Below are 57,671 nucleotides of genomic sequence, written 5' to 3'. Positions count from 1 at the left end.
TGCTACTTCAATGCGACGAAGGTCCGAAATATGGCCGAAGCAGCCAAGATCGCGGCCCATATCGCGCGCAAGCGAGCGAACATAGGTGCCCTTGGAGCATTCGACTTCAAATTCGGTGCGATCTGCATCAGGAAATTCAACGATTTCCAAACGGTCGATTTCGACTTCGCGCGCTGGAATGACGACTGTTTCGCCTTCGCGTGCCAGATCATAGGCGCGTTCGCCGCCAATCTTGATGGCGGAAAACTGCGGCGGAATCTGAGAGATAACGCCTGTGTAGTTTGGCAACAGAGCTTCAACATCCGCGCGCGATGGGCGGTTGTCGGAGTTCTTTGTGGCAACGCCTTCCAGATCGTCCGTCGAGCGTTCTTCACCCCAGGTCACTGTGAAGCGGTAAACCTTGGTGCCATCCATAACATAAGGCACGGTTTTGGTGGCTTCACCAAGTGCAATTGGCAACATGCCGGATGCAAGCGGATCGAGTGTACCGGCGTGTCCGGCTTTTTCTGCATTGAACAGCCACTTGATTTTTGAAACGGCTTCCGTTGAACCCATGCCTTTTGGCTTGTCGAAAATAACCCAGCCAGAAACCGGACGGCCTTTTTTCTTGCCCCGTCTTGCCATGCTTTATGCGTCTCCATTGCGGGAAGCGTCGTCACTTTCACCGTCTTCATCATTTTCATTACGTCCAAGATCGCGCGCTACTTCTGGCGAACGCAGAAGCGCATCTATCTTGGAAAAATTGTCGAAGCTTGTGTCAGGCCGGAAGCGGAATTCCGGCATGTATTTCATTTGGCTCAGGCTTGGCGCAATGCGACCGCGAATAAACTTCGCATTTGAAGCCAATGCCTTAATGACCGCCTGCACATCTGTGCTGCCGAGCGGCGTGATGAAACAGGTCGCGATTTTCAGATCCGGCGACATGCGCACTTCTGAAACAGAAATAACCGTACGCTCAAGCAGATCATCGCGGATTTCACCGCGCTGAAGAACCTGTGCCAAAGCGTGACGTACCTGCTCGCCCACGCGAAGCTGGCGCTGAGAAAGACCACCTGAGCCTTTCGGATCGGGAGAACGTGCCATTATTTATCCTCGATAAACAACCATGAACGCGCAAGCCGACGGGCCTGCCGATAAATGGCTACAAATTGATAAGTTCAATCTACCACAATTGCGATGGGAGTCAGACCCTCGGAACCGGGCAATGAAAAGCCGGACCATCCAATCGAGGACGGTCCGGCATTAAGATATTAGAGCGTACGCGTAATATGTTCGACGCGGAACGCTTCGATTGTATCGCCTGCGCGCATATCGTCGTAGTTTTCGAACGCCATACCGCATTCCTGACCCATCGGCACTTCCGACACTTCGTCCTTGAAGCGCTTGAGTGTCTTGAGCTTGCCTTCGTGGATAACCACGTTGTCACGGATGAGGCGGACGCCTGCACCACGTTCGACCTTACCGTCGATGACGCGGCAACCAGCAACCTTGCCAACCTTGGTGATGTTGAAGACTTCGAGAATCTCAGCATTACCAATGAAGGTTTCACGACGTTCTGGCGACAGAAGACCCGACATCGCAGCTTTCACATCTTCGATCAGATCGTAGATGATGTTGTAGTAGCGAATTTCGGTGCCCTGCTGATCAGCCAAGCTGCGTGCCTGCTTATTGGCACGAACGTTAAAGCCGATGATTGCAGCATTCGAGGCTTCGGCCAGCGACACGTCGCTTTCCGTGATACCGCCTGCACCCGAATGAACGATACGTGCACGAACTTCGTCAGTACCAAGCTTTTCGAGAGCAGAGATAATCGCTTCGACCGAACCCTGCACGTCACCCTTGATGACAAGCGGGAATTCCTTGGTGCCATTAACCTGCAACTGGCTCATCATCTGTTCAAGCGAACCGCGCTGACCAGTCTGACGTGCAACAGCCTTATCGCGAGCAAGACGCTGGCGATAATCAGCAATTTCACGAGCCTTGGCTTCGTTGGCAACAACCGCGAAACGGTCACCAGCCTGTGGCGTACCCTGAAGTCCGAGAACTTCAACAGGCATTGCAGGGCCAGCTTCCTTAACGTGTTCGCCATGGTCGTTGACCAGAGCACGCACGCGGCCCCACTCATTACCAGCAGCGATAATATCGCCCGGGCGCAGCGTACCCTTCTGAACCAGAACGGTCGCAACCGAACCACGACCGCGGTCGAGCTGAGCTTCGATAACGACGCCTTCTGCAGTACGGGCCGCATCAGCCTTGAGATCAAGGATTTCAGCCTGCAACAGAACTGCTTCAAGCAGCTTATCGAGGTTGAGTTTCTTCTTAGCCGAAACTTCTACGTCGAGAATTTCACCGCCGAGCGATTCAACGAACACATCGTGCTGAAGCAGCTGTGTACGAACCTTCTGCGCATCAGCTTCCGGCTTATCGATCTTGTTGATTGCAACAATGATCGGCACGCCAGCGGCCTTAGCATGGCTGATCGATTCAATCGTCTGCGGCATCACGCTGTCGTCAGCCGCAACCACCAGAATGGCGATGTCAGTTGCCTGTGCACCACGAGCACGCATTGCGGTAAACGCAGCGTGGCCCGGCGTATCGATAAAGGTGATCTTATGGCCGTTCTGTTCGACCTGATAAGCACCGATATGCTGTGTGATACCACCAGCTTCGCCAGAAACCACATTGGCCTGACGAATAGCATCGAGCAGCGATGTCTTACCGTGATCGACGTGACCCATGATGGTGACAACCGGAGGACGCGAAACCTGAGCAGCCGCGTCATCAGCCACGTCGAAGATACCTTCTTCAACGTCCGATTCAGCAACACGCTTAACGGTATGGCCGAACTCTTCAGCGATCAGCTGCGCCATATCCGCATCGATCACATCGCCTGGCTTCATCATCTGGCCCTGTTTCATCAGGTACTTGATGATATCAACTGAACGTTCGGTCATGCGCTGTGCAAGTTCCTGAAGCGTAATGGTTTCAGGCACGATAACTTCACGAGAAATCTTCTCGCGGGTTTCCTGCATCTGCGAACGCTTGAACTTTTCCTGACGACGACGCATCGCTGAAAGCGAACGCGAACGGCCTTCATCTTCCAGATTGCTGGAAATTGTCAGCTTGCCACGACGACGATCATCATCGGTCTTGGTGACCTTTGGTGTACGCACTTCAGGCTTCGCAGGTGTGCCGCGACGCGCGGTCGATGGACCACGACGATCATCATCGTCCTGACCTGCACCTGGCTTACGCTGCTGGCTCTGTGGCAATGGCTTGTTGGCCGTTGGAATAACGTCTGCGATCGCTGGCGACGCTGGACGTGCGCCCTGCTGTGGACGACCACCCTGTGGCGGACGTGCACCCTGTGGAGGGCGGGAATCGCCGCGCTGTTCCGGACGACCAGCTGCCTGTGGAGCGCGCTTTGCAGCTTCTGCTGCGGCACGAGCCTTGGCTTCTGCTTCGCTCTTCAGGCGTGCTTCTTCCTCTGCCTGACGGCGAGCTGATTCTTCACGTTCCTTAGCACGACGCGCATCTTCTTCTGCACGACGCTTGGCTTCTTCAGCTGCGCGAACGCGATCTTCGGCATCACGAACCAAAGCACCTTCAAGCGCGCGGCGGCGTGCATCCATTTCAGAGCTCGACAGCGTGTTCAGCACCATACCCGAGCGATCGGACTGGCGTGGACGCTGTGACTGCTGGCCGGGGCGCTGCTGACCTGGACGCTGCTGCTGACCCGGGCGGGACTGCTGCTGGCCGGGACGCTGCTGCTGCGTGCCCTGCGGACGCTGTGCGGAAGCCGGTGCCGCTGGTGCAGGTTTTGGCTGCTGTGGTGCAGGAGCGACAGGTGCGGCTGCAACTGGAGCTGCCGCCACTGGTGCAGCAGGCGCAGGCGTTGGAGTCGGAGCTGGCGTCGATGCCACAGCTGGAGCTGCCTGAGCTGTTTGTGCAGCAGGTGCTGGAGTTGGAGCTGGTGCAGACACTGGAGCCGCAGCGACAGGTGCTGGTGTTGGCTCAACAGGCGCGCTCGCAACTGGAGCAGGAGCGGCAGGCTTTGGTGCCGCTGCTACTTCCGCTTCAGGCTTCTCATCAGGCCGTGAGAATTTGCGCTTCTTCGTTTCAACGACGACAGCCTTTGTGCGACCGTGGCTGAAATTCTGGCGCACGGTGCTCTGCTCAACCCCTGGCCGCTTGATGGTCAGCGTCTTCTTGGAATTGACGCTCAGCGTCTTATCGTCGTTTGTTTTATCGCTCATTACGTTTCCGTTTCCTTCGCGGCTTCAACCGCTTTACCCGAGCATCATCCAACACAATCAAATCATTTTGGATAATGCTCCGGTCATCCACTTTAGTGCATAATCCGGTTGAGCCAAACAGCCCAATCATCCGGTTTATGCTCCAGAGCGGACCCCGTATCGTCGGGATTTAAGAGAACCGCTCTACTAATTTACCACACACAGCAGTGTCGGACTGCTGCTCGAATTCGCCGTTTCAACTCACCGTCTCAATTGGTGGGCTTTCGCCACGATAGCTATGCAATAAAAGCAGCCTTTGCACGACGCCGGCTGCTGCCCTTCCGCCGAGCACGGCTGCATGTATCACATTTCCGCCCCCAAATGCCAAATCCATTTCTTCGACTCCGAAAAGAGTGAAGGCCGGGATTTGAGGGCCATCCATATGCACAACAACGCGCCTTGCCTGATCCAATTTACGAACCCCATCAGAGGCCGCTTCTTTCGCATGCAATACCAAAACCGCTTGTCCGGAGCGAATTGCCTGATCGACCTTGGTCGAACCAGATGCCACAGCACCGGATTTGCGTGCTAGTGCCAAACTTCCTAGGGCAGATTTCGTCAGCAGCTGGTCAACCAGCGCGCCAAGATCCGCCTGCGGCGTAACACCTTCTTTCAACGCCCGCGCAAACAGCTTGCGCTTGACGGCTTCGTCCACCAGACGCCGCTCTGCCTTAACCCAACAGCCCCTGCCCGGCAGGTTTCGCTTAAGATCAGGCACAACCGAACCATCAGGCCCAGCCACAAAGCGGATCAGCTCATCCGCAGAACCACTTTCACGTGTGACGATACAGGTTCTGTCGTTCATATCCTGCTCCGCACGCAATGATGGCTTTGCCATAGACCGCCTTTTATTCAATTCCAAAACTGGCAGCGACCTAGCAGAGGTAACGCCACATCACAATAACTAACTCTTAGAAGAACGCTCTAACTCTAAACAAGAACGCGGTGCCGCATCATTTACGTCCGATTTGCATCGCAACGATAACGATGCGGCTCCATTTCTTTACGAAGCGGTTTCTTCTTCGCCTGCTTCGACTTCTTCCTCAACCTCGGTTGAGACCAGTTCGTCTTCTGTGATCCAGCCAGCCTTCAAACGTGCTGTCAGGATCATCTGTTCCGCATCAACGCGGGAAAGATCAAACGAAGACAGGATACCGCTGTGATTAACGGTTTCGCCGTCCTTGCGTTCACGCCAGCCAACGAGATCGTCAACGGCATAACCAGCAAAGTCTTCGATGTTCTTCACGCCGTCTTCGCCAACAGCAACAAGCATTGCGGTCGTCAGGCCCGGAAGGTCGCGAAGCTCATCTTCTACGCCCAGTTCCTTACGACGATCATCCTGTTCGTTTTCGATACGCTCCAGGAATTCACGCGCACGTTCCTGAATTTCACCAGCGGTATCATCATCGAAACCTTCGATAGAAGCGATTTCAGCCGGTTCGACGTAAGCAATTTCCTCAACCGAGGCAAAGCCTTCCGAAGCCAGAACCTGACCGACCATTTCATCAACGTTAAGGGCATCCATGAAGAGGTTCGAACGCTCAGCAAATTCTTTCTGGCGACGATCCGACTCTTCGTCTTCGGTCAGGATGTCGATGTCCCAGCCAGTCAGCTGTGACGCAAGGCGCACGTTCTGACCGCGACGACCAATTGCCAGTGATAATTGGTCATTCGGAACGACAACTTCAATACGTTCTGCATCTTCATCGAGAACAACCTTAGCAACTTCAGCTGGCTGAAGCGCGTTGACGATGAAAGAAGCCGCATCTGGCGACCATGGAATGATATCGATCTTTTCGCCCTGAAGTTCAGCCACAACAGCCTGAACACGCGAGCCACGCATACCAACGCAGGCACCAACCGGATCAATCGATGCATCACGCGATACAACGGCGATCTTGGCGCGCGAACCCGGATCACGGGCGACCGACTTGATTTCGATAATACCGTCGTAAATTTCCGGCACTTCCATGTTGAAAAGCTTCGCCATGAAAGATGGGTGGGTACGCGACAGGAAAACCTGTGGACCGCGCTGTTCGCGACGAACGTCGTAAACATAGGCGCGGATGCGGTCGCCATAGCGGAATGCTTCGCGTGGGATCAGTTCATCACGACGTACTATTGCTTCGCCACGACCAAGATCAACGATCACATTGCCATATTCAACGCGCTTAACGGTACCGTTAGCGATTTCGCCGACACGGTCCTTGAATTCGTCATACTGACGGTCACGCTCGGCTTCGCGCACTTTCTGCACGATAACCTGCTTGGCCGACTGGGCAGCAATACGGCCGAAATCCATTGGTGGCAGCTGATCAGCGATGAAATCACCAATCTGCGCATCAGGGTTACGGTCGCGTGCAGTGAACAGCGAAATCTGCGTGGAGTAGTCCTCAACGGTCTCAACAACTTCTAGCAAACGCTGAAGCTTGATCTCGCCGGACTTCGCGTTGATGTCGGCGCGGATATTGCTTTCCTGACCGTAACGCGAACGTGCGGCCTTCTGGATAGCATCGGCCATGGCCGAGAGAACAATCTCGCGGTCAATCGACTTCTCGCGTGCGACCGCGTCGGCGATCTGCAGAAGTTCCAGCCTGTTTGCACTGACTGCCATAGGTCTCTCCTTGGTGACGCATCCGTTCTTCTTTGAGAGCCGGACGCCTGAAACTCACTTTGAAACTTATTACTTTTCAGTTTCGGATTCAGCCGATCCGGCTTCTTCCGTATTTTCATTGGCGCCTTCGCTCAGATCGCCATCCAGAATATCTCCGGGAATGCGGCCTTCGCGTGCAGCCTTGTCCTTGCGCAACGCATCGCGGATCAGATCATCGGTCAGAACCAAACGCGCATCAGAAATCAGATCGAACGGGATGCGAACAACTGGTTCGTTTCCGTAAGAAATCTGATCGCTTTCAATCACAACCGAATCGTCCGGCGCGGCTTCATCAATCACAATGCGACCACGAAACTTCTTGCGTCCTTCGTGAACAATCGATGTTTCAAGCTTGGCAACATGACCGGCCCAATTGGTAAAATCGGACTTGCGAACCATCGGGCGATCAATACCCGGCGACGAAATTTCAAGATGATACTTGCCGCTGAGTGGATCTTCCACATCGAGAACTGGAGCCACAGTGCGGCTCAACAATTCACAATCTTCAACGGTCATCGTGCCATCAGGACGCTCTGCCATGATCTGCAAAGTCTGCCCATTGAGGCCAGAAAGGCGCACACGCACGAGGCGGAAACCCAGCGTATTGATCACTGGTTCCACAATGGATGCCACTTTTGCATCAAGACCCGTTTCGCGAATGATGCGCTCGTCTGCAATTACGGCATCTGCGGTTACGGTTTCAATTGCCTGTTCGTGTTCGCTCACTCGATAAACCTTCTTCACTGGGTCGCAGGTAACAAAAAAGAGCGGGTCCGGGAGGGCCCACTCTTGTTCAAACGACCAAGAATTTGAAACTTATATACCAGCCATCGCGGATTTTTTCAAGAGCCGCATCCGAGATAGATTATTGGCGAATGAAAGTAAGATACGCAGCAACGCGTCCTTCACGGAAAGCCTTGGCTTCATAACGCGTGCCCGGCCAGCCATCATAGGCTTTGTTCCAATCATCCGGGCCCTCTGCCTGCCACTCGAAAGCCGGATGTCTGCGGCAGTGTTGCAGCGTCCAGTTGACGTAATGCTCAATGTCGGAAGCAAAGCGGAACTTTGCACCCGGTTTCAACAACCGTGCGAAACGGTCGAGATTGGCATCGCTGACAAAACGGCGCTTCCAGTGGCGGCGCTTGTGCCACGGATCGGGATAGAAAAGATCGATCCCGTCAAGCGATGCATCCGGCAACCAATCAAGCACATCGGTCGCATCTTCATCATAGAGACGGAGATTCGTTCGCGGCGCTTCATGAAGGGCAGCCAACATCTTGGCCATGCCGTTGACGAAAGGCTCGACGCCAATGAAGCCAGACTTCGGATAGCGTCCGCTCTCGTGATGGAGATGTTCCCCGCCACCAAAGCCAATTTCCATGCGCACATTTTCAACTGGCGCATCGAACAAGGTTCGCAAATCCAGTGGTGCACGCGTATCGAGATCAAGTTTAAGGCGCGGCAGCAAATCCTCAAACAGATTGTTCTGATGTGGACGCAGTGGCTTGCCGTGACGGCGACCGAAGAAGTTTCCGGCCGCGCGTACTGGATGAGATTCATCGGTCATTTATCGCGGTTCCAGTTAAAGCGGTATCGTTGGAACCGCTCTAACTCTTTTTTACGCATTGTCCTATGCAAAACCGCTGCGCAGTATTGCTGGAAATGTAAACAATCAGGCTGAAAGTGCTGCCTTCAACGCCTTGCTGAGATCGGTCTTTTCCCAAGAGAAAGAACCGTCTCGACCCGCCTTGCGACCAAAATGGCCATAAGATGAGGTCTTGGCATAGATAGGCTTATTGAGATCAAGGTGCTTACGGATGCCGGTTGGCGACAGGTCCATAACCTTACGTAATGCTACCTCGACGGCTGCTTCGTCCACTTTGCCCGTGCCGTGCAGATCGACGTAGACCGAAAGCGGCTGTGCAACGCCGATAGCATAAGAAAGCTGGATCGTGCAGCGATCTGCAAGATTGGCAGCAACCACATTCTTGGCAAGATAACGCGCTGCATAAGCTGCCGAGCGATCCACCTTGGTTGTGTCCTTACCGGAGAATGCACCACCACCATGCGGAGCCGCACCGCCGTAAGTATCAACAATAATCTTGCGACCCGTAAGGCCCGCATCACCATCTGGCCCGCCAATAACGAACTTGCCGGTCGGGTTGATGTACCAGTTGCAGTTTGCTGCAATTGGAAGATCGCCCAGCGCTTCGCGAATGTAAGGCTCAACAACCGAGCGAACTTTCTTTGAATCCCAGCTTGCATCGAGATGCTGCGTGGAAAGCACGATCTGAGTTACTTCAGCAGCTTTGCCGTTTTCGTAACGCACAGTGACCTGGCTCTTGGCATCAGGGCCGAGTTTGCCCGGATCGCCTTCACCTTTGTGACGCGCTTCAGCGAGCTTTTCGAGAATCTTATGCGAATAATAGATCGGCGCTGGCATCAGATCAGGCGTTTCGCGGCAAGCATAGCCGAACATAATGCCCTGATCACCTGCACCCTCTTCGCCCTGACGGTCGGCAGCATTATCCACGCCCTGCGCAATATCGGCAGATTGTGGATGCAGCAACACGTCGATTTTCACAGTGCGCCAATTAAAGCCATCCTGCTCGTAGCCGATTTCGCGGATAGCTTTACGCGCAGCGGAACGGAAGCGTGATGGATTAATCAGTGGATGGCCCGCCGCGTCATGAGCGATTGTGCCGTCCTTATTCTTCTTCAGGAAAGTTTCAGGCACGCGGACTTCGCCAGCAATAACCACACGATTGGTGGTAGCAAGCGTTTCACATGCAACGCGGACAGACCAAGGATCAACGCCGGTACGGCGCGCTTCCTTATAGATCATGTCTACGATTTCATCGGAAATACGATCGCAAACCTTGTCTGGATGACCTTCAGACACCGATTCGCTGGTGAAGAGATAAGAACTGCGCGACACGGGTAACCCCTCTTGAAAATCCAACGGATGAAATATCCGCCATGGAAACACAGTAGCGCCCGGAACCGTTTCATATGGTCCGGGCACAGCATTGTGTTAGCGAAGTTAGGATTAAACCGTCAATGCATATTCTTGTTGCGACACCTCGATGCCAGAAAAAATCCTTCCGGCATGCGGTTTTGCGGACAAAATTATGCGTTATTCGCCTTCTGCGGCAAGAGACTTCACAAGATCGATAATCTTGCGGCGCACTTTCGGGTCGGAAATTTTGGTAAACGCACGGGTCAGTTGGACGCCCTCATTCGAGTTAAGGAAATCGACAACATAAGTCGCTTCATTGTCCTCAGCAAAACCTGCCTGAGTAGGCGAAGAACCCGGCGCATCTTCAAAAAAGAAGGAAACTGGCACCGTCAGAATAGATGAGATCGCCTGAAGACGGCTGGCGCCAACGCGGTTGGTGCCTTTTTCATATTTTTGAATCTGCTGGAAAGTAATGCCTAAGCTTTCGCCTAATTTTTCCTGACTGAGGCCCAACATATTGCGGCGAAGACGAATGCGGCTGCCCACATGGATATCAATGGGGTTGGGCTTCTTCTTATTCTCAATCATACAGTTTCACTCCTCGCGACCGCGAGCTTTCATTCATGGTCTGTTCAAAAGAACAGAGATAAAAATCATTGTGGGAGGTAGTCAGACTGGTTTTCCAATGAAACCGTCACCGCCCGAGTATAACATCGTAACAAAATTGCCATGTCAATGAAAACGCTTGCGGAAAGACAACCTCAACCACACGCATACGGTGAATAACACAAACAGAATTGCAAGAGCCTGTTTGCCGGAGGGCGCACTGCCCCAAAATGGGACACGCTCTTCAGGCAAATAAGCATCAATTACCCCTACCGCGTCAAGAGGTAGCTCCTGAATGATTCGTCCATAAGCATCTACGACAGCAGATATACCATTGTTGGCAGCACGAACGAGGGGGAGGCCTTGCTCCACAGAGCGCACCTGTGCTTGTCGGAAATGCTGGTAAGGTCCCGGTGTGTCCCCATACCATGCATCATTGGTGACATTCACAATCGCCGTCACCTTTCGTCCAGTATAGGAGAGTTCATCAGGGAAGATTGCTTCATAGCAAATCAACGGCAGGAAGGTTTGGCCTTCCATGACATTGATCGCGTGACGCGCTTTGGCAGCTGTGAAGCCACCGGGCATTTCGACCACTTCCTGCAATCCCCAGCTGCGCAGATACCGCTCGAAAGGCAGATATTCACCAAACGGCACCAAGTGGACCTTATCGGTATAATCGACAATTTTACCGTCGCCATTAATCGTCAGGATAGAATTATAATAACGCGGATCGCGGCGCGGTACGATTTCTTCACGCACCGCACCCGTCAACAGCACCTGATCGTCGCCAACCACATCGGCAATGCGCTTCAGGGCATCCGGTGTTGATGAAAGAATATAAGGAACTGCCGTTTCAGGCCAAATCACCACATCGGGCCTCGGCGCACCATCTGCCGGTGCCTGCTCAGTCATGGCGATAAATTTATCGAAGATCGCACGCCGCTCGTTGTTGTCCCATTTCAGGCTCTGCGCAATAGAAGGCTGTACGATGCGGATTGAAAGCGTTGTCCGATCAGTATCGACCGCTGGCGCATTCGACAGCACCCATGCACCAAAGCCGATATGCGCGGCGACAAGAACAGCGGCAAGCCCAAGGCCAGCCTTTGCAAAACGACCGCCACTGAGCAACGCAGGTGCCGAAAACACGAGCGCTGCAAATGCACTCATACCAACGAGACCCACAATCTCGACGGATTGCATCATCATCGGCGTGGGCATGGCGGCATAGCCAACTGCGTTCCACGGAAAGCCGGTGAAAACAAATGTCCGCAGCCATTCAGTCAGACCAAAGCCGAGCGCCATCGCAAAGATGCGCCCAATGCCCTGCGACCAGAAAAGCCGCGCAACCATCGCGGCCAATCCATAGAAAATCGCCAGAAACGCGGGAAGGCCTAGAACTGCAAACGGTATAGCCCAAGCAAATTGCTCAGCATCGACCAGAAGAGCCGTACCGATCCACCAAAGACCAGATACGAAATAGCCAAAACCAAACCACCAGCCGATCAGAGCGGCCGGGAAAAAGCGCCGGATAGGGCCTTTTTCCTTATCAGGCACTGCACCGTCAATCAGCCAGACCAGCAGTGGGAATGTAAGGAAACCGACGATAAAAATATCGAAAGGCGGTTGGGTGAGCGTCGCGACTGCACCAGTGAGAAAAGCGACCAGCGCCCGGCGCCAGCCGCTCAAAGAAGAGATCTTCCCCGCAAATCTCTCTATCATCAGGCCTCTTTGGACGTGTCCGTGGTGTTTTCGGATGCATCATCATCCGTGCTGACAACTGGACGTGGCCGATGACTTTCTGATTCCGAAAGTGGCACAATGCGAACCCGCTTCACGCGGCGTGGATCAACTTCCAGCACATGAAATTCATATCCCGGTATAGCCTGCACGACTTCACCGCGTACAGGGATGCGTCCAAGAACCGAGAATATCAGGCCACCGACAGTGTCGACATCCTCACCATGTTCGCCCACTTCGAACGAAGGGCCGATCTTCTCAGCCAGTTCTTCAAGATCAGCGCGGGCATCGACAACGAAAACGCCGTTGGCTTCCTCAGAGATCATGATGTCTTCGTCATCATGCTCATCTTCAATATCGCCGACAACCATTTCGACAATGTCTTCGAGCGAGGCCAGACCATCGGTGCCGCCATATTCATCAATGACCAGTGCCATCTGGATATGGGCCGCCTGCATGCGTGCCATCAGTCCGCTCGCCAGCATCGATGGCGGCACGAACAACACCTTGCGAATAAGATTAAGTTCGCCAATGGTCTTCGTGAGGTCGATACGCCCCATGTCAAACTTGGCAGCACTCGTCGCGTCGGTCTTCTGACGCGATTGCTGTGTAATGTAATTCAGCACATCGCGGATATGGATCATGCCGCGCGGATCATCCAGCGTTTCAGCATAGACCGGCATGCGTGAATGGCCTGAGCTTTCAAACAGCTCTAGCGCTTCCCAAAGCGGTGTAGAAATTTCAATCGCTACTACATCCGCGCGTGGGATCATCACATCTTCGACGCGGATTTCGCGCAGACGCAGGATGTTGTTGAGCATCGCCTTTTCTTCAGGCGAGAAAGCCGAATCCTGTTCGCTTTCAGTGCTTGAAAGCGCATCAGCTAAATCTTCGCGCAAAGACGATGATTGGCGCGAACGCATAAACGGAAAAATATTTGCCAGAAGGGAACGCTTTTCGCTCGATTGCGAGCGCTGCGTACTTTGCCCTTCGGCGTCTTGTGTGTCGCTTCGGCTATCGCCAGCGGTAGAGGAATTGTTTTGGTCAGCCATGATCAATCTGTTTCAACGTTTAAATCGGATACAGCATAAGGGTCGGGGATGGCAAGAGCATGAAGGATTTCGCGTTCGCGACGTTCCATCTCTTCGGCCTCCTCCTCAGTCTCGTGATCGTAACCCAAAAGATGCAAAAAGCCATGCACTACGAGATGCGTGAGATGGTTATCGAACGGCTTGCCCTCTTCGAGAGCCTCACGCTCGACCGTTTCGCGCGCAATAATGATATCACCCAGCATCGGGCCCGGCTGCTCGCCAGCCTTTACAGGATAGGCCGGAAAAGACAAAACATTGGTCGCCTTGTCTTTGTTTCGCCACTCGGCATTGATCTTGCGGATAGAAGCATCGTCGGTAAAAACCAGACTCAATTCGCTCTCAGCGGGCTTAAGCTGGAGATTATTCCAAGCTGCCTCTACGGAGCGCTGCACAAGTCCTTCAAGGACTGTTTCTTCCGGCCAGTTGCCGGCTTCGATCATAATATCGATTTGGATCGCGTTATCTGACACTTCTCTCGCGGCTTGCGATGAAACAGCCGCTCTATCCTTCCAGTTGTTAAAAGAAGCGTCCGCCTTTCGGCGGACGTAATATTTATAAATCGTCATTATTCTACGCGAATACAAGAATAATTTTGAATTATTCTGAGCGAGCGTTCTTTTTCGCGTCACTGTCATAAGCGGTGACGATGGCTGCGACCAGCGGATGACGCACCACGTCTTTCTCAGTAAAGCGCACTTTGACAACCGATTCGACGTTTTCAAGAACGCGAAGCGCTTCAACGAGACCCGATTTCTGGCCGGGTGGAAGATCAATCTGGCTCGGATCACCATTGACCATCATCCGCGAGCCTTCACCAAGACGCGTCAGGAACATTTTCATCTGCATCGATGTTGTATTCTGCGCTTCGTCAAGAATGACCGCAGAATGCGCGAGCGTTCGTCCGCGCATGAACGCAAGCGGTGCGATTTCGATCACACCCGCCGTAATCGCACGTTCGACCTTTTCCGCAGGCATCATGTCGTAAAGCGCGTCATAAAGCGGACGAAGATAAGGATCGACCTTTTCCTTCATGTCACCCGGCAAAAAGCCAAGACGCTCACCGGCTTCAACAGCCGGGCGCGACAGAATGATACGCTCGACCAGACCGCGTTCCAAAAGCATCGCAGCATGGGCGACGGCAAGATAAGTCTTACCTGTACCAGCTGGCCCGACACCCATAACAAGTTCCGAACGATCAAGGGCGCGCATATAGGCGTCCTGCGTCGGTGTGCGGGCAAAAATTGTCTTCTTGCGCGTCGATATTTGCGCAGCCGACATTTTCCCCTTGGTTTCAAGCGTTGGCAAGATCAGCTGATCGTCCGCAGCAACGGCAATGCGAATCGCGCCATCGACATCCGAAGCGGTCAGTTCATTGCCTTTTTGCAAATATTCATAAAGCTGATCCAGCGTGCGGCGGGCCTGTTCGGTGGCCGTTGGCTCTCCACGGATGGATAGCTCATTGCCCCGTGATCGCACATCGACGCCGAGCTTCTGCTCAATACGCGCCAGATTCTCATCGAACTGGCCGTAAAGCGCACTGGCAAGGCGATTATTGTCGAAGGTGAGGACGATATGGGCCATATCGGAGGCTCCGGATGGCGCAGTAATAGCAGAACTCGCAGCCGGGCTTGAAATTGTGTTTGTTTGCGTATGGATGGTTGGCTTGGCAGGCTTTAGTTTTTCCGTAGCGCTCAAACGCATCTCCCAAAGGTTCACGCATTGCAATCGCAGTACCGGCAGGACGTTCGGTCAAAGACTACTCACCGCGACTACTGCCTGAATGCTATAATGCTCTCACACAAGCTTTTGCGCAATAAGACTATTGGTGCCAGTCCCCGTAATTTTTACACGGATGATCTCACCGACCTGATCGTCATTATCATCAATGATGGCTGGCAAGAGCCATGGCGAACGACCAACCATCTGGCGCTCGAAACGGCCCTTCTTTTCCAGAAGCACATCCATTTCACGACCGACCAGCGAATTCAGAAATGCTGTTTGCTGTTCGGCCAAAAGCGCTTGCAAGCGTTGCAACCGCTCATCCTTGACCGCTTCTTCCACATGATCAGGAAGATCAGAACCCGGCGTTCCTGGACGCGGCGAATATTTGAACGAATAGGCCTGCGCATAATTTACATCGCGCACCAGCTGCATTGTATCTTCAAAGTCCTGATCGGTTTCACCGGGAAAACCGACAATGAAGTCACCCGACAGCGCCATATCAGGGCGCACTTCACGAATACGCTCGACAAGACGGACATATTCGTCAGCCTTATGACGGCGGTTCATCGCTTTGAGTATGCGGTCCGAACCCGACTGAACCGGCAGATGCAGATAAGGCATCAACTGGCGCAGATCGCGATGCGCTGCAATCAGCGTATCGTCCATATCGCGCGGATGGCTGGTCGTGTAACGTAAATGCGCTACACCGGGAATGCGTGCAAGGCGGAACAGAAGTTCGCCAAGGCCCCATTCGCGACCATCATCGCCCGCGCCATGCCATGCATTAACGTTTTGACCCAAAAGCGTGAGTTCACGCACGCCGCTCTCGGCAAGGCGTTCGGCTTCGGCAACAATCTGTGCAACGCTGCGCGAGACTTCCGAGCCGCGTGTGTAAGGGACTACGCAGAAGGTGCAGAACTTGTCGCAACCTTCCTGAACCGTGAGAAACGCCGAAACGCCGCGCTTACGGGTTTCTTCGCGCTTTGGCGCAGGCAGATGAGCAAATTTATCTTCGATAGCATATTCGGTTTCGACAACCTTTTCGCCACCACGGACACGCGCCAGCGCGTTGGGCAGACGATGATAGGTCTGTGGCCCGATCACCAGATCGACGTTGGGCGCACGGCGCAGAATTTCCTGACCTTCGGCCTGTGCAACGCAACCGGCAACGCCAATGGTCAGTTCTTTGCCATTCGGTCCGCGCTTATCCGTCATTTTTCGCAGACGACCCAGCGCTGAATAAAGCTTCTCGGATGCTTTTTCACGAATATGGCAGGTGTTGAGCAAAACCAGATCAGCATCGTCCGGCGTGTCCGTCGTGACATAACCTTCTTGCGCAAGGCTATCGGCCATGCGCTGGCTGTCATAGACATTCATCTGGCACCCATAAGTCTTCACGAAGACCTTACGCGTGTTGCTGCCATCTGATGTTTTTTGAATATCGGTCATGTTTTCGCTCATGGCCGCTATCTAGCGTTTTTATCACCGCTTTAAAAGGCGACAAACTTACGCTCTTATGCCAAGGCGCTAAGATGCTTACGCATCACGCCTTGAAGAAGTTCAATCGCCACTCGGGCTTAACCCAATTCCATTCAGTTTCACTCGATGGAATTGGGTATCAATCCTCAGCAATTTCGCGACCATGCAATGATGACTGCAAAAGCGCCCTCACCCGGCTTTCCATGCTGCGCGCCAAAGCCTTACGGTCCGTCTCGGCAGTCACAACAATCGGCTCGCCAAAGCGTATTTCAACGTCGATAGCGCCTTCTTTCAAGATACCCTTGAGATGGGGCATCAGCTGAACATCACCGGGCCATGATGCAATCGGGCGGTGATAACGACCCATCGCCATTCCATGCATGCCAGTATAGGCAATAGCCACCGGCTGAACGATCACTTCCGGAATGCCTGCTTCGCGGATTGCAGCATGTGCCGCCCCAAAAAGTGCGGTCTTAAACGGCAAAACACGATTACCGTCCGAAGTCGTCCCCTCTGGAAACAGAACCATCGCGTCACCATCAGCCAGACGTCTTGCAATGTCAGAGGTTTGTTCGCCCGTTTTGCCGCGCCGTTCGCGTTCAACAAAGACCGTGCGCTGCAACACAGCAAAAAAGCCAAAGACCGGCCAGCTTTTTACTTCCGATTTTGCAATGAACGAAACCTGCCCCGCCGCCGACAAAACGACAATATCGCTCCATGACGTGTGATTGGCGACCAGCAAAAGCGGCCTACCTTCCGGGATCTCACCAACAATCGTAATGCGGAAACCGAACAGGCGGGCGATGATACGATGAAAGAAATTCGGCAGGCGGCGCTTCCAAGTGTTTTTGAGTTTCAAAAACACATATTGAAACGGAATCAGCGACAGGCTGAGAGCCACCATCGCCGCAACGACCAAAATGATGCGGATGGCACCGATCATTGTGGCCTCACCAAATCGCGCCTTAGGATGAACGCTGATGAGCGCCCATTTTCTGTTTCGTAATAAGCCGGTCGATCACCGACCTTGTTGAAACCAATCCGGCGATAGAGAGCCATTGCCGCAACATTGTTTTCATCGACTTCGAGAAACAGCGTTTCCGCCCGTTCCTGATACAGATAGCGCAGCACCGCATCCATCAGCGAGCGACCAACGCCTTGCTTGCGCACCTCATCGGAAACTGCAATCGTCAAAATTTCCGCCTCACCTGCAACCAGCCGGGCCAGCACGAAGCCGTATGCCTTGCCCGGTTTACCTTCAGGCCGCGCAACGAAGCCAAAAACATTGTCTTGCGCAATCAGCGAGCGGAAATCATCGGAGCTCCAGCTGTGATGAAAAGCCAGCGCATGAACACGGTGAATTTCTCCGCAGTCCTTAGCGCTAAGCGGCTCGACCGAAACAGACTTGCGGCCAAAGCGGGGGAGCGAAAAGCCCAGCATCTTATTCTCCGTCCGCCTTACGCGGCAGCGCAAAACCAGTCTGCGGCTTCACATCAGGTCCGCGCATATAGAGCGGCTTCGGCGCTTCGCCCGGCTCGCGCAATGCTGCAAGCTTTGCATAAGTGCCGATCCGTGCGGTCGGCTCAACGCGTGCAGTGCTGAATGTTCCTGCCAAAACTTCATTCAGCGCATTTGCGGCAGAGCCAGCCAGCACCGTCTCTGAGGATTGCTGCTGGATAAGCGCCAGCGCTTCATCACGCGGCAGCACCATTGGGCCAGTTGTCGCCTTGGAATCCGCATCAAAGCTCTGCGCATAGATTTCACCGCGATGCGCTTCAAGCAACACCAGAACCGGCTTTCCCGGATGGCTGATCGCTACTTCCGATGCAAGCGCATCAAAAGCACTGATGCCGATTGCAGGGCGCTCAAGCGCCAGCGCAAAACCACGCGCTGCCGACACGCCAATCCGTACGCCGGTAAAAGAACCCGGGCCAACATTGACGGCCACGCAATCAAGATCAGTCATGGCAATTCCGGATTGCGTCATTACCCGCCCGATATAGTCCATCAGGACTTCGGCATGACCTTTTCCGATGTCCTCGCTGACTTCAGCAAGAACCGTATCGGTGCCAGAATCATAGATTGCGGCAGCACACCAGGAAGAAGCGGTATCAAGGGCAAGTATCTTCATAAGCCATCGGGTAAATCAGAATTCGTTATGCCACAAGCAAAACACATGAATTGGACCAAATTTAACAGCACTTTTGGGAACAAAATGCCGTGTGGAGCGTTTAAATATCGGATGCGGGACGGAATATAATAACGCTATCCAAACCGGCCTTACATTGAGATCCGGCGGGGACGGTTTCAGAAAGCAAATCTGCTTTCGCTCAGTGATGTCCCAATCACTGTGACATGAGTCGGATCGTGCAAAGGATATGAGGATCAAATGTCCAAGAAGTCGATGCATACAACCCGCAACGATCTTCCCTCCAATACCAAGACAACGATGATCGCGCTGCTCAACGAAAACCTGGCTGCGACCATTGATCTTGCTCTTATCACCAAGCAGGCGCACTGGAACCTTAAGGGTCCGCAGTTTATCGCCGTGCATGAATTGCTTGATACATTCCGTGCCGACCTCGACGATCATGTGGACACGATTGCAGAACGCGCTGTGCAGCTTGGCGGCACTGCCTATGGCACCACGCAGGTTGTCGCCAAAGACTCCAAGCTTAAAGCCTATCCGACTGATATTTATGCCGTGCACGACCATCTGGCAGCATTGATCGAGCGCTATGGCGATGTGGCCAACTTAGTGCGTCAGTCGATCAGGGATGCAGACGAAGCTGGTGACGACACGACCGCAGATATTTTCACAGCCGCCTCGCGCAGCCTCGACAAGTCGCTGTGGTTTCTGGAAGCACACGTTCAGGAAAAGAACTGATTTTGGTACGCTGATAATACGAATAAGGCCGGGAAATTCCCGGCCTTTTGTTTATCAGTTCGTCCACTCACCGCCGCGCATGACAGGCTCGCGGCTGCCATCGGCATTCACACCATCCACATCGATCTTGTCTGAACCGATCATCCAGTCGATGTGGATCAGGCTCGAATTGCCGCCCTGCGCTTTGATCTGTTCCGGCGTAAGCTTCGCGCCATCGATAAAGCATTTCGAATAGCACTGACCGAGCGCGATGTGGCTTGCTGCATTTTCATCGAACAGCGTGTTATAAAAAAGAAGCCCGCTCTGCGAAATAGGGGAGGAATGCGGAACGAGTGCCACTTCGCCCAGACGGCGTGCGCCTTCATCCGTATCCAACACTTTGTTGAGCACTTCTTCGCCACGACTTGCCTTGGCTTCAACAATGCGACCGCCTTCAAAACGCACAGAGATATTGTCGATCAATGTGCCCTGATGCGACAGCGGCTTGGTGCTCGACACATGACCATCGACGCGTAGCGCATGCGGCGTGGTAAACACTTCTTCGGTCGGGATATTCGGGTTGCAGGTGATGCCGTTTTTCGCCGTGGATGCACCGCCATGCCATTCGTGACCATCGGCAAGACCAACCGTCAGATCGGTGCCCGGTCCCTTAAAATTCAGCGCGCTGTAAGCCTTGCCGTTGAGCAAACGCGTGCGGGTGCGCAATGCCGCATTGTGCGCGGCCCACGCACCGACAGGATCATCAACATCAACGCGGGAGGCTGCGAAAATCGCATCAGCAAGCTTGCGGGTTGCAACGTCTTGCGCATCATCCGGGAACATCAGCTTCGCCCATTCCGGGTTCGGATAGGAAATGATGTTCCAGTTGATGTCGAAGCCTGCGATCTTTTCAAGCGCTGGCTGATAGGCCTTGGAATTGGCACGGTTGGCGCGCGAAACCTTAGATGCATCCTGCGAAGACAAGAGCAGCGGATTATCAGCTGCTATCGCGAGACGCGCTGCACCGTTGGCATAGGCCTTTGCCATGCCTTCATAAAGCCAGTCGGCTGCACGATCAAAACTCTCGTCCGATGCATTTTCATAACGTGCCAGCGCAATCGCATCATCGGAGAAGAAGGGCGTTACAATGCCTGCACCCGCCTTATAGGCGTGTTTTGCAATCAAGCGCACCAGCGGCAGCGCAACAACCGGGGCTGTGATGACAAGATCTTGCCCTTCGCGCAATTGCAGCCCGACTCGTACGGCGACTTCGGCCAGACGTTCGAGTTTTACCGGGTCGATGACGGGAGCGTTAATGTCATGTGCCATAGGGCTGCGAACCTTGTGTTTGATAGAATCAGCGGCAGTGTATCAGAAGGCATAATTTCACCACTCTTTTTACTGCTATTGCACTATATTGATCATGCGGTCGAATTTTTTTATTCAATGAGAGCAACGGCTATGAAGAAAAGCGTGCTTATAATCCTCGGTGTTGCAGGGCTGCTTGCAGGCTGTCAAACTATGACACCTGAACAGCGCCGCGCGGCAGATGAACAGACCTGCCGCGGCTATGGTTTCAAACAGAAATCGGATGCTTTTGCGAATTGTCTGATGCGGCTTGATCTCGACCGCCGCGCGGATCGACGCGAATGGCAAAATAGAGCTGATTTCTACGACAGGCCGATGGTGATTTATCAGCCCGTTCCGGTGGCGGTGCCAGTAAAATAAAAAAAAGCGCCCTTTGGGGCGCTTTTTTAATTCTGTGATCAGCTCAACTTCAGAGCGGTGATTGCGGACGATCCTGCGCGAGAAGCATCGCACCAATTGCATCAACATGCTTCTTATCGGCGGTATATGCCAGAGATGCGTTCTGCTCCGTTGGTGCGGTTTCATCGAAAGTCGGCTGATAGCTTGCAACCTGCGTCAGAACCGGCTTTTCAGCAGGCGTAACAGGCAAGGTCGCCAAACGATCACCACGCGCTTGTGGACCAACACCACCGTTCTGCTGCGTCTCTGCCGTCTTTGAAGCGTCAGCAAGCGCAACCTGAACAGTCGGCTGAACTTCAGGAACAGTTCCATCCTGCTGCGTGGTCACGTTATAAAACGGCCCTTCAGGCATGGAAGGCGATTGTGGCGATGACGCATAAGCAAGGTTGTAAGGCGTTTGCGGAACCGGGTTCTGCAATTCGCCGTCACGACCACGCTTTTCGTAGAAGGAGTTTCCACCTGCAACCAGCACATAATGCATATTGTTGTAAGGGAATTTGAGCCCTGCAGTATGGAAGAACATCGAGTTCTTCAAAGATGGATGACGCTTGCCTTTAAGAACTGCATCAGCAGCTGCTTGAACATCTGGCAAAGCGTTGGAATTCATCTTGCGGGTCAAAACGCCCGGTGCAAACTGGTTTTTCTGCCCAACCACACCACAAATTGTATCGGGGTAGCTGCCCGATGCGAGGCGGTTCATCACCACAGTACCGACAGCCATCAAACCATCAGGGCTTGAACGGTTTGATTCAAAAAACATCGCGCGCTGGAGGCATTCGCGATCTCTCGCGGTGTAAGTGAAAGTCTTCACGCCATTGACCGACTTAACGTGGCTTACAGCCGCTGTCTTTTCGGTCTTGGTCTTGCTCGTACCACCAGTTGTCGTGCAGCCCGTCACCAGAAAAGGTGCCACGAGCAAACCGAGAATAACCGGCAGTTTCCATTTACGAGCGCGCGTCAACGGCTCAATCTCTTAATTAGGCGCATCATTACGACCCTTAACTGATCCAGTCTGCTTCCGCTTTTAAAGCGCCACCAAGGCGCTGCAAAATCAGGCTGGCGTTCAAGCCAAATCGAACGAAAATTAAAATTCAAACGTTCTGCTAATCTTCTTAGAGTGCAAGAATTAAGAATTTTTCGGCAAAAACAAGGCAAAAAATCATATTTCAAATTCACAGCCATATTGAAACCGAGAGACTCAACACGTCGAATCTTTGGCCAATAACCTGAGCTAAGCCGTTCTAAATTATTAACAAATCGTTAACGCAACCACTTAAATCTTATAAGGTATTGATTACACGCGATTCAATTGCAATGCAGCGCGCACCATAGAGCTGCCTTAATTCATGACTGCTGTAAAATCCTGCTAAGACATAGAAATTGGCGCTGAAATAATCAGAACATGCGTCTCTCACGAGCATCATGTCCAGTTTCAGTCAAATCTTTGAAATGAACTGTAACATCGTGTGATACGAGCCGATATGGAACGGATTTTCATCAACAACACGAATCGGAATTTGGAAATTTGCAACAAAAATGGCCCGATGCCTTTTGAGCAACGGGCCATTCTTAACGCGTGAAATGAACTCTGATGACTAGCCGAAAGAATAGCCAGCACCGCGCACAGTGCGGATCGGATCGAGCATGCGCCCCAAATTGATCGCCTTGCGCAGGCGTCCGACATGCACGTCGACCGTGCGATCATCGACGTAGATATCCGGTCCCCATACGCCATCAAGCAACTGGCTACGCGAGAAAACGCGGCCCGGCGACATCATGAAATATTCAAGCAGGCGGAACTCTGTCGGTCCAAGACGAATTTCTTTTTCTTTGCGATAAACGCGGTGCTGCTGACGGTCGAGCACAAGTTCGCCGACTTTAAGCACATGCGACAGAACACTTGGATTGGCACGGCGCAGCATGGCTTTAACACGCGCAAGCAGTTCAGGGGTCGAGAACGGTTTGACCACATAATCGTCGGCACCAACGCTCAGGCCGCGAACACGTTCGCTTTCTTCGCCACGCGCAGTCAGCATAATTACCGGAAGACGTTCGGTTTCCGGCCACTGACGCAGACGGCGGCAAAGTTCAATGCCCGACACACCCGGTAGCATCCAGTCGAGAATGAGAAGATCCGGCACGTTTTCACGCAGTGCAATCTCGGCTTCATCGCCACGCAAGATCGTATCGACGTGATAGCCTTCGGCTTCAAGATTATAGCGCAACAACACACTCAGCGCTTCTTCGTCTTCAACCACAGCAATCTTAGGTGCCTGTGACATGCAGTGTTTCCTATTGAGTTAAGCGTGGCGGCACATGCAACTCCCCCGTTCAGCCGCGTGCCGCCGCGTTTTCTTACATATGCGAATAATTTGCGCCGCGATCATACGGCGCAAATCTCATCAGGATTTACGCGCCTCGTCCACGACAATACCGTGGCTCAGGTCTTCTTTCGGGCGTTCCGCAGGCATCTGCAGGCCGGTCACGATGTAATAGACGGTCTCAGCAATGTTGGTTGCGTGATCGCCAATGCGCTCGATATTCTTCGCGCAGAACAGAAGATGCGTGCAGGCTGAAATGTTGCGCGGATCTTCCATCATATAGGTGAGCAACTCGCGGAACAGCGAGGTGTACATCGAGTCAATTTCGTCATCACGGTCGCGAACGATATTGATCTGCTGCACCGAACGCGTTGCATAGGCGTCGAGCACGTCTTTCAACTGTGTCAGTGCCAGTTCAGCGAGGGTTTCGAGACCACGATAAAGCTTGCCCGGCTGGCGGGATTCTGAAACGGCTGCAACGCGCTTCGCGATGTTCTTGCCAAGATCGCCCACGCGTTCCAGATCAGCGGAAATGCGGATTGATCCGATGATTTCACGCAGATCAACAGCCATTGGCTGACGCTTTGCGATAATCATGACGGCCTTGTCGTCAATCTCGCGCTCGCTTGCATCGAGGATAAGATCGTCGGAGATGACGCGCTGTGCCAGTGCGTTATCGGCATTCACAATCGCTGCAACCGACTGCTCAACCATGCGCTCCGCATGACCGCCCATTTCGGCGATCTTGTGGGTCAGGAACTGAAGTTCTTCGTCGTATGCGCTAACAGTATGCTGGGACGCCATCATAGACCTCTCGATTAAAAACGCAGGAAGCGGAACCGCAATCGGCTCCTGCTTTTGCTGAAATATTGGTTAGCCAAAACGACCAGTGATATAGTCCTGCGTGCGCTTCTCGGTCGGTGCCGTGAACATCACATCGGTATCACCGACTTCCACCAGATTACCAAGGTGGAACATCGCTGTGCGCTGCGACACACGAGCAGCCTGCTGCATCGAGTGAGTCACGATGACGATGGTGTAGTTCTGACGCAACTCGTCGATCAGTTCCTCAACCTTTGCCGTTGCAATCGGATCGAGTGCCGAACAAGGCTCATCCATCAGGATCACTTCAGGACTGACGGCAATCGCGCGTGCAATGCACAGGCGCTGCTGCTGACCACCGGAAAGACCGGTGCCTGCATCGTGAAGACGATCTTTCACTTCTTCAAAAAGGCTGGCCTTCTTCAAGCTTGTGACAACGATTTCTTCAAGATCAGTCTTGTTACGTGCGAGGCCATGAATGCGCGGGCCATAAGCCACGTTTTCAAAGATCGTCTTCGGAAATGGGTTTGGCTTCTGGAACACCATGCCAACACGTGCACGCAGTTCAACAACGTCGATCTTTGGATCGTAGATGTCTTCATTATCGAGCGTGATGTTGCCAACGATGCGGCAGCCTTCAATCGTGTCGTTCATGCGGTTCAGCGAACGCAGGAAGGTCGACTTGCCACAGCCCGAAGGACCGATCAGCGCTGTCACCATCTTTTCCGGCACGTCGAGATCGACTTCAAACAAAGCCTGTTTTTCGCCATAGAACACGCAGACTTTGTCGCCACGCATTTTAATGGATGGAGCGTTGGCGTTCATTTTGTCTCCTACGGCTTTTTCGAGAGATCGTTCTGTCATAAGATTCATCATTTCTCTCCCGTTTACCAGCGGCGCTCAAAGCGGCGGCGCAGAATAATTGCTAAGATGTTCATGACGGCTAGGAACAGGAGCAGGACGATAATAGCGCCTGATGTCCGTTCCACAAAGGCACGTTCGGCTTCATTGGCCCACATAAAGATCTGCACTGGCAAAGCCGTTGCAGGGTCCATCGGGGTTGCAGGCATATTGGCAACGAAGGCCACCATACCAATCAGAAGCAGCGGTGCAGTTTCACCAAGCGCCTGCGCAAGGCCGATAATCGTTCCGGTCAGAATGCCCGGTGCTGCTAGCGGCAACACATGATGGAAAACCATCTGTGTTTTCGATGCACCAAGTCCCAGCGCTGCCGCACGGATCGACGGTGGAACTGCGCGAAGTGCCGAACGTGTCGCGATGATGATGGTCGGAAGCGTCATCAGCGTCAGAACCAAACCACCGACAAGCGAAGCTGAACGCGGCAGGTTGAAGAAGTTGATGAAGACAGCAAGACCAAGCAGACCAAACACAATCGACGGAACAGCAGCAAGATTGTTGATGTTGACTTCGATAATATCCGTGAGGCGGTTCTTCTTGGCATATTCTTCAAGATAGATCGAAGCGGCCACACCGATAGGCAGTGCGAGAACCAGCACGATCATCATCATGTAGAACGAACCGACCAGTGCAACACCGAGACCCGAAGTTTCAGGACGGCTGGAAGCGCCATTGGTGAACAAGCCCCAGTTGAAGGCCTCGCTCATGATGCCTTCATTGGTCAGTGTTTTGATCCACTCAAACTGGCGATCGGAAACCTTGCGGTTTGCTTCCGGGACTGCAAAATCGATCTGGCCCTTATAGGCAGAATCAATATCAGCAGCAGCGAGAACAGGAACCGTCTGCGTCGTACCAATCAGCGACGGATTATCCATCACCATCTGGCGAAGCTGAACACGCACACCATCCGAGAAGAAACGTCCAACTTCACGCATTTCTGCGCGATCCGTGGTTGCAACACCGAGCTTTTCAGCCAGAGCATTGCGCACCAGAAGCGGATAGTTGGCAGTGATCAGCACATTTGGATCGGTCGCAAGCTTGTTGCCCGGATCGATGACGCTCGCTTCAAGTTTGACTGGCAAATAGATCGTTGTCTGTCCGAAAGCCGTATAGCCTTTGGAGAAGACCGAGAACAAAAGTGCGCAAAGGAAGAACACACCGATCGCAATGGCAACGACGCCATAGAGACGGAAGCGACGTTCAGCAGCGTAGCGACGCTTGATCCCGATATCACGGCGCTCTGGCTTTGCCACAGCAGTGCCGGCATTCAATGTTGAATCGGTCATTATTCGTACTGCTCCCGGTACTTGCGAACGATGTAGAGCGCAAAGATGTTCATGATCAGCGTCAGGACGAAAAGCGTAAGACCCAGCGCAAAAGCAACAAGTGTCTGTGGCGAGTCAAATTCAAGATCGCCTGTCAGCTGACTGACGATTTTGACAGTAATCGTCGTCATCGCTTCAAACGGATTGGCAGAAAGACGAGCGGCAACACCGGCTGCAAGCACCACGATCATGGTTTCACCGATCGCACGGGAAGCTGTCATCAGAAGTGCGCCGACAATGCCCGGAAGTGCAGCTGGCAGAACAACACGCTTGATTGTTTCCGAACGCGTTGCGCCAAGGCCCAACGAGCCATCACGCAGCGATCCAGGAACCGCCGTGATAATGTCATCGGATAGCGACGACACAAACGGGATCAGCATCACGCCCATGACGAGACCGGCAGTCAGCACGCTCTGCGCCATGATGAAGCCCTGACCACCAGCGATTGCCATCGAGAGATCACGCAGGAACGGTCCAACCGTTATCAGTGCGAAGAAGCCGTAAACAATGGTCGGGATACCGGCCAGAAGTTCAAGCACCGGCTTAACGACGGTGCGTACGCGCGGCGACGCATATTCGGCCATGTAGATTGCCGAGAACAGGCCGACAGGCACCGCAAACAACATGGCGACAAACGCGATGTAGAGTGTACCGGCCAGAAGCGGGATCAGACCGAACTGACCAACTTCACCACCCGAACCGGCTGCAGCAAAGCGTGGGTCCCAAACGGTACCGAAAAAGAAGTCCATCGGAGCAATCGATTGGAAGAAGCTCACTGTCTGGAACAGAACAGAGAACACGATGCCGATGGTTGTGAGAATTGCGATGCCGGACGCAGCGATCAACCCCCAGAGAACGATGCGCTCAACATTGTTGCGAGCGCGTGTGCGGCGGCGAATGCCGGATAGTCCGAAAATCAGACCTGCAATCGCGATAACCAGCGCAATCGCGCTGCCAACGGTATGCGAAATCTTGCTGGCTTTATCGAGGAAGATTGCAACCGGGACCATATAGTCCTGACCTTCAGTCGCAAGTGCTACGCCCTTTGAGCCAAGAACATCACGCGCTTGCGTGTAAGTCTGCGGTAGGCTGTCGATCTCTGCAGGTGTGAGCTTTTGCAAGCCATCTGACAGACTGCGGATCATACCAAGCTGCAAGCTGCGCTCGGAATAAGTGCCATCTTCAACGGCCGCAGGCATACGCGCTGTCGCCGTATGATCGAGATAAACAGATGTGCCGACCGCCCAGACCGCGAGAAACAGAATTGCGGGCAATGCGGAAACGAGGAAAACCCACCAGCCATGATAAAGCGGGCGGGAATGCATTTTCTCTGCGCTGACGCCGTTGGTTACAGGCTGCGCTTTGTCAATTGCAACGGCGCGCTGTCGGCCTATGAAGAATCCGATCAGTCCGATTGCAACGACACTGACGAGAACCAGAAAGAAGGACATTCAATTTCCCCGGTTGCCCCAAAAAATGCGGAAGCAGCGTGTTGACGCAAAATATGCAGCCGAACCACTTCCACGCGAATGCGCCTGTCATACTGAAAAGGCGCTAAAGAGAAAGAACGTGAGGACCAATGATCCCCACGTTCCACAGTTCAAAGCTTACTTAACAGCCAGAACCTTGCCTTCGGTGAACGAAGTGCGCTGTGCTTCACGTTCTGCATCTGGTGCAGGAACCAGACCGTATTCAGCAAGCGGAGCGTCTGGGCCAACCATCTGTTCCGACAGGAAGAAGTCTACATATTCCTTGAGGCCTGGAATGACGCCAAGGTGAGCCTTCTTCACGTAGAAGAACAGTGGGCGCGAAACTGGATATTCGCCCGAAGCAACGGTTTCTGCCGATGGCGTTACGCCGTTAACAGTTGCAACCTTGAGCTTGTCAGCATTGTTTTCGAAGAAGTAGAGGCCGAAAACGCCAACGCCCTGCTTGTTCGAGTCGATGCGAGCCAGCGTTTCGCTGTAATCGCCGTCGATGTCGACAGCCTTGCCGTCTTTACGAACAGCGATACACGCAGCAGCCGAAGCCTTGTCGTCGAGGCCGGTCTTCTTGATTTCAGCAAGAGCGCCCGATTCCTTACAACCATCAGCCATAAGCTTTTCTTCGAAAACTTCACGGGTGCCGTGCTTTTCGCCAGGGATGTAAGCAGCAATGTCCCAATCTGGCAGGTCGGCATTGACCTGATTCCACTTAGTGTTTGGATTGTCTACGAGCTTGCCGTCAACAATAACCTTAGCGGCAAGTGCCTTGTAAAGGTCAACTGGAGCGAGCTTCCAATCCGGACCCTTTGCATCGGTTGCGAAGACGATGCCGTCATAACCGAAACGAACTTCCTGAACGTCCTTAACGCCAGCGTCGATGCAGGACTTGAGTTCTGTGTCCTTCATAGCGCGCGATGCGTTTGCGATGTCGATGGTGTTTTCGCCAACGCCCTTACAGAATTCTTTAATGCCTGCGCCCGAACCGCCCGATTCGATAACCGGTGTTTTGAAGTTCGGATAGGTTTCGCCAAAAGTTTCGGCAACGATCTTAGCGTAAGGCAGAACGGTCGAGGAACCGGAAACCTGAATCTGTTCGCGTGCGTTTGCAGCTGAAACCGACAATACTGCTGCTATTGCAAGCGCTGCGGTCGAGGAAATCATCTTGTTCATGAGTACCAGTCCCTGTTGTAAAAGACACATGACGTGAAAGCGTCAGCAGCCATCTACGCGCTCTATATAACAGTCATATGACAGTAGTGTTACAGCTCTGTGTCATTACATGATGCAGGCAGTTTTGTGCGCTCACATGCAAAATGCCTAATATTATGAATCACTCAGCATGCATCACTCACTGGGACGCGTGAGAACATATATGGCCGAGCCAGCCATAAAAATTGTAACACTGATAGCCAGCAAAGGTCCTGGCTGGGCTCCCCACCAGAACATACCATAGCCGAAAGTCATGCCGAGACAGGCATAGAGTTTGGCTCTTGGAGGAATGGCTCCGCGCTCACGCCATTTGATAATCATCGGACCAAAGCGTGGATCGGCAAGTAGACGCGCTTCAAACTTCGGCGAGGAGCGGGCGAAGAACCATGCAGCGAGAATAATAAAGATCGTCGTTGGCATGACCGGCAGAATGGCGCCGATGATACCCAGCGCTACCATAAGAAAGCCAAGGCACAGATAAAGAATGCGCTTTCCCGCCGAGATTGGCGGTAGCGGCGTTTCCGTATCGTCCTTTTGCGTATCGTCCTGCATGATAATCCATTCTGAAGATGGGCGCTTATAGCAGGATTCTGGCTTTAGCGTGCAGAGGGCGCGTGGACAAAACTACGTCATCACGCGGGATTTCAACAAAAGTTACAGAAAAGACTCCAAACTTTACCGACCAAGAAACACGAATAAGTTGTATTTTGACCAAAAAAGGCCGGATTTTGTCATCTTGTGAGTCCGGGGTAAACACTAGCGATACAAATAAAGATTGTATTGTCCCGGCTAAACAATCGCCCGCCCGTAAGCAGCTCTTCTTGAGAACCACGCTTAAAAACATGGATCGGCGCGGTCCTGCGTTGAATCCCAGTGAATCTTAAATAGATTCTTAGAAACAATGCGATTCAATTCAAAATATTCCTGATTTTTTCTTGGAAGTTTAAATAAACAACGCAGAGTATAGGATGATATTCCGCTTAAATAAGCGATTCAATCATCTCATTATACTCTCAATAACATCACGTCGTCGCCACATTTAGATTCCAATTGGCACCGGTCTTTACCAGTCATGACTGTGAAGGCTCTTCGAAACGACTATTGGAATCACGATGAACTTCAAAATCCGTATGGCTATGCTCGCCGTTGCGACAACCGGTCTGTTCTCGATCACCGCAATGGAAGCTCAGGCCGCGCGCTGTGGTGGTGCTTCATGGTATGCACTCACGTCCCGCACGGCATCGGGCGAACGCATGAACCCTGCGGGCTTAACAGCCGCCCATAAGACACTGCCTCTTGGCAGCAAGGTTAAAGTCACCAACCAGCGCAATGGCAAGTCGCTTGTCGTGCGCATCAATGATCGCGGACCGTTCATCAAGGGACGTGTGCTTGATCTTTCCAAGGGTGCTGCGCAGCGCCTCGGCTTTATCAGTGCCGGCCACACAAATGTGTGCTTCACGCCGCTCTGAACCAGTAACGAATAGCATGTTTTGAAACCGCTATGGGCTTCCATGGCGGTTTTTTGCGCGCCTATATACACGCATAAGGTGTGTTAATATAGAAATACCCGTGTTAACCATTAATTAAGAAGTAGGGCGCTCTAGCGGCAGATCGAATTGACTCAGGCCACATTTCATACTTTAACTTTTCGTTAATAAATGCCCTGTGCGGGCTGTGAAAAGGGCGTTGAGTATGTTGTGTGTAGTTCGCTCAGGCATGAAGATTATCGCTGCTGCAAGCATCGGCATTGCTGCTCTCGTTGTGAGCTTCAGTGCACAGGCTGGAACCGGCGCTTATATGCAGACCGGCAAACTCACCTCACAGCCAATTGGCCACTACGAATTCTGCAAGCGTGAAGCTGCTGAATGCAACATCGTAAGCCGTGATACACGCGCCCTCTCGCTCAACAACAACAACTGGCAGCTCATTCAGACCGTCAATCTTTCGGCCAATGAACGTATCAAGCCGATGACCGACATGGAAATCTACGGCGTTGAGGAATATTGGGCTTACCCAACCACTGTTGGCGATTGTGAAGATTATGTTCTTCTTAAGCAGCGCGAACTAGCCAAGGCTGGCATTCCAATGACCGACCTTCTGATCACCGTTGTTCGTAAGCCAGACGGTGAAGGCCATGCAGTTCTGACCGTTCGCACAGATCGCGGCGATTTCGTTCTCGACAATCTGACCGATGAAGTTCTGCGCTGGGACGAAACCGAATACACCTATCTTAAGCGTCAGGCTGCCAACAATACGGGCCGCTGGGTCACCATCGAAAGCCCGGACAACCTGCTGGTTGGCGCAGTTAAGTAAGTTCAGGCAGAGGCGATCAGCCTTTCCGCACCCATCCGATACGAAATCGCACCAGCCAGATGGATACGGCTGAGCTGATCAACACCATCGAGATCAGCGAGCGTGCGTGCAACTTTCAGAATACGATGATAAGCGCGCGCAGAAAAACGCATCTGCTCGCTGGCATCGCGCAGTAATTTGACGCCTGCCGCATCCGGCTTTGCCACATCTTCAATCAGATTTGCCGAGCAATGTGCATTGGTCATCGATGCATCAAGCCCAAGCGCCGTATAGCGTGCGCTTTATATTGCGCGCGCCCGCGCCACGCGCTTGGCAACACTTTCGCTGTGTTCAGACTGTGAAGGCTGAATGAGGTCCATCGCGGAAACCGCGGGCATATCAACGCGCAGATCAATACGATCCAGCAAAGGGCCGGAAATCCGCGCCTGATAATCACTCTGGCAGCGCGGGCCGCGCGCGCATGTGTGCCCCGGTTCTCCTGCCATGCCACAGCGGCATGGATTCATTGCAGCAATCAGCTGAAAGCGTGCCGGGTAGCTGGTGCGATGATTGACGCGAGCAATCATGCATTCGCCCGTTTCCAAAGGTTGCCGAAGCGAATCGAGCACCTGTGGCGAGAATTCGGGAAACTCATCGAGAAACAATACGCCATTATGTGCGAGCGACACCTCGCCCGGCCGTGCCCGCAGGCCACCACCGACCATTGCCGCCATAGAGGCAGAATGATGCGGCGCTCGAAACGGTCTGCGATCCGACAATTTTCCGCCAGACAGTTCGCCCGCGATTGATGCGATCATCGAAACATCGAGAAGTTCGCGTGGGCTGAGTTTTGGCAGGATTGACGGCAAACGCTGCGCCAGCATGGATTTGCCTGATCCGGGCGGTCCGACCAGCAACAGATTGTGATTGCCGGCTGCTGCAATCTCCAGCGCGCGTTTTGCTGTTTCCTGTCCTTTAATGTCAGCCAAGTCAGGCTGCACTTCACTTGAAACCCGCATAGACGGCTCTGGCGGCGTCAGAACCTGCGTGCCTTTGAAATGATTGGCCAGCGCGATTAGGCTGCGCGGCGCGAGAATATCAATGTCCGCGCCCGCCCATGCAGCCTCCGAGCCGCAGGCATAAGGGCATATCAGCCCCTTATCTTCACGGTTCGCACTGATTGCAGCAGGCAGGACACCCGCGACGGCAGTGATCGTGCCGTCGAGCGATAATTCACCAAGCACCATATAGGATTGAATTGCATCCGCCGGGATAGCGCCAATCGCAGCCATAAGCCCCACAGCAATCGGCAAATCGTAATGTGAGCCTTCTTTTGGCAAATCGGCTGGTGCCAGATTGATTGTCACACGCTTGGTCGGCATGGAAAGCCCGGAAGCATGTAGCGCTGCCTGCACCCGCTCCCGACTTTCGGCAACAGCCTTATCGGGCAGGCCGACAATCGACATGCCCATTTTACCCGGTGCCACCATCACCTGCACATCGACAGGCACCGCCTCTATGCCCTGAAAGGCAACCGTCCCCACCCGCGCTACCATATGCCCCCGCATAACACGCAGCACATCTCAAACGTGAGAAAATGCTTAAATACAACCATAGGATTTAAGCATTTTCATTGAGTTCAATCAAGTTGGGGTTCAATCAAGACAAAGGGCCGATCTGATTGTTTCAGACCGGCCCTATAAGTTTTCTCTGTAAGGAAGCACGTGTTACTTGCGCTTGGCTTCCACCACATCCCAGAACAGGGCAGCAATGTTAGTACCGTCAAAGCGTTCGATCTCGCGGATGCCGGTTGGCGAGGTTACATTGATTTCGGTCATGTAATCGCCGATCACGTCGATACCAACGAGGATAAAGCCACGTTCCTTCAGCGATGGTCCAATCCGTTCGCAGATTTCGCGTTCACGTGCGGTCAGCAGCGTCTTCTCGGCACGGCCACCAACATGCATGTTGGAACGCGCATCGCTTTCCGAAGGCACGCGGTTGATCGCACCCACCGGCTCACCATCGATCAGAATGATGCGCTTGTCGCCAGAACGCACATCTTTGAGATAACGCTGGGCAATAAATGGCTCTTTGAAAAGCTGGCCGAACATTTCCAGAAGCGAGGTCAGGTTACGGTCACCATCGGCCAGATGGAACACACCCGCACCGCCATTGCCGTAAAGCGGCTTCAGAATGATGTCGCCAAACTCGCGGCGGAATTCCATCACTTCCTGCGGGTCTTTGGTGATGAGCGTTTCCGGCATCAAATCAGGAAACTCGTTGACGAAAATCTTTTCCGGGCTGTTACGCACCCATGCCGGATCATTGACCACCAGCGTCTTTGGATGAATACGCTCCAGAAGATGCGTATTGGTGATGTAATTCATGTCGAAAGGCGGGTCCTGACGCAGCAGCACCACGTCCATATCCAGCATGTTGCGACGCTCAGGCGCGCCAAGGGTGAAATGATCGCCCTCAATATCGCGCACTTCCAGCGTTTCAAGCCGCGCTGAAACAACACCATCGCGCATCGACAGGCGATCCGTTGTATAATGATACAGCTCATGGCCACGCTTTTGTGCTTCAAGCGACAGAGCGAAGGTGGTGTCACCTTTGATATTGACGGTGCTGATATGGTCCATCTGGACCGCAACTTTTAGCGACATGATTTCCTCGCGATTCTTAGTTGCGCGAACTTAAAACGGAATTTGACCGCAACATAGTCCTTTCTGCTAACACAAATATTTGTAGCTGGATCGTATCGGCCTGCTTGATTATGTTGAACCAGCATGACCCGGGAGGAACAGGTGAGCGCAGTCAAGACAACTCTATTTGCCGACCATATTGCTGAACTGGGCGAAGGTCCGGGCTATGATCCGCTGACCGGTCAGTGCTGGTGGTTTGATATTCTCGGCCAGCGGCTGATTGAGCGAGACGACAGCGGTGAAATTCGTGCGCATGATCTTGGCATGAAAGCCAGCGCGCTCGCAGTTATTGATCGCGAACGGCAACTGATCGTGAGCGAGCACGGCCTGTTTGTACGCGAACGCACTAACGGACGCCTCACGCTGCATCATCCGTTAGAAGCCGACAATAATGTCACCCGTTCCAATGATGCGCGTGTGCATCCATCCGGTTCATTCTGGATCGGCACCATGGGTAAGAAGGCCGAGAAGGATGCGGGATCGATCTGGTGGTATCGCGAGGGACAAGTGAAAAAGCTTTTCTCTGGCATTACGATCACCAATTCGATCTGCTTTTCGCCGGATGGTAAAATCGCCTATTTTGCGGATACCGACCGCAACATCATCTGGCGGGTCGATACCGATCCCGAAACCGGGCTGCCTACATCGGAAAAAAGCGTGTTTCATCATCATGTGGAAGAGGGTGGCGTTGATGGCTCTGTCGTGGATGCTGAGGGAACCTTGTGGAATGCTTGTTGGGGCGGCAGCGCGCTAAATGCCTATTCACCGCAAGGGCGGTTGATCCGCTCGATCAAACTACCTGTGACACAGCCGACCTGCCCCGCCTTTATCGGTGCAGACGCCTCTGTGCTGATCGTCACCAGCGCGCATGAAGCTATGAATGAAAATGCCCGCAATGCTGATCCACATGCGGGCAAAGTCGTGTTGCTGGATCTGTCGGTCAGCGGTCGTCACGACCCGCCGGTTCGATTGTAAGTTTAAAATCCTTCGACAATCACGATTTCGCCGTCCGCCACCGTCTGGCGGATGGCTTTCGCCGCCTGATATTCCGGCGAATTGTAGCAATCCAGCGCATGCTGCATGGTTTCAAATTCGATGATGACATTGCGGGCGCGGCCCGGTCCCTCAACAGCTTCGGCTTTACCGCCGCGGGCGATGAACTTCGCCCCATAGCGCTCAAAAGCGGGCTTAGCGGTGGATACATAATCCTTGTAGCGCTCCGTATCACGGGCATCCACGCGGGCGATCCAATAGGCTTTGGTCATGTTGTCCTCCTCGAAAAATGATTATGCAACCGAGCGCATTTCTTCGAGAATGGCAAGAGCTGCAGCCCTGCGATTACTCGCGCCGACAATTGGTCGCGCAACGACGAGATGGCTCGCACCGGCTTTCAGCGCATCTGCTGGTGTCATCACGCGCTTCTGGTCGCCCTTTTCGGCTCCTGCCGGACGAATGCCGGGGGTGACAACCGCCATATCGGGACCAATGGCCTGACGAATGGCAAAAGCTTCGGCGGCGGAAGCGACAATCCCGCCCATACCGGCATCACGTGCCTGCTGCGCACGTTTGAGCACCAGCGCTTCCGGCGTATCGGAATAGCCTGCTTCTTTGAGATCAGCATCATCCATCGAGGTCAGCACCGTCACGCCAAGCAGGCAGAGATCAGAGCCTTGCGCGGCCTGAACAGCCGAGCGCATGGCCTTTGGATAAGCATGCAGCGTGAGCATCGAAACGCCCATCTTAGCAACATTTTCGACGCCCTTGGCGATGGTGTTGTCGATGTCGAGAAGCTTCATGTCGAGAAAGACTTTTTTCTTCGCCGCAATCAGGCTCTTTGCGAAATCGAGACCGCCAGCGAATACCAGCTGATAGCCAATCTTGTAGAAAGTGGCAGCATCGCCCAGTTCTTCGACCACCTTTTCCGCTTCAGCAACGCTTGGCACGTCGAGGCCCACGATCAGCTTATCGCGCACATCTGTCGTCGTCATAAATCTCTCCGTGATGAGTTTAGCTCTCTTCGCACAACAGGGCGCGGTACGAAAGATACCGCGCCCTGAAATTATTGAATATCAATCAAACAACGTGTCTATTTGGCCGAATGCGCAATCAGGCTTTTGCAAACGTTGCTTAGCATTTTTGCCTGACGTTCGTTTTTAAGCGTGCCATCCTCGTTGAAAGCATCGGCGGCGGCACTCACAGAGCATTGCTCCGTCACAATCTGCGTACCGCAATTCATCAGAACGGCGCGCAGGTGATAAAGCCCGCGCATACCGGCAAAAGCGCCGTTGGAAGTTGAACAAAGCCCGACCGTCAAACCCGCATAAGGCTTGAATGGCTTATCGCCATCTTTTGAAATCCGGCTGACCCAGTCAATCGTGTTTTTCAGAAGCGGCGGGATCGATGCGTTATATTCGGGCGAACAGATCATCAGCCCGTCATGCTCAGCCATCAGACGGCCAAGCTTCATAGCGTTTTCAGGAATACCCTCTTCGGCTTCCAAATCTTCATTCATGATGGGAAGCGGATAATCGGCAAGCGTTATGCGTGTGACTTTAGCATCCTGTTGCGTGAGTTCTTTTTCAGCTGCATCCGCCATATGGGCCGAAAATGCACCCGTGCGGACAGAACCCGCGAAAACGAGAATTCGTGCAGTCATTGTTACTCCAAATATCAGGTGATCGGGCGGCGATAGACCCAAAGCTGTGCAGGCGGAACATTGCGCACGACAAAATCATAATGCTGCACAGTATAATTGCCTTTACCAGCAGGCACCGGAGGGCGTGGGCCATAGGTTATCTGAATCAGCGGACGACCACGCGGAATTCGCGAGAGAAGATCATCCATCAGCTGAATACGACTTGGCATTGGGAAATTCAGCATAGGTACCGCTGAAACGATGCTATCGAACTGCTGATCTCTCATAGTGCCAAGTGCAGTATCAAGATCAAACACGTCGCCCTCGATGATATTCACATCGGGATAGGCATTTTCGAGATGTTTAACAAAAGCGGGAGAATATTCGATTGAATAAAGATCGGATGGCTTCACGCCATGCGCAAGAATGGCTTTGGTAATAACACCTGTGCCCGGTCCGAGCTCCAGAACGGGCAGGCCAGATTTTGTATCAATGACGCTCGCCATACGGCGCGCCGTAATCGAACTTGTCGGCAATATCGCGCCAACCGCTTTCGGTCCGTCGATCCAGCCTTTGAAAAAACGGATTTCCTCATCGAACTTAGCGGCCAGTTTCCTGCCGAGTTGTCCTGCCATTCTCACTGCTCCCATTGTCGTTATCAGACAAGTTTATGACGTATTGAACGAGCTGCGCAAGGCAACATTAAGGACAGAATAAAAAAAGGGAGCCAAACGGCCCCCTTTTTATCACTCACCAATACCCTCAAAAAACTCTTTCATCCGGGAAAAGAAACCAGCCGATTTCGGACTGTTCTCCTTCGACGAGAGTTGTTCAAATTCCTCAAGCAACTCGCGCTGGCGTTTGGAAAGGCTTTGTGGTGTCTCAATATCGATTTGGATATAAAGATCACCCATCGCTTGCTGGCGCAGAACCGGCATGCCCTTACCCTTCAAGCGGAACTGCTTGGCGTTCTGCGTGCCTTCCGGCACTTTTACGCGGGTCTGGGTACTATCAAGCGTGGAAACTTCAAACTCGCCACCCAGTGCCGCCGTCGTCATCGAGATCGGCACTTTGCAATAGAGATCAGCCCCATCACGCTGGAAGAACTCATGCGGTTTGACCGACAGGAAGATGTAGAGATCGCCCGAAGGTCCGCCACGCGTTCCGGCCTCGCCTTCACCAGACAGGCGAATACGGGTGCCGTCTTCGATACCAGCCGGAATATTGACCGAAAGCGAACGCTCCTGTGTCACACGGCCCTGACCGTGACACTTGCCGCAAGGATCCTTGATGATCTGGCCGCGGCCATTACAGGTCGGGCAAGCGCGCTCAACGGAGAAGAAACCCTGCGCTGCGCGTACACGACCAGCGCCGCCGCACGTCGTACAAGTCGTTGGCTGCGAACCGGCTTTTGCGCCAGAACCTGAACATTCATCACAGGTGATAGAGGTCGGCACACGAATTTGTGCTGCCTTGCCGGAAAAGGCTTCCTCAAGGCTGACTTCCATATTGTAGCGAAGATCGGCGCCGCGTTCGCGTCCGCCATTCGAACGACGGCGACCGCCGCCACCCATCATCTCGCCAAAAATATCTTCGAAAATATCGGAGAAACCGCCCGCGCCACCAAAGCCGCCGCCGCCGAAACCACCGCCACCCATGCCGCCATTTTCAAAGGCTGCATGACCAAAACGGTCATAGGCTGCGCGCTTCTGCGGGTCTTTCAGCGTCTCATAAGCTTCGCCGATTTCCTTGAATTTGACTTCAGCTTCCGGATTATTCGGATTGCGATCCGGATGATATTCCATAGCAAGCTTGCGAAAGGCGGTTTTAAGCACCTTATCGTCTGCAGTACGCTCCACACCGAGAGCTTCGTAATAATCGATCTTCATCGTTCGTTATCCCGACGGCAGGAGCGCATGCAATGTTTGCGGCTCCACGGTCCCATTTCGTGCAGACATTGTTGTGCCTGCTGGAATAGTCTTGGTTTACCCGTCCGGTGCAACCGTCCCGAAAGGCCGCAAAAGCCCGGGAGTGACCCGGGCTTGAGCGTTTACAGACTAGGCTTACGACTTTTTCTTGTCGTCGTCGATTTCTTCGTAATCGGCATCGACAACATCGTCGTTGGAAGAAGCCTGTTCGCCACCGGCAGCACCATTTTCTTCAGCAGCCTGCGCTGCTTCATACATGGCCTGACCAAGCTTCATCGAAGCTTCGGCAAGAACCTGCGTCTTCGCCTTGATGTCTTCAGCATCTTCGCCTTCAAGCGAGGTACGAAGAGCTGCAATCGCGCCTTCGATGGCCAGCTTGTCTTCAGCAGAAACCTTGTCACCATATTCCTTCAGCGACTTTTCAGACGAATGAAGGAGGCTTTCGCCCTGGTTCTTGGCTTCAACCGCGTCACGGCGCTGCTTGTCGGCTTCAGCATTTGCTTCCGCGTCCTTGACCATCTTTTCGATGTCGGCGTCCGAAAGACCACCCGATGCCTGAATGCGGATCTGGTGTTCCTTGCCTGTGCCCTTGTCTTTTGCAGACACGTTAACCAGGCCGTTGGCGTCGATGTCAAAAGTCACTTCAACCTGCGGTACGCCGCGTGGTGCTGGTGGAATACCAACGAGATCGAACTGGCCGAGAATCTTGTTGTCGGCAGCCATTTCACGCTCGCCCTGGAACACGCGGATCGTCACAGCCGACTGATTGTCTTCAGCGGTCGAGAAGGTCTGCGACTTCTTGGTCGGGATCGTGGTGTTGCGTTCGATCAGACGTGTGAACACGCCACCAAGCGTTTCAATACCGAGCGAAAGCGGGGTAACGTCGAGCAGCAGAACGTCCTTGACGTCGCCAGCCAACACGCCGCCCTGAATTGCTGCGCCCATAGCAACAACTTCGTCCGGGTTCACGCCCTTGTGTGGTTCCTTGCCGAAGAAAGCCTTAACGACTTCCTGAATCTTCGGCATACGGGTCATACCGCCAACCAGAACAACTTCATCGATATCGCCAGCCTTGAGGCCTGCATCCTTAAGCGCTGCCTTGCATGGCTCGACCGTGCGCTGCACGAGATCGTCAACCAGACTTTCGAACTTCGAGCGCGAAAGCTTGATAGCAAGGTGCTTAGGACCAGACTGGTCAGCTGTGATGAACGGCAGGTTGATTTCGGTCTGCTGAGCGGACGAAAGCTCGATCTTTGCCTTTTCAGCAGCTTCCTTGAGGCGCTGCAGAGCAAGCTTGTCTTTCTTCAGATCGATGCCCTGTTCCTTCTTGAACTCGGCAACCAGATATTCAACCAGACGCATGTCGAAGTCTTCACCGCCGAGGAACGTGTCACCATTGGTCGACTTAACTTCAAACACGCCGTCACCGATTTCGAGAACGGAAACGTCGAACGTACCGCCACCAAGATCGTAAACAGCAATCGTCTTGCCTTCGCTCTTGTCGAGACCATAAGCAAGGGCTGCAGCAGTTGGTTCGTTGATGATGCGCAGAACTTCAAGACCAGCGATCTTGCCGGCATCCTTGGTTGCCTGACGCTGAGCATCGTTGAAGTATGCCGGAACCGTAATAACGGCCTGCGTCACAGTTTCGCCGAGGTAAGATTCAGCAGTTTCCTTCATCTTCTGAAGGATCATCGCAGAAACCTGCGATGGCGAATATTTCTTGCCGTGCGTTTCTACCCATGCGTCGCCATTGTCGCCCTTGACGATGCTGTAAGGCACAAGGTCCTTGTCCTTGGTGACCATTGGGTCATCAAAGCGGCGGCCAATCAGGCGCTTTACGGCAAACAGAGTGCCTTCAGGGTTGGTGACAGCCTGACGCTTCGCAGGCTGGCCAGCGAGACGTTCGTCACCATCGCTGAAAGCGATGATCGAAGGTGTCGTACGCGCACCTTCAGCATTTTCAATGACCTTCGCGGTTTTTCCGTCCATGACGGCTACGCAGGAGTTGGTCGTTCCCAGATCGATACCAATAACTTTAGCCATATTTCTCTCCATTCAGCAAACCGCAAAAACCTCTACCGAGCGTTTCATGAGCGGTTCCTATCGGTTTCACAATGCCTGCTTCAAGGTGTGAAGTCGGGAAGCGTTTTTCAAGCCACCCGGCCTTTTATCAAAGCCCTGTGCGAGGCGTATATAAGAAAGGCAGTTTTTCACTGCAAGTCACAAGACGCATCACAGTGAAAGATTCCTGCCTGTTAAACTTTCCAGCTCTCAGAGCGTGCCGCATTTTAATCGCAACCGCAGTACTCGCTCTGTATTTTTGTATCTCGCATGTCGTTATCGGATCGAAGCGGGATCAGCAATCAGTCCAGTGAACTGATTGCCCCGCGGAGACGGTTCCCACTTTTCCGCGACATGCTTTAAACACTCACGAAGCCGTCGCTTTTACCAGCGCGATAAATCGCATCGATAAATTTCTGATTGGCTTTTGAGTTTTCCAGAGAAAACAGCATCACGCCTTCGCCCTTCGTGGCGCGCACGAAGTTTTCCGCCTGAAGCTTATAGTGGTCTGTATCGGAGAATGACCATTCTGTCGCCTCCGTATGTCCCGCATTATAGAGCGTAATACGGCCATGACCATATTTGCCGGTGTTAAAAGGTGCGTGAACTTCGATAAATCCCTTGTCGCCATGGAAAACCATCGTCTGACGACCGGCAAGCTGGGTGGCGACATAGAAGCTCATGTCGAAACCGTCGAATCGCGCCGAGACATTGGCATAGCGATCGGTGCCGAATTTCGGATCATATTCGACCGTAGCTTGAACTGATAATGGCTCCTTGCCAGTCACCATACGCGTAACAACAGTCGGGTAAACACCAATGTCCGGCAGCACGCCACCGCCAAGCTCCGGCTGGTTGCGCATATTGGTTGGATCATTGTTGAAATAGCTGAATGCACCCTGCACGTGGCGCAGCGTTCCAATCGCACCTTCTTCCAGAAGAAAACGCAACTTGATCCATTGCGGGTGGTAAAAGACCATAAAGGCTTCAGCTATTGTGACCTTATGCTTGTCGCGCGCGGCAATCAACTGATCAATATCATCGGCTTTAAGCGCTATCGGCTTTTCGCAAAGCACATGCTTACCGGCCTGAGCTGCTTTCAGCGTCCATTCAATATGTTGTGAAGTCGGCAGCGGGATATAAACGCCATCCACTTCGTCGCTTGCCAGCAATTCCTCATAGGAACCAAAGGCCAGTGGTGCACCAAATCGATCTGCAACAGCACGCGCACGCGCATGATCACGACTGGCAATGGCATGAACAATACCGTTGTCCGAAGCACAAAGTGCCGGAATAACCTGTGTTACGCCAATCTTGGCGGTGGAAAGAATACCCCAACGAAACATGCGATTTCCTTCTTTCAAGCCCAGTTTCAGTATGCGCAAAGCGCCATGATCCCATAATTGCGGCTATCGATGCCATGATTGGTGCCAAATACGAAACAAAAAAATGTCTCGCCACCAAAGCGGTCAAATAAGTTTCTTAGTCGCGAGATACCTCAAGCCCCCAAAAAACGATGTTGCATGTCGTAAGACCCGCGAAAGAAATCGATAAATGCACGCAGAGCAGGTCTCATCTGGCGGCGGCTTGGATAATAAAGGAACAGCCCTGCAAATGGCTGGCACCAGTCTTCAAGCACTCTGACCAGCCGTCCATCCGCGAGCGCGTCGCGAACGTGATCTTCAAACAGATAGGCAAGGCCGGTACCATTTAGAACGGTATCAAGAATCAGTCTGTCATCATTGAGAATAAGCGGCCCTTTGATTGCCACCTCTATCTCTTTGCCGCCTTTTTCAAACTCCCAATTGTAAATCTGTCCGCTGGAAAAGCGTTGCCGTACACACCGATGCCGCATCAGGTCATGCGGATGTTCGGGGATGGCTTTCGTTTCAAAATAGGACGGCGCTCCCACAATCGCAGCGCGCAGGTCACCTGTCAGCCGGGCGCAGATCATATCAGCCTCAAGACTTTCACCAAGCCGCATGCCAGCGTCAAAACCTTCTGCAACAATATCTGTGAGCGCACTTTCTATTGTCAGATCAAGCGTAATGTCGGGATAGGCTTCGGCGAAAGCATGAAGCCGCGGCGCAATGACAAACTGCGCTGCAATATGCGGCATCGTAATGCGCAGTATGCCCGCTGGGCGTTCGCGCGCCTCGATTGCAGCACCCAGCGCCTGATGAATTTCCTCAAGCGCCGGAGCGAGCCGCTCCAGCAATTGTCGTCCAGCATCCGTGGGCGCAACGCTGCGCGTAGTGCGTGATAGCAGCCTGATACCAAGGCTTTCTTCAAGAGTTGAGACTGCATGGCTGACTGCGGATGGCGCAATCGACAATTCACGCGCTGCGCCGCGAAAACTGCCTTGGGCTGCGACGGCTGCCAAAACGGCCAATTGGGAAAGCTGATTTCGATTCATTGTTCTAAAATATAGAATAGCCCGTGAAAATAAATCAGTATTATCGAACGCCGGATCGAGGAGTAGTTTCAGTCTCGCCGGACGCTCTGTGCTTTCAGAGAACCGCGCTCCCAGATTTCAAAACTCGTCCCGAAAGGAATATCTATGAAAACGCGCAAGCTTGGCCAGGACCTGACTGTCTCCGCAATCGGCCTCGGCTGCATGGGCATGAGCTATGCCTATGGCGGACAGGACGAACAGGATGCCATTGCCACATTGCACCGTGCTTTTGATCTTGGCATCACATTTTTCGATACAGCCGAAGTCTACGGCCCCTATGAAAACGAAAAGCTGCTCGGCAAGGCGCTGAAGCCGATCCGCGATAAAGTCACGATTGCTACAAAATTTGGCTTTAAAATCGCAGACGGCACGCCCGTGGGCGTGGATAGCCGCCCAGAAAACATCCGCGCCGTGGCAGAGGCTTCTTTGCAGCGCCTTGGCATTGAAACGATCGATCTGTTCTATCAGCATCGTGTTGATCCGAATGTACCAATCGAAGATGTCATCGGCACAATGAAAGACCTGATTGACGAGGGAAAAATCCGCACCATTGGTCTTTCAGAAGCGGGCGCAAACACGCTACGCCGTGCTCATACTATTCATCCGATTGCTGCTCTGCAGAGTGAATATTCACTCTGGGCACGTGATCCTGAAAATGAGGTGCTGAAAATCTGTGCCGAACTTGGCATTGGCTTTGTGCCTTACAGCCCGCTGGGTCGTGGCATGTTGACGGGCAAGGTTCGCTCGCAATCCGATCTCGCAGCAGATGACTTCCGCAAGACGCTGCCGCGCTTCCAGCCGGGTAACCTTGAAGCCAATAACAAGCAGGTGGATCTCATTGTCGATATAGCCGCTCAAAAACAGGTTACACCAGCACAGCTGGCGCTTGCCTGGGTTCTGCATCAGGGCGATTTCATCGTGCCGATCCCCGGCGCCCGCAAGGTCAATCACCTCGAAGACAATGCCGGCGCTGCAAATGTATCATTGAGCAGCAATGAACTGGCACAGCTCAACACTCTTTTTGATTTCGAAAAGATTGCGGGCAAAAGATACACCGATGCCTCGCTGGCCATGACCGGACTTTAAAACTGAGAGAATTAAACACGAGGGCGGGGATCATCCCCGCCTTTCGCATTCACAGACTGAAACAAGCATAAATATTTAAATGACCCATCTGATTAAGTAGAAGTTCCTAATAAGGCTTGTCATTCTTGCGGCTGCGTGCTTTTTGCCTGCTATGCAAACAGGGACCATCACGAGAGTGCTTGGCATAATTGCCATCGCCGCCGCTGCTATTGCTTGCTTTTCCTATGTGGGGCTTGGCTTCACACATGGGATCCATGGCGTCATCTTGATTGATGGCATCGCGAGAAAATTTCTTCTTGCTGGCTGGTTTCGTCGACCTGAATATCTGATCGTGCTTTCCATGGTCGCGACGATCATCCCCATCATAAAAGCCGGTCGGAGGGGGACATGCTTCCGGCCTGGAACTGAATGCATAGCAGTCAGTTCACCAATTTCAGAATGTACTCAATGAGGGAAAACATATGAAACGCTTCTCGCCTCGTGCGATCCTTTTCACGCTTCTGGCGGTCATCCTACCAGTTACAGCCTTTGCGCAATCTGCCGATGAGACTGACCCAAACGCTGCGATTGGCAAGATGAACGCCTATGTTTCGCTTCTCAACCGCACCATCCGCGCTTCGGAATCGCTCGACCGTTACGATAGCTGGGTCGACATGAAGAAGGGTCCCACTGGCAAGGAGCGCAATGTCTATGGCCTTTATTCGCTCTATGATGTGCGCAGCGAAATTGAAGCCGCTGAAGAAGCCACCAAGGCGGACCCAAAACTTCCAGCGCTCGACGAAGCAATGGTGAGCTATATTGCGATCTATCAGAAGCTTGCCCCGGTTGTTGAAAAGGCGAGCAAATATTACGACCGCAAGGACTATAAGTCTGACAAGTTTGCTGGCGCGAAAGAGTTTCACAAACAGATCGCCGAATATGCGCCGGAATTCACCAAAGAACGCAAGCGCGTCGATGCACTGTTAGGCGAGGAAAAAGCCAAGATCGATCTGGCAGAACTTGATGCGCTTGAAAAAGCCGAAGGCAAAAAAGCCAACTGGCAGGTTCGCAATGTTATGATGCGTGCCAATGCGGTTGTTGAACTGCTGCCAGAGAATGAAAAGCCGGTTGTCGATATGGAAGCCTTTGGCAAAGCTATGGATAGCTATGCTGCTGCCGTTCGTGAAATGGATGATTACGCGACCGAGCATCCAAACTCGTTCCATGTTTTTGAATCCCGCCCTGCAAGCCTTCTGGGCAAGCTGCGCGACTTCCAGGAAAAGCTGGAAAAGACCAAAGGCGATGCCCGCAAGGGCAATGTTGCCTCTGATCTCCAGTGGATCGTCAGTGACTACAACACTATGGTCACGACATCGCAGAACGCGACAATTTTTGCAAAAGACTAATTTCCTTTCGATCAAAAAGCCGGGGCATCGACCCCGGCTTTTTTGTGTGATGTGGATCATTACATTCGGCGCAAGGCGCGCGGTGCAAGGGTTAGCAAGCCAAGAAGCGTCATGATGAAACCCACCCAGAGCGGCGCATGAAGGCTATAGCCTGTTGAAAGCGCAAAGCCGCCAGCCCATGGTCCAAGGCCAAGGCCGATATTGATAACCGAAGCATGCATTGCATTGACCAGCGCGCCGGGATGCGCGATGCGCATCACACGGGCAATAAACGCCGGATTAAGCGCAATACCTGTGAGACCGATCAGCACAATTGCCAGCACCGTCGCAATTTTCAGTTCAGCAAACAGCGCAAAGATCAGCATTGCCGCCAGCATGATCAGAATGCCGATAAAGATCGTCGCAATCGTATGGCGGTCAGCGAAACGACCAATCACATAATTGCCGATGATATTGGCTGCACCATAGATGGCCAGCAAAAATGGCAATTGCGCTTCCGGGAAGCCCGCAAGTTGCGCCGTAATAGGCGACAAATAGCTATAGACTGAGAACGAGGCACCAATCACCAGAGCGCTGGTTGCGTAAGCGGCCCAAAGCCTTGGCTTGCGCATTTCATTGAGCTCGGAGCGCAGATTTACTTCGGCATTATTTGGCCTTGCTTCGATCTTGAGCGCAATCACCAGCGCACAAAACAGCACCAGCACCACAATCGCCCAGAAACCTGCACGCCAGCCAAAGCTGTTGGTGATGAGCGTTGCAAGCGGCACACCTAAAACCGTGCAAAGCATCAGCCCCGCAAAGACCAGCGAAGACGCGCGACCGCGCAGTTCAGGCACAACGAGCTGCGCAGTAATTGCCAGCATCAGGCCGAAACTGGTCGCAGCTGCCATGCCGGTGAAAACACGCGCCGCCAGCATCACATGAAAATTGCTGGTCGAAGCAGCCACACTTTGCCCCACCGCATAAAGAATCAGAAGCAACAGCAGCCCGCGCTTATTTTCGATTTTCAGTGCCAGAAACAACACCGTCACCAGCGGACCACCAATCGTCATACCCAAAGCATAGACCGAAATCAGATTGCCAATATCGGAAACCGAGCGCCCGAAAGCCTCCTGAAGCGCTGGCATCATGCCAGAAATCATCAGTTCAGAGGTGGTCAGCGCAAAAATACCCAATGTCAGGCAATAGACCACCAGTGGAATCTCGCGCGCTTGGCTTGAAGACGCAGAAACCCCTTCCGCCGCAATGGCAGAATCACACACTTCGTTCATGGGACGAGTCCTATTTATATAGTCGATACTACATAATTCATATCGTCTTGCGCCAGAGCGTCAAGCAAATTATATAAGGATGACTACAGAAAGGGCGAAAAATGGTTCCGCGCGGGCGTCCGCGCAGTTTCGACCGCGATACTGCGTTGGAAAAAGTCATGAAAGTCTTCTGGGCGAAGGGCTATGAATGCGCCCAGATCAACGATTTTACATCGGCGATCAGCATTACGCCGCCAAGCTTTTATGCCGCCTTTGGCAATAAAGAGCAGGCGTTTCGCGAAGCCGTGGACTATTATACCCGCACAATCGGCGCTGGTCCTTTCGATGCACTTGAAAAAGCGCCAACCATTCAGGACGGCATGCGGCAATGGCTTGAATTGAGCGCTGACAGCGCTTTTGCGTGTCCTGCTGGCGGCTGCATGATCAGTGTTAGCTCTATTCAGTGCAAACCGGAAAACGCCAATGTGAAGGCATTTCTGCAGGATGTTCGTCACACCAATCACGAACAGCTTTCACGCCGTCTGAAGCGCGCTATTGCGGCAGGCGATCTGCCCGAACAAACCGACATCGCACAGATGACCGAGTTCTATCATATGATCCAGCAGAGCATTTCTTTTGAAGCCCGCGATGGCAATTCACGCGAAGCCGTGCAGAAAATCATCGACATGGCGATGCTTGCCATGCCTGCACGCGTAGCTGTTCCCGCATGAGCGGCGCAATATCGGCTGTTCTCGTTCATGTCAGTGATGTAGAGGCAGCAATCGAATGGTATCGAAAAGCCTTCCCGCACGCGGTCCTCAAACATCTCGAAACCTATGATTTCAGCTATCTGCAAATCGGCGATGTTGATCTGGAGATAGTTCCGGCAGATGAAAAGGTTTCATCGGGTGCTGCGGGGAGTGTTGTTTATTGGCACGTCGATGATTTCGATGAATCGCTCGCGCATTTGATCGCCATTGGCGGCACGCTTTATCGAGGGCCGCTCGATATTCAGGACAATATGCGCATGTGTCAGGTCAAAGACCCGTGGGGTAATTGCATCGGTTTGCGTGGTTAGAAAAAACCCCGCTCTCACGAGCGGGGTTTTCTTTTCATTTATTGTTATCCGCGAAGGACGCCGCCAGTCTGTTTGGTGACATTTGCAATCACCTGCTTTGACAAAGCTTCGAGATCTTCATCGGTCAAAGTGCGGTCCTGTGGCTGCAACAGCACTTCAACCGCAATAGACTTCTTGCCTTCACCAAGCGAAGCACCTGTGAAGATGTCGAACACCTGCACACCGGCAATCAGCTTCTTGTCGGCAGAAGAGACTGCCTTCACAAGGCTGCCAGCTTCCACATTTGCATCCACGACAAATGCGTAGTCACGCTTGAGGCTCTGGAACTGCGAGAGGCTGAGCGCTGGCTTGGTGCGGGTTGCCTTTGCCTTCGGCTCAGGGATCGCATCAATATAGACTTCAAAGCCGCAGAGCGCGCCCGACACATCAAGCGCTTCGAGCGTATCAGGGTGGAACTCACCAAAATAGCCAAGCACGACCTTTGGTCCGAGCTTCAGCGTGCCCGAACGGCCCGGATGGAACCACTCAGGTCCACCAGCTTCGATCTGGATACGATCAACCGGCGCACCAGCAGCCTCAAGTGCGGCCAGCGCATCAGCCTTGGCATCGAATACGCCGACAGTTGCCGCATTGCCCGACCAGAAGCGGCCCGAACCTTCAACGCCAGCCGTGCCACGACGGACACCACCCGCTACGCGACGCTGCTGTTCAGGCTTGTCACCTTCATAGATGCCCGAGACTTCAAACAGTGCTGTATCGCCAAATCCGCGATCTGCATTGCGCTGCGCAGCAGTCAACAGGCCCGGCAGAAGCGAAGGGCGCATATCCGACATATCGGCTGCAATCGGGTTTGCCAGCTTCAGTTCCGGCTTGCCGCCACCAAAAGCTTTGGCTTGGCTTTCGGAAATGAAGGAATAGGTCACAGCTTCCATCATGCCGCGCGAAGCAAGTGTGCGACGTGCCAGACGCGTGCGAATTTGCAGCGTTGTCAGAATACGGCCATTAACCGTGCCAAGACCCGGCAGCGGCTGTGGTGCAATCTGATTGATGCCGTGAATACGCATGACTTCTTCAACGAGATCAGCCTTGCCTTCCACGTCATTGCGCCATGTGGGCACCGTTGCCTTAATGACCTTGCCGTCGCCTTCAACGCCGAAGCCGAGACGCTTCAGAATGTCGAACGATGCATCATAGGAAACCTCAATGCCGGTCAAACGCTTGACTTCAGAAACTGGGAAATCAATCACGCGCTGGCTGGGAGTGGTGTAACCAACCACGTCGAGAACCGTTGGCTGACCGCCACAAAGTTCAAGCACCAGCTTGGTTGCAATTTCCGCACCCGGAATCATCATTTCAGGATCCACGCCACGCTCAAAGCGATAGCGTGCATCCGTAACGATACCGAGTTCGCGGCCCGTGCGTGCGATCATACGTGGATCCCAAAGGGCCGACTCAATGAGCACATCCACAGTGTTTTCATCGCAGCCTGAATGCTCACCGCCCATGATACCGGCAATCGATTCGGGGCCGTTTTCATCAGCAATCACATACATGCCCGGCTTGAACTTATGCTCACGCCCATCAAGGCCAAGGATAGTCTCGCCATCCTTGGCGAGACGCACAGTCAAGTTGCCCTTAACCTTAGCTGCATCAAAAACATGCAGCGGACGGCCCTGATCGAAGGTCACATAATTGGTGATGTCGACCAGCGCATTGATAGGTCGCAGACCAATATCTTTCAGGCGCTGCTGCATCCATTTTGGGCTTGGGCCGTTCTTCACACCCTTAACCAGACGCAGTGCAAACCCTGTGCAGAACGGGTTTTCGGCATCCTGATCAAGAATGACCTTAACAGGTGTCTCGCCTTCGCCCTTCACCGCTTCCGGCAAAGTGTTCTTGAGCGTGCCAAGACCAGCGGCTGCCAGATCACGGGCAATGCCGCGAATGCCGGTGCAATCCGCGCGGTTTGGCGTCAGACCGATTTCGATAATCGGATCGTCAATACCGAGATAGGCCGCGAAGCTTGTGCCAACAGGCGCATCTTCTGGCAGATCGATAATGCCATTGTGTTCGTCAGAAAGTTCCAGCTCGCGCTCGGAACACATCATGCCGAAGCTTTCGACACCACGGATTTTGCCAACCGAAAGCGTCACATCGAGGCCCGGCACATAGTCGCCCGGACGACCGAGAACACCGACCAGGCCTGTACGAGCATTCGGCGCACCGCAAACGACCTGAACCGGCTGGCCCTCGCCCGTATCAACGGTCAGAACGCGCAGCTTGTCGGCATCCGGATGCTGAACAGCATTCAGAACCTTAGCGATTTTGAAAGCTTTGAAAGCGGCGCGGTCATCAACCCCATCCACTTCCAGACCAATATCGGTGAGCTTTTCGACGATCTGGTCGAGCGTCGCATCAGTTTCAAGGTGATCCTTGAGCCAGGAAAGCGTGAATTTCATTTTTCTGTTCCTTCCTGTCTTTACGCGCTCAGACCGCCGAACAGCGTCGGCAGGTCGAGTGGACGGAAACCATAATGGTTGAGCCAGCGCACATCGGCATCGAAGAAGGCGCGCAGATCAGGCATGCCGTATTTCAGCATCGCGATACGGTCGATACCCATACCCCATGCGAAGCCCTGATAGACGTCCGGGTCATAGCCTGAAGCGCGCAGCACATTCGGATGCACCATGCCGCAGCCCAGAATTTCGAGCCAGTCAGTGCCTTCGCCAAATTTCACATGCGGGCCAGAACGGTCGCACTGAATATCAACTTCAACCGATGGCTCGGTGAACGGGAAGAAGCTCGGACGCATCCGCATCGTGACGTTTGGCACTTCAAAGAATGCCTTACAGAATTCTTCCAGCACCCACTTCATATTCGCGACATTGGCCGACTTATCGACAACCAGACCTTCGACCTGATGGAACATCGGCGAATGGGTGGCGTCGGAATCCATGCGATAGGTCTTGCCCGGAATGACGATGCGAATCGGCTCGTCGCGGCCTTCCTTATCGCGAATGGCGGCAAACTTCTCCATCGTGTGCACCTGCACCGGCGAGGTGTGCGTGCGCAGCAGCTTGCGCTCGCCCTTCTCATCAGCATTGAAGAAGAACGTGTCGTGCATTTCGCGCGCCGGATGACCTTCGGGGAAGTTCAGCGCCGTGAAGTTGTAATAGTCGGTTTCAATGTCCGAACCTTCGGCAATCGAAAAACCCATATCCGCGAAGATCGCAGTAATTTCATCGATAACCTGAGAAATCGGATGAATGCGACCGCGTGATGCTGCACCTTCGCGAACAGGAAGCGTGACATCAAGCTTTTCGCGCTCAAGGCGCGCTGCAATGGCTTGCTTGCGCAGCTCTGTTTTGCGTTCGGTCAGTGCTTCGGTCACGCGGTTCTTTAGGCCATTGATAGCCGGACCCTGCGCCTGCCGCTCTTCCGGCGACATGCTGCCCAGCGTCTTCAGCTTTTCAGAGATAGTGCCCTTTTTGCCGAGTGCTGCAACGCGCACCGCTTCAATCGCCTGCTCATCATTGGCAGCGGCGATTTCGCCAAGAATAGTTTGTTCGAGTTGTTCAAGATCGCTCATTGTCTATATCCCTCTCGTGTCCAAGGGACACTCGACGCCTCTTGATTTAAGTCCCTGTCGCGCCTGCGGCACTTTACGCCTCTTGGGCAGTGATACTCTCAGGCCTGCAAGGCATAACAGAAAGAAAAACCCGCGCCAGCCAAGCCAGCGCGGGTTCCCAAAATTCAAAATATCACTTGGGAAGGGCTGGCTTAGCGAACAGCGCCTTCAAAAGCGTTTGGCGTCTCTGTACCCTTAAGGTATTCAAGTGCCTTCTTAGCAGAAGCAATCAGCGCACCGAATGCATCTGGTTCATGGATTGCGATGTCGGAAAGAACCTTACGGTCGATTTCGATACCTGCTTTGCCAAGACCATCGATGAAACGGCCGTAGGTAAGACCATGCTCACGAACAGCAGCGTTGATACGCTGAATCCAGAGAGCGCGGAATGTACGCTTGCGGTTCTTGCGATCGCGGTAAGCATACTGCTTCGAACGATCAACAGCAGCCTTAGCGGTGCGGATTGTATTTTTACGACGGCCACGGAAACCGGAAGCCTGATCGAGAACTTTTTTGTGCTTGGCGTGGGAAGTTACGCCGCGTTTTACACGTGCCATGTGATGATCTCCTTAGAGGATAGACGGCTTAGAGGCCGTTAGGCAGGAACTGTTTTACGATCTTCGCGTCTGCGTCCGAGAGCACCATGGTGCCGCGTGCATCGCGAATGAACTTGTTCGAGCGCTTGATCATGCCATGGCGCTTGCCTGCAGCCGCAGCTACAACTTTGCCAGTGCCAGTAATTTTGAACCGCTTTTTAGCAGCCGATTTGGTCTTCATCTTGGGCATTTTGCTACTCCTTTGTTTAGTCCCTGTCGTGCTTGCAGCACTCCACGCCTCTTGTTTAAAAAGCGTCCGTATCTGCAAAATACCGGAACCTTGATTTACTCCCGGACCGACCAAGTCCGAAAAGCATGCGAAACCGCCACGGCATGCCCTGCCGGGCGGTTCGAAGGCGGCTTATAGGCGTAAAGCCTGAAAAACGCAATGCCTGAATCGGCCTGAATCAAGCTGAATCGCGCCTCAAACTCAATAAAGTCGCAGCAAAACCGGCAATGAGCCGATGTCCTGAAGATATTCGATGAATTCAAAGAACGGATAGGCCACAAAGAACACCAGACCATCGGTGAATGTGCGATAAAGCCGATCCGGTTTTACGCGCAATTCGTCTTCATCGCGGAACAGCGAGAATTTTGGAAAAAAGCGCGGCACGCTCGCACAATAAGCTTCATAGGGCTTGCCGAAGTTGGTTTTCAAAAACTTTTCTTCGGTACGGATGACAGTTGCGAAAGCCAGATAACAAAGCAAACCAAAAGCAAGCGCAATAATGATGCTGCCGGTCTGTGCGCCGATACCAATCGCGCCGATGCTGCTGAACACATAAAGCGGGTTGCGCGTCATCGAATAGGGGCCAGTCTGCACGATTTCCGCACTTTTGCGACCGCCAATATAAAGCGTGCACCACATACGACCGAGAATCGCAGCAACGATCAAACTGATACCGAAGGCTTCGATATATTCGTGCATATGGTCGGTTGATTGCGAGCGCACAAACAACAGCGCGAACACAAGAAACCCGATTACAATGGCAATCGCAAGACGACGTTTTTGCTGATATTTGCCCAGTTCACTTAGTGTTTTCATGATGATCTCTAAGAGAGGATTATTCCGGGCAAAGAAAAACCGCCCGAAGGCGGCTTTTCAAAGGCAAAAAAACATTAGATCAGCGTGGAGCAAGAACCATCATCATCTGACGGCCTTCAAGCTTAGGCTCTGCCTCGACCTTTGCGATCTCCGCAGTGTCTTCCTTGACGCGGATGAGAAGCTTCATACCGAGCTCCTGATGCGCCATTTCACGACCGCGGAAACGCAGGGTGAACTTCACCTTATCGCCATCATCAAAGAAACGCTGAGCCGCTTTCATCTTCACGTCATAATCATGCGTGTCGATGTTTGGTCGCATCTTAATTTCTTTGATTTCGACCGTCTTCTGCTTTTTGCGTGTTTCGGAGGCTTTTTTCTGATTCTGATATTTCAGCTTGCCGAGATCCACGATCTTGCACACAGGTGGTTCAGCGTTTGGCACGATCTCAACGAGATCGAGGCCCGCTTCTTCCGCCATCGCAATGGCGTCCTGAGTGGCGATACTGCCGTGGTTGTGGCCTTCGGCATCAATAAGCTGGACCCGGGGAACCCGGATATCACGGTTGGAGCGCGGTCCGTCTTTCTGGACCGGCGTCGCTCTGAACGGTCGGCGAATGGTCGTTATCTCCTGATTATTAACGATATAGGCAATTCAATTTCGTGGCCCGCCACGACCGTTTCCCATCAAACCCCTGTTTAACGCGGAAATGTGGTCAAGCGAGCGGTAAAGTCAATAGCATCTTTGACAGGGAAAATCACCCCCCGATAAATAAAGGCAAAGAAAGAAGTGTTTCGGGAGTGGTAAGCGACATATCGGTCACAATTCCTATTATTTCAAGGGAGTGAGGTTTTCTCCGCCCGTCATAAATGGCAAATGAAAACCACTTGAAAAATTGCCTGCCAAATCAGGAGACGAGACATGAGTGCCGCTGAACCAGATTTTATTGACGTTGATGGCGCGAATATTGCCGTCCGCAATCGCACGGGACAGGTTGCGCCGGGCGTTGTCTGGCTCGGTGGCTATCGTTCGGACATGCTTGGCACCAAAGCTGTCGTTCTTGATGAGTGGGCTGAAAAAACCGGACGTTCCGTGTTGCGTCTTGATTATTCCGGCCATGGTGAGTCGGGTGGTGACTTCAATCAGGGCACAATTTCACGCTGGCTGAATGAAAGCCTCGCGGTTTTAGCCAAATATACGCAAGGCCCACAGATTCTCGTCGGATCATCCATGGGCGGCTGGATCGCGCTGCGTATGGCGCAGGAATTGAAGAAGATCGGTAAATCACCAGCAGGAATTGTTCTGATCGCACCCGCCCCCGACTTCACTGCGGAGCTTGTCGAACCCTCGCTGACCGATGCGCAGAAAAAAGACCTGATCGAACAGGGTTATTTTGAAGAACCTTCGGACTATTCGCCAAACCCATATATCTATACGCGCGCATTGATCGAAGATGGTCGTAACAATCTGGTTCTCAAAGGAATCATCGAAACGGGTTGCCCAGTGCATATTCTGCAGGGAATGCAGGATGAGGCGGTGCCTTATCAGCATGCGCTCAAGCTCGTTGAGCATCTGCCTGTCGATGATGTGACGCTGACACTGGTGCGCGATGGCGACCATCGTCTGTCGCGTCCGCAGGATCTGGAACTTCTGATCCGCACCGTTTCAGGTCTCGCTGAACGTATATCTCTCGGAGAATAAGCATGCGCGTTTCGGTTTTTGCGTCCGCAGCAGTCGCAGCAATCGTTGGCTTTGGTAGTACGCTGGCGCTGATTGTTGCAGCCGCCAATGTACTCGGCGCAACACAAGCCGAAACTGCAAGCTGGGTGACAGCGGTGTGCTTAGCCATTGCCGGTTCATCCGCATGGCTAAGTGTGCGCTACAAAATGCCGATCATCGCCGCATGGTCCACGCCGGGACTGGCACTGATTGGTGCAAGCGTTGGCTTCACCATGCCGGAAGCGGTGGGCGCATTCATCGTCACAGCGCTAGCGCTGATCCTGACCGGACTAATCCGTCCGCTTTCCACGCTGGTTTCGCGTATTCCGGCATCGGTCGCATCTGGCATGCTGGCAGGTGTGCTGCTGAGTTTTGTGATTGCGGCTGCGAAATCCGTTTCGCTTGATCCTGCTTTCGTGCTGCCTCTGGTGGCTTTGTTCTTCATTGTGCGGCTGTTTAATCCGTCGCTGGCGGTCATTGCCGTGCTCGTGCTGGGTATGGCCTATGCGCTTATGTCCGCCCGCGTGCCTCAACTGCCTGCGCCGGAAATCTCGACACTCACACTGATCTGGCCGGAGTTTCACATTGGCGCAATGATCGGCATCGCTTTGCCGCTTTATATCGTGACCATGGCCTCGCAAAATCTGCCGGGCTTCGCGGTGTTGCGCGCTTCAGGCTATGAGCCACCGACAAGTGCTGCTCTGCGTGTAACCGGTTTTTTCTCGCTGCTGACCGCGCCCTTTGGTGCAGCAACCAGCAATCTTGCGGCAATCTCAGCGGCGCTTTGCACCAATCCAGATGCGCATCCTGACCCTAAAAAGCGCTGGATGACCGGCCCGGTCTATGCGGTCTATTATATAATATTTGCACTGTTCGGCGCGTCGCTGGTCGCAATCTTTGCCGTGCTGCCCGTCACACTCATCGCGCTGGTTGCTGGTCTTGCATTAAGCGGCCCGTTCATCAACGCGATGGCGCTGGCGCTAAAAGTTGAAGAAGAGCGGCTTGCAGCTATCGTCACCTTCGCAGTGACTGCCTCCGGCATTGCCTTTTTTGGCGTCGGTTCCGCCTTCTGGGCACTGGTTGCTGGTCTTGGGGTGGCAGCACTCGAACATTTACGTAAAAAATTTCCGAGATAATCACATTGCTTAGCTCCCGTTTGGCGGGAGCAAGCAGACGGTATTCTTGAAAAGCCCTAATTGATTTACCACGTCAATTTCAAGCCGCGAGACTAAGCGAACGGCCTTTAAACTGACGGAGTAGACCATGACCAATTCTGCATTGATCCGCCCCGCATGGACACCAGCGACGATTGCGCTGATGGTGCTGGGCTTTATCTTCTTCTGGCCGCTTGGCCTCGCCATGCTTGCCTATATCATCTGGGGTGATCGCCTCGGTGATTTTAAACGCCAAGTCAACGAAAAGACCGACTCTGTGTTTGGCTCTTTCCGCAATTGTAACAAAAGCGAAAGCTTCAATTTTGGTGGCACCACCGGCAATGCTGCTTTCGACGAATGGCGTCGTGAAGAACTCGACCGCCTGGCCGCAGAACGCCGCAAGCTGGAAGAAGCCCGGGCTGAGTTTGAAGCCTATGCGACAGAACTTCGCCGCGCCCGCGACAAGGAAGAGTTTGACCGCTTCATGAATGAACGCCGTGCTTCTGCAAAGAAAAATGATGCGAGCGATATAACTACGATCTAGTGGCTATAATCCCGATCTAAACTGTAAACGGCGCAGGCTTTGTCTGCGCCGTTTTGCTTGGAACATTAAAAATTTCTGGATTTTTATGCGAATCACCTATCTTTAAGGCATGGGTTTTTCCTTATTTCGATCTGCACCGAAAAAGCCGTCTGTCGTCACACGCGAACGCATACATGCGGTTGCGGGGCGCGAACTGCCTTTGCGCGTGCTGGAAAACCCACGCGCCAAACGTCTGACATTGCGAATTGAAACCGGCGGCAAAGGGCTGCGCGTAACCATTCCGCCCGGCCTACCAGACCGCGAAGTTCAGAGTTTTCTGGTCCGCCATCAGGGCTGGATTGAGAGCCGCATTGCCAAAATGCCCGATCAGGCTGGCCTTCGTGCGGGTGTAAAAATACCCATTCGCGGCGTGCCGCATCTCATCACCCATCAGCCCGGACGCGGCACAGTGGATTTGCTGGAAGGCAATGTTCTGCTCGTTCATGGCGATCCCGCACATCTTTCGCGGCGTATTGCCGATTACCTTAAGCGCGAAGTCAAACGCGATATTGAACAGCTTGTTACCCGTCACACGGCAACCGTGGGTCGCAAAGCCAAAGCGGTTCGGTTCAAGGATACCAAAAGCCGCTGGGGGTCGTGTACTTCCGATGGCGTGCTTTCTTTTTCGTGGCGTATCGGCATGGCGCCTGCGCCCGTCATTAATTATCTCGTCGCCCATGAAGTGGCCCATCTGATTGAGATGAACCACGGGCCGAAATTCTGGAAACTCTGCCATGAGCTTTGCCCTGATACAGAGCGCTGCAAAGCATGGCTGAAGCGCAATGGCAGCGCATTACAGGCTATCGATTT

At 53.2% G+C, this 57,671-nt stretch carries 55 protein-coding genes and 1 pseudogene (2 of these 56 running past the window's edge); 13 read left to right on the top strand and 43 right to left on the bottom strand.

Annotation, left to right across the window (positions count from 1 at the left end; translation table 11 throughout):
* From truB to tsaB, 17 genes are all read right to left on the bottom strand, one after another.
* Window positions 1–624 carry the 5' portion of a tRNA pseudouridine(55) synthase TruB gene (gene truB, locus WH356_RS05475; protein WP_339509178.1) on the bottom strand. 372 nt of this gene lie to the left of the window's left edge, so only the first 624 of its 996 coding nucleotides appear in the window; its start codon is at window positions 622–624; the stop codon falls past the left edge of the window.
* A 3-nt stretch (window positions 625–627) separates the two neighbouring features.
* Complete coding sequence (rbfA, locus tag WH356_RS05470) at window positions 628–1,083, bottom strand: 30S ribosome-binding factor RbfA (protein ID WP_339509177.1); 456 nt, start codon at window positions 1,081–1,083, stop codon at window positions 628–630.
* A 167-nt stretch (window positions 1,084–1,250) separates the two neighbouring features.
* A complete protein-coding gene (gene infB / locus WH356_RS05465; protein WP_339509176.1) occupies window positions 1,251–4,256 on the bottom strand; it encodes a translation initiation factor IF-2 in 3,006 nt (1,001 codons plus the stop codon).
* Window positions 4,257–4,491: 235 nt separating this feature from the next.
* Complete coding sequence (locus tag WH356_RS05460) at window positions 4,492–5,133, bottom strand: RNA-binding protein (RefSeq protein WP_339509175.1); 642 nt, start codon at window positions 5,131–5,133, stop codon at window positions 4,492–4,494.
* A gap of 165 nt (window positions 5,134–5,298) precedes the next feature.
* On the bottom strand, window positions 5,299–6,909 hold the full coding sequence (gene nusA, locus WH356_RS05455; protein WP_339509174.1) for a transcription termination factor NusA: 1,611 nt from the start codon (window positions 6,907–6,909) through the stop codon (window positions 5,299–5,301).
* A gap of 69 nt (window positions 6,910–6,978) precedes the next feature.
* Window positions 6,979–7,674, bottom strand: coding sequence for a ribosome maturation factor RimP (gene rimP / locus WH356_RS05450; protein WP_339509173.1), 696 nt, complete (start codon window positions 7,672–7,674; stop codon window positions 6,979–6,981).
* A 139-nt stretch (window positions 7,675–7,813) separates the two neighbouring features.
* Window positions 7,814–8,515, bottom strand: coding sequence for a tRNA (guanine(46)-N(7))-methyltransferase TrmB (gene trmB, locus WH356_RS05445; protein WP_339509172.1), 702 nt, complete (start codon window positions 8,513–8,515; stop codon window positions 7,814–7,816).
* A gap of 105 nt (window positions 8,516–8,620) precedes the next feature.
* The gene (gene metK, locus WH356_RS05440; protein WP_339509171.1) at window positions 8,621–9,886 is read right to left on the bottom strand and encodes a methionine adenosyltransferase; all 1,266 of its coding nucleotides are present in this window, start codon (window positions 9,884–9,886) and stop codon (window positions 8,621–8,623) included.
* Between the two features lie 198 nt (window positions 9,887–10,084).
* Window positions 10,085–10,495: a helix-turn-helix domain-containing protein gene (locus WH356_RS05435; protein ID WP_339509170.1), complete on the bottom strand. Its 411-nt coding sequence runs from the start codon at window positions 10,493–10,495 to the stop codon at window positions 10,085–10,087.
* Between the two features lie 144 nt (window positions 10,496–10,639).
* Complete coding sequence (lnt, locus tag WH356_RS05430) at window positions 10,640–12,235, bottom strand: apolipoprotein N-acyltransferase (RefSeq protein ID WP_339509169.1); 1,596 nt, start codon at window positions 12,233–12,235, stop codon at window positions 10,640–10,642.
* Window positions 12,235–13,305, bottom strand: coding sequence for a hemolysin family protein (locus WH356_RS05425; protein WP_339509168.1), 1,071 nt, complete (start codon window positions 13,303–13,305; stop codon window positions 12,235–12,237). Before WH356_RS05425 ends, lnt begins: the two co-directional genes overlap by 1 nt.
* A gap of 2 nt (window positions 13,306–13,307) precedes the next feature.
* Entirely contained in the window at window positions 13,308–13,814 is a 507-nt protein-coding gene (gene ybeY / locus WH356_RS05420) for an rRNA maturation RNase YbeY (RefSeq protein ID WP_339509167.1), read from the bottom strand.
* A gap of 127 nt (window positions 13,815–13,941) precedes the next feature.
* Window positions 13,942–15,039 carry a PhoH family protein gene (locus WH356_RS05415; protein ID WP_339509166.1) on the bottom strand — a complete coding sequence of 366 codons (1,098 nt, stop codon included), beginning with the start codon at window positions 15,037–15,039 and terminating at the stop codon, window positions 13,942–13,944.
* A 99-nt stretch (window positions 15,040–15,138) separates the two neighbouring features.
* A complete protein-coding gene (miaB, locus tag WH356_RS05410; protein WP_339509165.1) occupies window positions 15,139–16,527 on the bottom strand; it encodes a tRNA (N6-isopentenyl adenosine(37)-C2)-methylthiotransferase MiaB in 1,389 nt (462 codons plus the stop codon).
* Window positions 16,528–16,684: 157 nt separating this feature from the next.
* Entirely contained in the window at window positions 16,685–17,488 is an 804-nt protein-coding gene (locus tag WH356_RS05405; RefSeq protein ID WP_339509164.1) for a lysophospholipid acyltransferase family protein, read from the bottom strand.
* Complete coding sequence (gene rimI / locus WH356_RS05400; protein ID WP_339509163.1) at window positions 17,485–17,985, bottom strand: ribosomal protein S18-alanine N-acetyltransferase; 501 nt, start codon at window positions 17,983–17,985, stop codon at window positions 17,485–17,487. The genes WH356_RS05405 and rimI overlap by 4 nt, the downstream gene beginning before the upstream one ends.
* A 1-nt stretch (window position 17,986) precedes the next feature.
* On the bottom strand, window positions 17,987–18,676 hold the full coding sequence (tsaB, locus tag WH356_RS05395) for a tRNA (adenosine(37)-N6)-threonylcarbamoyltransferase complex dimerization subunit type 1 TsaB (protein ID WP_339509162.1): 690 nt from the start codon (window positions 18,674–18,676) through the stop codon (window positions 17,987–17,989).
* A 258-nt stretch (window positions 18,677–18,934) separates the two neighbouring features.
* Between tsaB and dps the strand changes: the two genes are divergently transcribed.
* Window positions 18,935–19,432 carry a DNA starvation/stationary phase protection protein Dps gene (gene dps, locus WH356_RS05390; RefSeq protein WP_339509161.1) on the top strand — a complete coding sequence of 166 codons (498 nt, stop codon included), beginning with the start codon at window positions 18,935–18,937 and terminating at the stop codon, window positions 19,430–19,432.
* Between the two features lie 54 nt (window positions 19,433–19,486).
* On the opposite strand, the gene WH356_RS05385 is transcribed toward dps, so the two are convergent.
* A complete protein-coding gene (locus WH356_RS05385) occupies window positions 19,487–20,740 on the bottom strand; it encodes an aminopeptidase (RefSeq protein WP_339509160.1) in 1,254 nt (417 codons plus the stop codon).
* Window positions 20,741–20,872: 132 nt separating this feature from the next.
* Here WH356_RS05385 and WH356_RS05380 point away from each other — a divergent pair, with 132 nt between their 5' ends.
* Entirely contained in the window at window positions 20,873–21,139 is a 267-nt protein-coding gene (locus WH356_RS05380) for a hypothetical protein (RefSeq protein ID WP_250039373.1), read from the top strand.
* A gap of 49 nt (window positions 21,140–21,188) precedes the next feature.
* Here WH356_RS05380 and WH356_RS05375 read toward each other — a convergent pair whose 3' ends face one another.
* From WH356_RS05375 to WH356_RS05340, 8 genes are all read right to left on the bottom strand, one after another.
* A complete protein-coding gene (locus WH356_RS05375) occupies window positions 21,189–22,139 on the bottom strand; it encodes a cell wall hydrolase (RefSeq protein WP_339509159.1) in 951 nt (316 codons plus the stop codon).
* Between the two features lie 634 nt (window positions 22,140–22,773).
* Window positions 22,774–23,460, bottom strand: coding sequence for a phosphate regulon transcriptional regulator PhoB (phoB, locus tag WH356_RS05370; RefSeq protein WP_339509158.1), 687 nt, complete (start codon window positions 23,458–23,460; stop codon window positions 22,774–22,776).
* Between the two features lie 120 nt (window positions 23,461–23,580).
* On the bottom strand, window positions 23,581–24,303 hold the full coding sequence (gene phoU, locus WH356_RS05365; RefSeq protein ID WP_339509509.1) for a phosphate signaling complex protein PhoU: 723 nt from the start codon (window positions 24,301–24,303) through the stop codon (window positions 23,581–23,583).
* A 69-nt stretch (window positions 24,304–24,372) separates the two neighbouring features.
* Window positions 24,373–25,146 carry a phosphate ABC transporter ATP-binding protein PstB gene (gene pstB, locus WH356_RS05360; RefSeq protein ID WP_339509157.1) on the bottom strand — a complete coding sequence of 258 codons (774 nt, stop codon included), beginning with the start codon at window positions 25,144–25,146 and terminating at the stop codon, window positions 24,373–24,375.
* A 62-nt stretch (window positions 25,147–25,208) separates the two neighbouring features.
* Window positions 25,209–26,525: a phosphate ABC transporter permease PstA gene (gene pstA, locus WH356_RS05355; protein ID WP_339509156.1), complete on the bottom strand. Its 1,317-nt coding sequence runs from the start codon at window positions 26,523–26,525 to the stop codon at window positions 25,209–25,211.
* Window positions 26,525–28,015, bottom strand: a complete 1,491-nt coding sequence (gene pstC / locus WH356_RS05350; protein ID WP_339509155.1) for a phosphate ABC transporter permease subunit PstC — start codon at window positions 28,013–28,015, stop codon at window positions 26,525–26,527. The genes pstA and pstC overlap by 1 nt, the downstream gene beginning before the upstream one ends.
* A gap of 156 nt (window positions 28,016–28,171) precedes the next feature.
* Entirely contained in the window at window positions 28,172–29,218 is a 1,047-nt protein-coding gene (locus WH356_RS05345) for a PstS family phosphate ABC transporter substrate-binding protein (protein WP_339509154.1), read from the bottom strand.
* Window positions 29,219–29,392: 174 nt separating this feature from the next.
* The gene (locus tag WH356_RS05340) at window positions 29,393–29,809 is read right to left on the bottom strand and encodes a YbaN family protein (protein ID WP_339509153.1); all 417 of its coding nucleotides are present in this window, start codon (window positions 29,807–29,809) and stop codon (window positions 29,393–29,395) included.
* Window positions 29,810–30,369: 560 nt separating this feature from the next.
* Here WH356_RS05340 and WH356_RS05335 point away from each other — a divergent pair.
* Together WH356_RS05335 and WH356_RS05330 are read left to right on the top strand one after the other, a co-directional pair.
* Window positions 30,370–30,726 carry a septal ring lytic transglycosylase RlpA family protein gene (locus WH356_RS05335; protein ID WP_339509152.1) on the top strand — a complete coding sequence of 119 codons (357 nt, stop codon included), beginning with the start codon at window positions 30,370–30,372 and terminating at the stop codon, window positions 30,724–30,726.
* A 223-nt stretch (window positions 30,727–30,949) separates the two neighbouring features.
* Entirely contained in the window at window positions 30,950–31,570 is a 621-nt protein-coding gene (locus WH356_RS05330; RefSeq protein ID WP_250039380.1) for a transglutaminase-like cysteine peptidase, read from the top strand.
* 2 nt (window positions 31,571–31,572) lie between these two features.
* On the opposite strand, the pseudogene WH356_RS05325 reads toward WH356_RS05330, so the two are convergent.
* Both WH356_RS05325 and gshB read right to left on the bottom strand, forming a co-directional pair.
* Window positions 31,573–33,105: pseudogene (locus WH356_RS05325) on the bottom strand (YifB family Mg chelatase-like AAA ATPase).
* A 171-nt stretch (window positions 33,106–33,276) separates the two neighbouring features.
* Window positions 33,277–34,218, bottom strand: coding sequence for a glutathione synthase (gshB, locus tag WH356_RS05320; protein WP_339509151.1), 942 nt, complete (start codon window positions 34,216–34,218; stop codon window positions 33,277–33,279).
* A 141-nt stretch (window positions 34,219–34,359) separates the two neighbouring features.
* Between gshB and WH356_RS05315 the strand changes: the two genes are divergently transcribed.
* Entirely contained in the window at window positions 34,360–35,232 is an 873-nt protein-coding gene (locus WH356_RS05315; RefSeq protein WP_339509150.1) for an SMP-30/gluconolactonase/LRE family protein, read from the top strand.
* 2 nt (window positions 35,233–35,234) lie between these two features.
* Here WH356_RS05315 and WH356_RS05310 read toward each other — a convergent pair whose 3' ends face one another.
* The 8 genes from WH356_RS05310 to WH356_RS05275 form a co-directional block, all read right to left on the bottom strand.
* The gene (locus WH356_RS05310) at window positions 35,235–35,522 is read right to left on the bottom strand and encodes a DUF1330 domain-containing protein (protein WP_339509149.1); all 288 of its coding nucleotides are present in this window, start codon (window positions 35,520–35,522) and stop codon (window positions 35,235–35,237) included.
* Window positions 35,523–35,543: 21 nt separating this feature from the next.
* Window positions 35,544–36,245: an orotidine-5'-phosphate decarboxylase gene (gene pyrF, locus WH356_RS05305; protein ID WP_339509148.1), complete on the bottom strand. Its 702-nt coding sequence runs from the start codon at window positions 36,243–36,245 to the stop codon at window positions 35,544–35,546.
* A 98-nt stretch (window positions 36,246–36,343) separates the two neighbouring features.
* Window positions 36,344–36,913: an NADPH-dependent FMN reductase gene (locus WH356_RS05300; protein WP_339509147.1), complete on the bottom strand. Its 570-nt coding sequence runs from the start codon at window positions 36,911–36,913 to the stop codon at window positions 36,344–36,346.
* A gap of 14 nt (window positions 36,914–36,927) precedes the next feature.
* Window positions 36,928–37,527, bottom strand: coding sequence for a phospholipid N-methyltransferase PmtA (gene pmtA, locus WH356_RS05295; RefSeq protein WP_339509146.1), 600 nt, complete (start codon window positions 37,525–37,527; stop codon window positions 36,928–36,930).
* A 111-nt stretch (window positions 37,528–37,638) separates the two neighbouring features.
* Window positions 37,639–38,781 (bottom strand): molecular chaperone DnaJ, encoded by a 1,143-nt coding sequence (gene dnaJ / locus WH356_RS05290; RefSeq protein WP_339509145.1) that lies wholly within the window; start codon window positions 38,779–38,781, stop codon window positions 37,639–37,641.
* 174 nt (window positions 38,782–38,955) lie between these two features.
* Entirely contained in the window at window positions 38,956–40,866 is a 1,911-nt protein-coding gene (gene dnaK / locus WH356_RS05285) for a molecular chaperone DnaK (RefSeq protein ID WP_339509144.1), read from the bottom strand.
* Between the two features lie 377 nt (window positions 40,867–41,243).
* Window positions 41,244–42,230 (bottom strand): Gfo/Idh/MocA family protein, encoded by a 987-nt coding sequence (locus WH356_RS05280; protein ID WP_339509143.1) that lies wholly within the window; start codon window positions 42,228–42,230, stop codon window positions 41,244–41,246.
* Between the two features lie 152 nt (window positions 42,231–42,382).
* The gene (locus tag WH356_RS05275; protein ID WP_339509142.1) at window positions 42,383–43,300 is read right to left on the bottom strand and encodes a LysR family transcriptional regulator; all 918 of its coding nucleotides are present in this window, start codon (window positions 43,298–43,300) and stop codon (window positions 42,383–42,385) included.
* A 144-nt stretch (window positions 43,301–43,444) separates the two neighbouring features.
* On the opposite strand from WH356_RS05275, the gene WH356_RS05270 reads away from it, so the two are divergent.
* Window positions 43,445–44,425 (top strand): aldo/keto reductase, encoded by a 981-nt coding sequence (locus WH356_RS05270; protein WP_339509141.1) that lies wholly within the window; start codon window positions 43,445–43,447, stop codon window positions 44,423–44,425.
* 461 nt (window positions 44,426–44,886) lie between these two features.
* Window positions 44,887–45,810: a YiiG family protein gene (locus WH356_RS05265; protein WP_339509140.1), complete on the top strand. Its 924-nt coding sequence runs from the start codon at window positions 44,887–44,889 to the stop codon at window positions 45,808–45,810.
* Between the two features lie 59 nt (window positions 45,811–45,869).
* Here WH356_RS05265 and WH356_RS05260 read toward each other — a convergent pair whose 3' ends face one another.
* The gene (locus WH356_RS05260) at window positions 45,870–47,081 is read right to left on the bottom strand and encodes an MFS transporter (protein ID WP_339509139.1); all 1,212 of its coding nucleotides are present in this window, start codon (window positions 47,079–47,081) and stop codon (window positions 45,870–45,872) included.
* Between the two features lie 101 nt (window positions 47,082–47,182).
* On the opposite strand from WH356_RS05260, the gene WH356_RS05255 reads away from it, so the two are divergent.
* Window positions 47,183–47,791, top strand: a complete 609-nt coding sequence (locus WH356_RS05255) for a TetR/AcrR family transcriptional regulator (RefSeq protein ID WP_339509138.1) — start codon at window positions 47,183–47,185, stop codon at window positions 47,789–47,791.
* Window positions 47,788–48,138: a VOC family protein gene (locus tag WH356_RS05250; protein WP_339509137.1), complete on the top strand. Its 351-nt coding sequence runs from the start codon at window positions 47,788–47,790 to the stop codon at window positions 48,136–48,138. The genes WH356_RS05255 and WH356_RS05250 overlap by 4 nt, the downstream gene beginning before the upstream one ends.
* Before the next feature lie 44 nt (window positions 48,139–48,182).
* Here WH356_RS05250 and pheT read toward each other — a convergent pair whose 3' ends face one another.
* The 6 genes from pheT to infC all read right to left on the bottom strand — a co-directional run bounded on the left by pheT (window position 48,183) and on the right by infC (window position 54,023).
* Window positions 48,183–50,597 carry a phenylalanine--tRNA ligase subunit beta gene (gene pheT / locus WH356_RS05245; protein ID WP_339509136.1) on the bottom strand — a complete coding sequence of 805 codons (2,415 nt, stop codon included), beginning with the start codon at window positions 50,595–50,597 and terminating at the stop codon, window positions 48,183–48,185.
* A gap of 20 nt (window positions 50,598–50,617) precedes the next feature.
* On the bottom strand, window positions 50,618–51,727 hold the full coding sequence (pheS, locus tag WH356_RS05240; RefSeq protein ID WP_339509135.1) for a phenylalanine--tRNA ligase subunit alpha: 1,110 nt from the start codon (window positions 51,725–51,727) through the stop codon (window positions 50,618–50,620).
* Between the two features lie 191 nt (window positions 51,728–51,918).
* On the bottom strand, window positions 51,919–52,323 hold the full coding sequence (rplT, locus tag WH356_RS05235; protein WP_094505915.1) for a 50S ribosomal protein L20: 405 nt from the start codon (window positions 52,321–52,323) through the stop codon (window positions 51,919–51,921).
* Between the two features lie 28 nt (window positions 52,324–52,351).
* Window positions 52,352–52,552, bottom strand: coding sequence for a 50S ribosomal protein L35 (gene rpmI / locus WH356_RS05230; protein ID WP_007872654.1), 201 nt, complete (start codon window positions 52,550–52,552; stop codon window positions 52,352–52,354).
* A 240-nt stretch (window positions 52,553–52,792) separates the two neighbouring features.
* Window positions 52,793–53,407 carry a methyltransferase family protein gene (locus WH356_RS05225; RefSeq protein ID WP_339509134.1) on the bottom strand — a complete coding sequence of 205 codons (615 nt, stop codon included), beginning with the start codon at window positions 53,405–53,407 and terminating at the stop codon, window positions 52,793–52,795.
* Between the two features lie 79 nt (window positions 53,408–53,486).
* Window positions 53,487–54,023 (bottom strand): translation initiation factor IF-3, encoded by a 537-nt coding sequence (infC, locus tag WH356_RS05220; RefSeq protein WP_339509508.1) that lies wholly within the window; start codon window positions 54,021–54,023, stop codon window positions 53,487–53,489.
* Window positions 54,024–54,326: 303 nt separating this feature from the next.
* On the opposite strand from infC, the gene WH356_RS05215 reads away from it, so the two are divergent.
* From WH356_RS05215 to WH356_RS05200, 4 genes are all read left to right on the top strand, one after another.
* Window positions 54,327–55,106, top strand: a complete 780-nt coding sequence (locus WH356_RS05215; protein WP_339509133.1) for an alpha/beta hydrolase — start codon at window positions 54,327–54,329, stop codon at window positions 55,104–55,106.
* Window positions 55,107–55,108: 2 nt separating this feature from the next.
* Window positions 55,109–56,260 carry a benzoate/H(+) symporter BenE family transporter gene (locus WH356_RS05210; protein WP_339509132.1) on the top strand — a complete coding sequence of 384 codons (1,152 nt, stop codon included), beginning with the start codon at window positions 55,109–55,111 and terminating at the stop codon, window positions 56,258–56,260.
* A gap of 127 nt (window positions 56,261–56,387) precedes the next feature.
* Window positions 56,388–56,822 carry a DUF2852 domain-containing protein gene (locus WH356_RS05205; RefSeq protein WP_339509131.1) on the top strand — a complete coding sequence of 145 codons (435 nt, stop codon included), beginning with the start codon at window positions 56,388–56,390 and terminating at the stop codon, window positions 56,820–56,822.
* Between the two features lie 109 nt (window positions 56,823–56,931).
* On the top strand, window positions 56,932–57,671 hold the 5' portion of the coding sequence (locus WH356_RS05200) for a M48 family metallopeptidase (protein ID WP_339509130.1). The gene runs 7 nt beyond the window's last position; the window shows 740 of its 747 coding nt (coding positions 1–740); the start codon lies at window positions 56,932–56,934; its stop codon lies beyond the right edge, outside the window.

Origin of the sequence: Ochrobactrum sp. MYb379 (assembly GCF_037479515.1) — a bacterium.
Lineage (GTDB): Bacteria > Pseudomonadota > Alphaproteobacteria > Rhizobiales > Rhizobiaceae > Brucella.
The sequence above is the reverse complement of the archived record's forward strand: the minus strand, read 5'-3'. Positions and strand labels throughout refer to the sequence as shown.

Coding starts and splice junctions, on each gene's coding strand:
- WH356_RS05270 (WP_339509141.1), top strand. CDS start 43,445: ATGAAAACGCGCAAGCTTGGCCAGGACCTGACTGTCTCCGCAATCGGC.
- rpmI (WP_007872654.1), bottom strand. CDS start 52,552: ATGCCCAAGATGAAGACCAAATCGGCTGCTAAAAAGCGGTTCAAAATT.
- pstC (WP_339509155.1), bottom strand. CDS start 28,015: ATGTCCTTCTTTCTGGTTCTCGTCAGTGTCGTTGCAATCGGACTGATC.
- miaB (WP_339509165.1), bottom strand. CDS start 16,527: ATGAGCGAAAACATGACCGATATTCAAAAAACATCAGATGGCAGCAAC.
- WH356_RS05250 (WP_339509137.1), top strand. CDS start 47,788: ATGAGCGGCGCAATATCGGCTGTTCTCGTTCATGTCAGTGATGTAGAG.
- WH356_RS05380 (WP_250039373.1), top strand. CDS start 20,873: ATGAAGAAAAGCGTGCTTATAATCCTCGGTGTTGCAGGGCTGCTTGCA.
- WH356_RS05345 (WP_339509154.1), bottom strand. CDS start 29,218: ATGAACAAGATGATTTCCTCGACCGCAGCGCTTGCAATAGCAGCAGTA.
- trmB (WP_339509172.1), bottom strand. CDS start 8,515: ATGACCGATGAATCTCATCCAGTACGCGCGGCCGGAAACTTCTTCGGT.
- WH356_RS05275 (WP_339509142.1), bottom strand. CDS start 43,300: ATGAATCGAAATCAGCTTTCCCAATTGGCCGTTTTGGCAGCCGTCGCA.
- WH356_RS05225 (WP_339509134.1), bottom strand. CDS start 53,407: ATGAAAACACTAAGTGAACTGGGCAAATATCAGCAAAAACGTCGTCTT.
- WH356_RS05335 (WP_339509152.1), top strand. CDS start 30,370: ATGAACTTCAAAATCCGTATGGCTATGCTCGCCGTTGCGACAACCGGT.
- pheS (WP_339509135.1), bottom strand. CDS start 51,727: ATGAGCGATCTTGAACAACTCGAACAAACTATTCTTGGCGAAATCGCC.
- WH356_RS05265 (WP_339509140.1), top strand. CDS start 44,887: ATGAAACGCTTCTCGCCTCGTGCGATCCTTTTCACGCTTCTGGCGGTC.
- phoB (WP_339509158.1), bottom strand. CDS start 23,460: ATGTCACAGGCACCTAAGATTGCTGTGGTTGAAGACGAAGAAGCGCTG.
- pyrF (WP_339509148.1), bottom strand. CDS start 36,245: ATGACGACGACAGATGTGCGCGATAAGCTGATCGTGGGCCTCGACGTG.
- pmtA (WP_339509146.1), bottom strand. CDS start 37,527: ATGGCAGGACAACTCGGCAGGAAACTGGCCGCTAAGTTCGATGAGGAA.
- pstA (WP_339509156.1), bottom strand. CDS start 26,525: ATGACCGATTCAACATTGAATGCCGGCACTGCTGTGGCAAAGCCAGAG.
- infB (WP_339509176.1), bottom strand. CDS start 4,256: ATGAGCGATAAAACAAACGACGATAAGACGCTGAGCGTCAATTCCAAG.
- dnaK (WP_339509144.1), bottom strand. CDS start 40,866: ATGGCTAAAGTTATTGGTATCGATCTGGGAACGACCAACTCCTGCGTA.
- WH356_RS05260 (WP_339509139.1), bottom strand. CDS start 47,081: ATGAACGAAGTGTGTGATTCTGCCATTGCGGCGGAAGGGGTTTCTGCG.
- nusA (WP_339509174.1), bottom strand. CDS start 6,909: ATGGCAGTCAGTGCAAACAGGCTGGAACTTCTGCAGATCGCCGACGCG.
- WH356_RS05460 (WP_339509175.1), bottom strand. CDS start 5,133: ATGGCAAAGCCATCATTGCGTGCGGAGCAGGATATGAACGACAGAACC.
- rplT (WP_094505915.1), bottom strand. CDS start 52,323: ATGGCACGTGTAAAACGCGGCGTAACTTCCCACGCCAAGCACAAAAAA.
- WH356_RS05205 (WP_339509131.1), top strand. CDS start 56,388: ATGACCAATTCTGCATTGATCCGCCCCGCATGGACACCAGCGACGATT.
- phoU (WP_339509509.1), bottom strand. CDS start 24,303: ATGGCGTCCCAGCATACTGTTAGCGCATACGACGAAGAACTTCAGTTC.
- dps (WP_339509161.1), top strand. CDS start 18,935: ATGTCCAAGAAGTCGATGCATACAACCCGCAACGATCTTCCCTCCAAT.
- WH356_RS05405 (WP_339509164.1), bottom strand. CDS start 17,488: ATGATCGGTGCCATCCGCATCATTTTGGTCGTTGCGGCGATGGTGGCT.
- WH356_RS05210 (WP_339509132.1), top strand. CDS start 55,109: ATGCGCGTTTCGGTTTTTGCGTCCGCAGCAGTCGCAGCAATCGTTGGC.
- pstB (WP_339509157.1), bottom strand. CDS start 25,146: ATGAACGCCAACGCTCCATCCATTAAAATGCGTGGCGACAAAGTCTGC.
- rimI (WP_339509163.1), bottom strand. CDS start 17,985: ATGCTGGGCTTTTCGCTCCCCCGCTTTGGCCGCAAGTCTGTTTCGGTC.
- rbfA (WP_339509177.1), bottom strand. CDS start 1,083: ATGGCACGTTCTCCCGATCCGAAAGGCTCAGGTGGTCTTTCTCAGCGC.
- WH356_RS05255 (WP_339509138.1), top strand. CDS start 47,183: ATGGTTCCGCGCGGGCGTCCGCGCAGTTTCGACCGCGATACTGCGTTG.
- WH356_RS05310 (WP_339509149.1), bottom strand. CDS start 35,522: ATGACCAAAGCCTATTGGATCGCCCGCGTGGATGCCCGTGATACGGAG.
- pheT (WP_339509136.1), bottom strand. CDS start 50,597: ATGAAATTCACGCTTTCCTGGCTCAAGGATCACCTTGAAACTGATGCG.
- WH356_RS05215 (WP_339509133.1), top strand. CDS start 54,327: ATGAGTGCCGCTGAACCAGATTTTATTGACGTTGATGGCGCGAATATT.
- WH356_RS05280 (WP_339509143.1), bottom strand. CDS start 42,230: ATGTTTCGTTGGGGTATTCTTTCCACCGCCAAGATTGGCGTAACACAG.
- dnaJ (WP_339509145.1), bottom strand. CDS start 38,781: ATGAAGATCGATTATTACGAAGCTCTCGGTGTGGAGCGTACTGCAGAC.
- gshB (WP_339509151.1), bottom strand. CDS start 34,218: ATGTCGCTAAAAGTTGCGGTCCAGATGGACCATATCAGCACCGTCAAT.
- lnt (WP_339509169.1), bottom strand. CDS start 12,235: ATGATAGAGAGATTTGCGGGGAAGATCTCTTCTTTGAGCGGCTGGCGC.
- WH356_RS05435 (WP_339509170.1), bottom strand. CDS start 10,495: ATGATTGAGAATAAGAAGAAGCCCAACCCCATTGATATCCATGTGGGC.
- WH356_RS05300 (WP_339509147.1), bottom strand. CDS start 36,913: ATGACTGCACGAATTCTCGTTTTCGCGGGTTCTGTCCGCACGGGTGCA.
- WH356_RS05385 (WP_339509160.1), bottom strand. CDS start 20,740: ATGGCACATGACATTAACGCTCCCGTCATCGACCCGGTAAAACTCGAA.
- tsaB (WP_339509162.1), bottom strand. CDS start 18,676: ATGAAGATACTTGCCCTTGATACCGCTTCTTCCTGGTGTGCTGCCGCA.
- WH356_RS05425 (WP_339509168.1), bottom strand. CDS start 13,305: ATGGCTGACCAAAACAATTCCTCTACCGCTGGCGATAGCCGAAGCGAC.
- WH356_RS05340 (WP_339509153.1), bottom strand. CDS start 29,809: ATGCAGGACGATACGCAAAAGGACGATACGGAAACGCCGCTACCGCCA.
- WH356_RS05330 (WP_250039380.1), top strand. CDS start 30,950: ATGTTGTGTGTAGTTCGCTCAGGCATGAAGATTATCGCTGCTGCAAGC.